This window comes from Methylibium sp., from assembly GCF_013817345.1.
Lineage (GTDB): Bacteria > Pseudomonadota > Gammaproteobacteria > Burkholderiales > Burkholderiaceae_C > Methylibium.
Genome location: NZ_JACDCW010000017.1, coordinates 1 through 50881, shown reverse-complemented (window position 1 = coordinate 50881; position 50881 = coordinate 1). Strand labels below are relative to the sequence as shown.

The following is a 50881-nucleotide window of genomic DNA, read 5'->3' as shown; positions in this document are numbered from 1 at the left end:
GAAAAATCGCGCCGCCTGAGCGAGGTCAACGCCGCGCTCGAAGACCCGACGGTCTGGAACGATCCCAAGAACGCCCAGTCGCTGGGCCGCGAGAAGAAGTCGCTGGAGGCGGTGGTCGAGTCGATCGGCTCGCTCGAGCGCAACCTGTCGGACAACGCCGAGCTCTACGAGATGAGCAAGGACGAGTCCGACTTCGACGGCCTGAAGGCCATCGAGGCTGAAACCGCGGCGCTCGCCGCGCAGGTCGAGCAGCTCGAATTCCGGCGCATGTTCAACAACCCGGCCGACCCCATGCCCTGCTTCCTGGACATCCAGGCCGGCGCCGGCGGCACCGAGGCCTGCGACTGGGCGCAGATGCTCATGCGCCAGTACCTGCGCTACGCCGAGCGCAAGGACTTCAAGGTCGAGGTCATGGAAGAGACCGAAGGCGACGTGGCCGGCATCCGCAGCGCCACGCTCAAGATCGAGGGCGACTACGCCTTCGGCCACCTGCGCACCGAGACCGGCGTGCACCGCCTCGTGCGCAAGAGCCCATTCGACAGCTCGGGCGGGCGCCACACCTCCTTCGCCAGCGTGTTCGTGTACCCCGAGGTCGATGACACGCTGGAGATCGAGATCAACCCCGCCGACGTGCGCACCGACACCTACCGCGCCTCCGGCGCCGGTGGCCAGCACATCAACAAGACCGATTCGGCGGTGCGCCTCACGCACATCCCGACCAACATCGTCGTGCAGTGCCAGAACGACCGCTCGCAGCACCGCAATCGCGACGAAGCCTGGCAGATGCTGCGCTCGCGCCTGTACGAGCACGAGATGCGCATCCGCATGGCCGCGCAGCAGAAGCTCGAGGACAGCAAGACCGACGTGGGTTGGGGGCACCAGATCCGCTCGTACGTGCTGGACCAGAGCCGCATCAAGGACCTGCGCACGAACGTGGAGATCAGCAACACGCAGAAGGTGCTCGATGGCGATCTCGACGCTTTCATCGAAGCGAGCCTGAAGCAGGGCGTGTGATCGCAGAGAGCATGAAAACATCGACCGCTGCTGCGTCGCGGTGTCCCGAACAAGAATAGAAGGAAGAATCTCCCATGCGCGAAGGCACCGCCCCCATCGTCCGCCGCGAGGACTACCTCGCGCCGGCCTACTGGATCAGGAACGTCGATCTGACGTTCGACCTCGATCCTGCCAAGACCCTCGTCATCAACCGCATGGAGGTCGAGCGCAACGCCGACGTGCCAGCGCAGCCGCTGCGCCTGGACGGCGAAGACATCAACCTGAGCCGCGTGCTGGCCAACGGCGAGAGCGTGTCGTTTCGGGTCGAAGGTCAATGCCTCGTCATCGACAACCCGCCCGAAGGTCGCTTCACCCTGGAGCTGCGCAGCACCTGCGCGCCGGCGAAGAACACGCAGCTCTCGGGCCTCTACACCTCGGCCGGCGGCTTCTTCACGCAGTGCGAGGCGCAGGGCTTCCGCCGCATCACCTACTTTCTCGATCGCCCGGACGTGATGGCTGTTTACAAGGTCACGCTCAAGGCCGATGTTAAGAAGTACCCGGTGCTGCTCTCGAACGGCAATCTGCTCGAGCAAGGCCCACTCGAAGGCGGCCGGCACTACGCCGTGTGGAGCGATCCCTTCCCGAAGCCGAGCTACCTGTTCGCGCTGGTCGCCGCCGACCTGGTGGCGCGCGAGCAGCGCATCCGGTCGCGCTCCGGCAAGGACCACCTGCTGCAGGTCTACGTGCGCGCCGGTGATCTCGACAAGACCGAGCATGCGATGAACTCGCTGATCGCCTCGGTGGCGTGGGACGAGGCGCGCTTCGGCCTGCCGCTGGACCTGGAGCGCTTCATGATCGTCGCCGTGAGCGACTTCAACATGGGCGCGATGGAGAACAAGGGCCTCAACATCTTCAACACGAAGTTCGTGCTGGCCAATGCCGCCACGGCCACCGATACCGACTTCGCCTACATCGAGAGCGTGGTCGGCCACGAGTACTTCCACAACTGGACCGGCAACCGCGTGACCTGCCGCGACTGGTTCCAGCTCTCGCTCAAGGAAGGCCTCACGGTTTTCCGCGACCAGGAGTTCTCGATGGACATGGCGGGCGGCGCCTCGGCCCGCGCCGTCAAGCGCATCGAGGACGTACGCACGCTGCGCCAGGTGCAGTTCCCCGAGGACGCGGGCCCGATGGCGCACCCGGTGCGCCCTGACGCCTATCAGGCCATCGACAACTTCTACACGGCCACCGTGTACGAAAAAGGCGCCGAGGTGGTGCGCATGATGCACACGCTGGTCGGCCGCGAAGGTTTTGCGCACGGCATGACGCTCTACTTCGAGCGGCACGACGGCCAGGCGGTCACGTGCGACGACTTCGCGCAGGCCATTGCCGATGCCAACCCGGCGAGCATGCTGGCCGAGCGGCTCGACGCCTTCAAGCGCTGGTACGCGCAGGCCGGCACGCCGCGTCTCACTGCGCGCAGCCGATACGACGCGCCGAGCCGCAGCTATACGCTCGAACTCCTGCAGCACCTCGCCACCACGCCAGGGCAGACCGAGAAGCAGCCGTATGTGATCCCCGTGGCGATGGGCTTGGTGACGCAGGACGGCCGTGCGCTGCCGCTACAGCTGGAAGGCGAGGCTGCACCGGTGCTCGACCCGACGACCGGCCAGCCGGCCGGGGAGCGAGTGCTCGTACTCGACAAGCCGCACGAGTACTACACCTTCATTAATGTCGATGCCGAACCGGTGCCCTCGCTGCTGCGCGGCTTCTCGGCGCCGGTGGTGCTGGAAGCGGGCTTGAGCGATGCGCAGCTGCTCATCCTCCTCGCTCACGACGGCGACCCGTTCAATCGTTGGGAGGCCGGCCAGAAGCTGGCCGCGAGCCGGCTGCTGGCTGCCGCCCGCGACGGGACCGAACTGACGCTCGATGCCGCATTCATCGACGCCATGCGCGCCGTGTTGCGCCATCCCGACCTGGACCCCGCCTTCAAGGAACTGGTGCTCACGCTGCCGAGCGAAACGCAGCTCAGCGAACAACTCGGGCAGGAGATCGATCCGCAAAGAATGCACGCCCTGCGCGAAGCCATGCGCCGCCAGCTCGCGCGTGCGCTGTACGACGACTGGGTCGCAGCCTACGAGTCGCATCAGCCGGCCGGCGGCTATGTGCCAGACGCCGCGAGCAGTGGCCAGCGCGCACTCGCCAACCTCGCGCTGGCAATGTTGGTGCTCGATGCGCAGACGAGCGGTGATGCGGTCTGGCCCGGCCGCGCCTACCAGCGCTTCAAGGACGCGTCGAACATGACCGATCGCTTCGGCGCCCTTGCCGCCCTGGTGCACGCTCATGCGGCGCTGGCCGAACCCGCGCTGGAGCGCTTTCACGGAATGTTCAAGGGCGAGGCGCTGGTCATCGACAAGTGGTTCGCGCTTCAGGCCAGCGCCAGCGAGCCGGTGGGCGAGCACGCGGGCAAGGTGTTCAACCGCGCGAAGGCGCTGCTGCACCACCCCGACTTCTCGCTGAAGAACCCCAACCGCGCGCGCAGCGTGCTCGCGGTGCTGTGCCTCTCCAACCCCGCCGCGTTTCACCGCCGCGATGCGGCCGGCTACGTGTTCTGGGCAGACCGCGTGATCGAGGTCGATGCCTTCAACCCGCAACTCGCCTCGCGCCTGGCGCGGGCGCTCGACCGTTGGCGCGCGCTCGCCGAGCCCTACCGCAGCGCGGCGCGCCAAGCCATCGCGCGCGTAGCCGCCCGACCCGAGCTCAGCGACGACACGCGCGAAATCGTCACCCGAGCACTGCAGGATTGACCCCAAAGGAGCCTAGCCTCATGCCCAGCAAGAAAAAGAACGCCTTCTACGCCCAATCGGGCGGCGTCACCGCCGTCATCAACGCCTCGGCCTGCGGCGTCATCGAAACCGCCCGCGCCCACAAGGACAAGATCGGCAAGGTCTACGCCGGGCGCAACGGCATCATCGGTGCGCTGACCGAAGACCTGATCGACACGAGCAAGGAATCCGCCAGCGCCATCGCCGCGCTGCGCTACACGCCCTCAGGCGCCTTCGGCTCCTGCCGCTTCAAGCTCAAGTCGCTGGAGGCCAACCGGCGCGAATACGAGCGGCTGATCGAGGTCTTCAAGGCCCACGACATCGGCTACTTCTTCTACAACGGCGGCGGCGACTCGGCCGACACCTGCTTCAAGGTCAGCCAGTTGTCCGAAGCCATGGGCTATCCGCTGCAGGCCATCCACGTGCCCAAGACGGTGGACAACGATTTGCCCATCACCGACTGCTGCCCCGGCTTCGGCTCCGTGGCGAAGTACGTGGCGGTCTCGACCCTGGAAGCCTCTTTCGACGTGCGGTCGATGTGCCTGACCTCCACCAAGGTCTTCGTGGTCGAGGTCATGGGCCGGCATGCCGGCTGGATCGCGGCGGCCGGCGGTCTGGTCGAAGACCACGGCATCCCGGTCGTCATCCTGTTCCCCGAAATCGAATTCGACGAGAAGAAGTTCATCGCGCGCGTCGCCAAGCTGGTCAAGGAGCACGGCTACTGCTCGGTAGTCGTGTCCGAGGGATGCCACTATCCCGACGGCCGCTTCCTGGCCGAGCAAGGCACGAAAGACGCCTTCGGTCACGCCCAGCTCGGCGGCGCCGCGCCAGTGGTTGCCAACATGGTCAAGGAAGCCCTCGGCCACAAGTTCCATTGGGCGGTGGCCGATTACCTGCAGCGCGCGGCCCGCCACATCGCCTCGAAGACCGACGTGAAGCAGGCCTACGAGCTCGGCAAGAAGGCGGTCGAGCTGGCTTTGAAGGGCCACAACGCGGTGATGCCGACGGTGGAGCGCCTCTCCGACGTGCCCTACAAATACCGGATCGGCGTCGCGGAGTTGTCCAAAGTGGCCAACGTCGAGAAGTTCATGCCGCGCGACTTCATCACGAAGGACGGCTACGGCATCACCGACAAGTGCAAGCGCTACCTGCGCCCGCTGATCCAGGGCGAGGACTATCCGAAATACGGGCGCGACGGCTTGCCGATCTATGTGACGCTGAAGAACGTGGCGGTGGCGAAGAAGCTCGCCGCCTTTGCCTTGAAGGGCTGAGCACCGGCTTTGCGCCGGTGCCTTCCGATAGAATGCGCGCTTCGATCCGAATGCCTCCCGCGGGGCTGCTTGCGATCGGAACGCCGGTGTAGCTCAGTTGGTAGAGCAGCGCATTCGTAATGCGAAGGTCGGGAGTTCGACTCTTCTCACCGGCACCAGTCAAGACAAGGCCTGCGAGCGATCGCAGGCCTTTTTTCTTGTCTTCGGCAGGCGGCCGCCAAGCCGCATCCTTCCATGAGTCGGCTCACGGCGACAGCAACGCCGCGCTTGCGCGCCTTTTCGAGCGATCGGTCCGCTGCCGCCGGCCTTAGTCTCGAAGCGTCTCGGGCGCGATCAGCGCGCGTGCCGGTGCATGTCCCTGGTCGAGGGCTTGCGCCGGACGAGATGTCGGGCACGCCATGCAATACCAACCGAACGATCGCATCCTTCTCGCGCAGCTCCACCTGTACATTGACAACCACCTCAACGACACCTACCTCGCCCCGCCGCTGACGATCGTCACCGCGGCGCTGCTGACGGTGTGGGTGCCGACGTGGCAGGCGGTGCTGTGGGCGGTGATCGAGCTGGCCGTGATCGCCAACTACATCGGCTGCTACCGGCGCTTTCGTGCGGCGAATCCGGAGCCGAGCGACGAGCCGATCTGGGCGCGGCGCATCGCCCGGGCACACGGCGCGCACATGCTGAGCTGGTCGTCGATCGTGGTGTGGGCCTGGCAGCCCGGCGATTTCAACGGCCTCATCTTCACGATGATCATCATCCACCTCGGCCTCATCTCGTTGACCGCCTCCATGAGCATGCCGCATCGCCGCTTGCTCTACTCGGACATGTCGATCCCGGTGCTGGCCCTCATCGGCCCCCCGCTGGTCACTGCCAGTGCGGTGAGCTTCGGGCTGGCCGCGCTGGGTGTCTTCTACAGCCTGCTCATGCTGTCGGTCGCGCGCAGGATGCACGACACGACCGGCGCTGCGCTGGAGCTGCGCCACCAGAACGAGGCGCTCATCGCCAGCCTCGAACGGCAGGCCAAGCTCGACACGCTCACCGGCGTGGCCAACCGCAGGCACTTCCTGGAAACCGGCAATGCCGAAATCCGCCGCGCCTCGCGCTTCGATCATCCGATGGCCCTGCTCATGCTGGACATCGACCATTTCAAGCTCATCAACGACACCTGCGGTCATCTGGTCGGGGACCGCGTGATCAAGGCAGTGGCCGACGCGGCCGCGTCGGAACTGCGCCACTGCGACTGCCTGGGCCGTCTGGGCGGCGAGGAGTTCGCCGTCGTTCTGCCGGAAACCGAACTCGCAGCCGCCATCGCCGCGGCCGAGCGCCTGCGCGAAACCATCGCGGCACTGCAGCTCAGCCATGGCGGCCAGCCGCTGCCCGTCACGGTTAGCATCGGCGTGACCGCGCTCGAAGCGGCAGGCGAGCCACTGTCGAGCCTGCTGCACCGGGCCGACACGGCGATGTACCGCGCCAAGAATGCCGGGCGCAACCGTGTGGAAGTGGGGCGCGGTCCGCTGGCGCGCATGGCGGGCCCTGCAGGCACTGCGGGCGAGGCAGGCACGGAGCCGAGGATCGGCGCAGGTTAGTGCGTCTGAGCAGGTCTGGCGGGCCTGAACGGTAGAAGCGGTACAGGCAGTGTGCGGGGAGCCGCAGCCGCGTTCACCCCGAGCGTCTTCAGGCCTGCGATCCCGGCACCGGCACCAGGCGGCGCGCCATCGGTTCTTCGATGCGGCTCACCATCACCTTGTCCACGCGCTTGCCGTCGAGATCGACCACCTCGAAGCGCCAGCCTTCCCAATCCACCACGTCGGCGGTCTGCGGCAGGCGCCCGAGCAACAGCATGGTCATGCCGGCGAGCGTGTTGTAGCGGCCGCGGTCCTCGTCCGGCAGCGTTTTCAGCTCCAGCCGGTCCTTGAGTTCGTGCGCCGGGATCAAGCCGTCGAGCAGCCAGGAGCCATCGGTGCGCTTCACCGCCCAGGCGTTCTCCGAGGTCGGCGTCGTGAACTCGCCGGTGATGGCCTCGAGCACGTCGCGCAAGGTGATAACGCCCTGCACCTCGCCGTATTCGTCGACCACGAACACCATCTGCGTGTTCGAGCCGCGAAAGTGCTCCAGCAGTTCCATGCCGGTGAGCGTTTCCGGCACGAAGACCGGGGGCTGCAGCGTCTCCGACAACGACATCGGCTGGCCGCGCATGGTCTGCACCAGCAGGTGCTGCGACGCCACCACGCCGACCACGTCGTCCAGGCCGCCGCGGCACACCGGATAGCGCGAGTGCTCCTGCTCGCCGATGATGGTGAGCGCCGCCTCGATGGGCGCGCTGGCGTCGAGCCAGGCGATGTCGCCGCGCGGGATCATCATCGAGTTGATCTGGCGTTCGTCGAGGCGGAACACGTTGCGCACCATCTGGTGCTCCTGGAACTCGATCACCCCGGCGTCGACGCCCTCTTCGAGCTGGGCCGCGATCTCCTCCTCGGTCACGCTGGCCCCGCGCCCGCGCGCGCTGATGCCCAGCAGCCGCAGCACGCCATGGGTGGAGCTCGACAACAGCATCACGAAAGGCTTGGTCGCCATCGAGACCAGGTTCATCGGCCGCGCCACCAGGCGCGCGATGGGCTCCGGGTACATCTGACCCACCCGCTTGGGCACCAGCTCTCCGAAGATGATGGTGAAGTAGGTGATCAGGATGATGACCAGCGCCGTCGACGCGATCAGCGACGCCCGCTCGGGCATGTCGAAGGTGGCCATCAGCCACAGGGCGAGCGGCGCAGCGAAGGCGTTCTCGCCGACGATGCCGTTGAGCAGGCCGATCGAAGTGATGCCGATCTGCACGGTGGAGAGCCAGCGCGTCGGGTCGTCGTGCAGGGCCATCGCCGCCTTGGCCCCCTTGTCTCCGGTCTCCACCATCACCTGCAGCCGCGCCTTGCGCGCCGCCGTCAAACCCATCTCGGCCATGGCGAACGCGCCATTGAGCAGGATCAGGAAAACGAGCAAGGCTAAATCCATCAAAGTCTTGGCCGCGAGAAGCCAAGCTGAGTCGACATCGCGCCAGCGTAGCAGAGGGCATGTCGACGCCCACGGTCGCCATGCAGAATCGCGCGATGCACTACCTCATCGGCGACATCCAGGGTTGCTGCTCGGCGCTCGAGCGGCTGCTCGAGAAGATCGGCTTTTCGGCCTCGCGCGACCGGCTCCACGTGCTCGGCGACCTGGTCAACCGCGGCCCCGATTCGCTCGGCGTGCTGCGCCGCCTGGCGGTGCTCGGCGACGCGGCGAATTGCCTGCTCGGCAACCACGACCTGCACCTCCTCGCGGTCGCTTACGGCGTGCGTCCGCTGCACCGCACCGACACCTTGACGGCGCTGCTGGAAAGCCCGGAACGCGACGCCTGGCTCGACTGGCTGCGCACGCGCCGCCTGGCGCTGCACGAGCAGGGTTGGCTGATGGTGCATGCCGGCGTGCCGCCGCAGTGGGACCTGGCGCAGACGCTGACGCTGGCCGGCGAAGTGGAGGCCGAACTTTCCGGCCCGGCAATCGTCGAGTACCTGCAGACGATGTACGGCAACGAGCCCTCGCGCTGGGACGACAAGCTGCGCGGTGCCGACCGCCTGCGCTTCGCGATCAACGCGCTGACCCGCATGCGCTATTGCGACGCCGAAGGCCGGCTCGACTTCAAGCTCAAGGAAGCCGCCGATCACCCGCCGCCCGGTTTGCACCCGTGGTTCGACGCGCCCGGACGCCGCACGCAAGGCGTGCCGATCGCGTTCGGGCACTGGTCCGCGCTCGGCCTCGTCAACCGGCCCGATCTGCTCGCCACCGACACTGGCTGCGTGTGGGGCGGCCAGCTCACCGCCGTGCGCATCGACGGCGGGCGGCGCGAGGTAGTACAGGTGAGTTGCGCGCCGGCATAGGCTCGGGCCCGCGGTCCCGGCACCTAGAATCGGTGCCGCAAAGGAAGCGTGGCCGAGCGGTTTAAGGCACTGGTCTTGAAAACCAGCGACGGGCAACCGTCCGTGAGTTCGAATCTCACCGCTTCCGCCAGTCGGCCTGGATCGCAACGTCCTGTTCGCCGAGAGGCACCATGACCGCGAGCTGTCGCTCCGTCTCGGCAAGTTCGTCGGCGAGACGATCGATGCGGCCGCTGTGCCACGGGCGAGCGCTGTAGGTGATCGCAAGATCCTGCTGCAATCGTCGATAACGGCCAATCAACTGCGCGAAGCTCATGTCTGCATTCCTTGTGCGGTCGAGTATGGCGATCGCGTTTGCGTGCCGTTGTCAGCCAACACACCGACCCGCTCAAAACCCCTCACATGGCTGGGCGCAGGCCGCCCGCGCCGTGGCAGGCTCCAGCCTTCCACAACTACGCCTGCCTCGGCAGGAACAACACCCATGGCAAAGCAAGAGGCGGTCGCATCTCCGTTGGAAACTATGGAGTGTTTGCGCACCAGCGATCCGAAGGTCGTGGGCTTGCGGTTCAAGGACAGGAAAGGCGGAGCCTTCGCTGCAGTCGTGAACTCGTCGGGGATGGCATTCCTCATCGGCAAGCTTTTCGATCAGGCATTGCAACCCGCGTTTGCTGCAGCGTCCGAAAACGCGGACCCGCGAGTTCCGACATGCTCGACAGCCGCCAGCCACCTCGAATGGCGGCCCGGCCGATCGGCAACCGAAGTTGCCACCACCATGAAGGTCGGCTGTCTTGAACTGGTGGTTCACATTCCGCTGGCAGAAGTCCTTCGGGCAACGACGGAGCTTCGAGAGCGGGTCGAAAGGAAGACGGGGCCGACGAGCGCGCAGTAATTGATAGATGCCATTAGAGCAGGGCACAACGCGGTCTCCGCCGTGCTGTAGCCCATTTCGAGTCGGCGCGGATCAGTACTCATAGCGCCTCTTGCCCATCAGCAACAGCTGCGCGCGCGGCGCCCGCACTCTCATGGCGTAGTTGAGCGCTGTAGGCAACGTGCACAGTCGCTCAGCGTCCCTCATAAGCGGCCAGGCCACGCTGCACAGAGGCCTCCATTGCGCTCTATCAAAAGGGAGGACCGCGCAACAGCGCGGCGGTTCAAGACGAACGAGGGCCCGGTCGGTCGAGATCCAACTCCCCAAGCTGAGGAGCATTGCTTGGAGGCAAGTTCACGTGGGTGAAAGCACCTCCAGCGGCGAATACCAAGTAGGGAAGTGACTCGCGGCGCCCCTTACTCTCGGGCCACTCAACAGCCTCGGCAATCCGCCCAGGCTGCATGATGAGCCCAAAGCAATCTTTCCCGATCGTGCCCTTTTCCTCGGGTGCCTTGCCGACGCGACGCACGAAACGGCCAGCCAACTCGAGCTTGGCATGACTTGCAATAGGCCTTCGCAACAGCCGCTTCAGGCGCTTGTACGAAGACAGGTGCGGCTCAGCTGCGTGGAGGTTGCCATAGCAGCGCAGAACGTGGTCGTCGCCGGTATTCGGCTGCTTGACCCAGCTCATGCACCCAAACTCATCTCCAAGCTGAAAGGTCTGCGAGCCGTTCCGCGAAATGCAGTTGGAGATGATGAACAAGAACGGCTCCTCCCGCCGAGAAACGGCGCTCATGTACCGACCCTGCATGACAAACCCGATTTGCTTGGCGGGAAAGCGCACTGCCGCAAACGCATCCGTGCAAGCATTCGTGAAGACCTGAGCGCCTTCCATGAGAGGAACCGAAGGCCCCATAAACTGGGGCAGTATGCGCGCCAGCCAATCTTCGGTGCGCTCCTTACCGATCTCGGCAAGCCCCCAGTACAAAGGCTCGATCGATCAAGCTGCGGTTGCACGCGCTTCGTTACGAAGGCGCAAGACTGTCGCAAAGGCTCCGTACCTCGCAGCGTCAACAGCCTCCACAACCCGAGCGCTGCCATAACCCGCCAGCGCCTTCTTCCCCGCGCTGCGAACCTGGAACGAATCACCTCCTTCGCCGCTCCTTGTCCCCGCGGGCGTGTCAGCGCTGCGGCTTGGCATGACGCGGGAAACGGCGCTAAGCCATGCAAGTCCGGTTCTTCCCCGCCCGTTTGGCTTCGTACAACGCCTCGTCCGCACGCTCCAGCGCCTGCTCGAGACGCTCGCCACCGCGATAGCGCGTGACGCCGGCCGAGAAGGTGACGAACACTTGGCCTTGCGCGTCGCTCATGAAAAGCTCGGCGCTGAGTGCGCGCTGCAGGCGCGTGAGGACTTGCTGCGCTTCGTCCACCGGCGTGGCCGGCAGCAGCACCACGAACTCCTCGCCGCCGTAGCGCGCCAGCGTGTCACGCGGGCGCAGCGCCTGGGTCACGCGCTGCGTCAGGAACTGCAGCGCCACGTCGCCGTTGGCATGGCCGAGGCGGTCGTTGAGCTTCTTGAAGTTGTCGATGTCGATCAGCGCCACGGCCAAGGCCGGCGCGGGCTCGGTGCCGGCCTGTTGTTCGTCGCGCTCGCCGAGCGCGCGCTCGGTCTCGAAGGCCTGCAGCAGCCCGCGCCGGTTGGCCACCTGCGTGAGCGGGTCGGTCGAGACCTCGTTCGACAGGCGCCGAATCTCGTCTTCCAGTTCGATCACCCGCGTCTGCATGGTGCTGGCCAGCTCGTGCTCGGCGGTGAGGCGAGCCTGGGCCTGGCTCACGGCCTCGTGCACGCTGCGGCTTTCGGCCACCAGTTCGCGCACCGCGCCGGCCAGGCTTTCCAGCGAATCGGCGCGGTCGATCTCCTCGGCATAGCGGCCCACGCTTTCGGTGAAGCGACCGGTCTGGCTGCCCAGCGCCGCGATCTCCTGCAGCATCTGGCGGATCGAGGCCTTGAGCGCGTCGCGCGCTGCGCCGCGTTCGAGGCGCAGTTGCTGCTGTCGTTCGCGCGTAGTGGCCAACAGTTCGCTCACCGAGCGAACGCCGCGGGCCGTGAGCCCGTCGTCGAGCTGGACCCGCATGGCCGCGCACTGGCCCTGCACCCAGGAGTCGTCTTCGGCCAGATCGGTCAGGCCCGCCGTCAACTCCACGCACAGGTTGCCGAGTTGGTCCATCAGGTGGTGGCGGTGCTGCAGCACGCGCTGCGCCTCGGTGCAGGCCAGTGCGATTTCGCCGGTCAGCGGGCCGGGGCCTTCATGCGCCAGCCGCTTTTGGAGCGTGGCCAGTTGCTCGGCCACCTCGCGGCCCCGCGCCTCGCCGGCCGGCAGTGCCGCCTGCACCGTCGCGCTCAAGTCGGCGGCGACTTGCGGCCAGGCACCGGCGCTGCTTTCCGGGGCCAGGGGGGCGGTTGCCTGCCCTGCGGTGCCAGAGGGGAGCTGCGGGGTGGGCAGCGAAACGGAATCAGTTCCGGGTGCTGGAGCCGCAGGCGATATCACGTCGCTCGGGCGAGCGGCGGCGACGACAGGCTGGTCCGGCGCTGAGGCCAAGGGCGACGCCAGCGCGGATGCCGGCGCTGCCCCCGCCGAAGCGACGACCGCTTCGGCGCCGCCCGGCACAGGCCCCAGGACGGTCGGGGCGGTCAGGGCGGTCAAAGCAGACGGCGCGGTCGGCGCGGTCGGCCCATCGTTGCCATCGAGCGCAGCAAAGTCGCTCGCCGGAGCCTCGTGCGGCGTGTCGGTGTCCCAACTGGCGACCAGCTGGCTCAGTCTTTTCTGGAGGCGCTTGGCATCGCTGCGGCTGCCGCCCAGCACCCGCGCCAGACTGTCCTTCTTGCGGGCCGTGGTCCACTGCTTCGCCCCGCGCTCCAGGCCGCGCACGGTTCTCTCGATGAGCACTGCCCACGCTTCACCGTCGGCGCTGTCGGCCGGCCCCGCCGACGCAGGGCTGAGGGGCCCGGATGCGGAGACGGGGGCGCCCCCGTCACCACGCTCTGTCTGGTAGGCCCGTGCGAAGTTCTCGGGTGTCGGTTCCAGCCGCTCCAGGGCCAGACGGCGCAATGCCGCCTTGGCCAGATGCGCCGGCGCCGCTTGCGCGGCGGGTGGCTGGCTACTCCGCGGCACGCCCGGTGCTTCGGCGCCGCGCGGTGACGCTTCCTTGTTGACCACCTTGCGCTTCGCCTCAGCGTGCCGGCGGCAAGCCGGGCAGCGAGCGCGGCCCGCGCAGTGCCACCGGCTCGGCCTCTTCGACCTGGCCGATCCACGGCGCCTTGCGCGGCAGCACGGTCTGCTTGAGCCACTGCTCCAGTTCGTCGGGAGGCAGCGCCTTGCTGAACAGGAAGCCCTGCATGGTGCTGCAGCCCAGGCGGTGCAGCACCTCCATCTGGCGCAGGTTCTCCACACCCTCGGCGATGACGCGAATGCCGAGCGACCGGGCCAGCGCGATGATGGCGGTGACCACGGCCGAGCTCTGCAAGGTGACGCCGAGGTCGCGCACGAAGCTGCGGTCGATCTTGAGTTCGGAGATCGGCAGCGTGGTCAGGTAGGCCAACGAGGAATAGCCGGTGCCGAAATCGTCGATCGAAATCTCGACGCCGATCTCGTTGAGCCGGTGCAGCGCGGGAATCACGTTCTGCAGGTCTTTCATGAGGCCCGTTTCGGTGATCTCGAATTCGATGCAGCGGTGTGACACGCTGTGCATCGCCGCGGCCTGCTGAATGTGCGCGACGAGGTCGGTGCGCTCGAACAGGCGGCTGGGCAGGTTGACGGCGACCTTGGTCTCGAAGCCGTGCTGCTGCCACAGCGCCGCCTGGCGCGTCGCTTCGCGGATGGCCCATTCGCTCATCGGCACGATGAGGCCGGTTTCCTCGGCCATCGGGATGAAGTCGCCCGGCGGCACCAGCTTATCGCCGCGCTTCCAGCGCATCAGCGCCTCGGCGCCGATCATGCGCGCCGAGCGCACGTCGATCTTGGGCTGGTAGTGCAGCACCAGTTCGCCGCGCTCGATGGCCTTGTGCAAGGCGCTCTCCAGTTCCAGGCGCTCGCGGCCTTCGCCAGCCAAATGGGGGCGGTACAACGAAGACGCATTGCGGCCGGCCGCCTTCGCCGCGTACATCGCCACGTCGGCGTTGCGCAGCACGTCGGCCACCGAGGCGCCGTCGCGCGGAAAGAGCGCCACGCCGACGCTGGCGGTGACGAAGCATTCCTGGCCGCCGACGAAGATGGGCTCGCGCATCACTTCCAGGATGCGCAGCGCCACGCGCTCGGCGTCCTGGTCGCAGGTCACCTCGGGCAGGAGCGCGACGAACTCGTCGCCGCCCAGCCGGCCCACGGCTTCGAGCGAGCGGTGCGCACGCATGCCCAGGGCATCGATCGTGGAATCGACCACCTGGTCGGAATGGCGCACGCAGGAGCGCAGCCGGCGGGCCACTTCCATCAGCAGCTCGTCGCCGGCGCCGTGGCCGAGCGTGTCGTTGATGACCTTGAAGCGGTCCAGGTCGATCAGCAACAGGCCGACCTGGTGGTTCAGCCGTTTGGCCTGCTCCATCGCGCGCTCGGCGCGGCCGATGAGCTGGCGACGGTTGGGCAGGCCGGTGAGCGCGTCGAAGTTGGCGAGGTGGCGGATCTTGTCTTCGGCGACGCGGCGGTCGGTCACGTCCTGCACGATGCCGGTGTAGCCGATCAAGGCGCCTTGCTCGTTGAACTCGGGCTCGGCCTCGATGTGCACCGTGCGCTGGCGGTTGCCGGGCAGGTGAACCGGGATGTCGGTGGCCAGCACGGTGCTGCGCTTGAGGGTTTCGCGCAGCAGCGACATCACGCTGCGCCGTTCGTCCTGGCCGACCATGCGCACGACTGCGCGCAGCGACAGCCGGTGGCCCGGCGGCAAGCCGAAAACGCGCAGGCCTTCGACGGCAAACATCAGCTGCCCACCGCGCTCGCGCCGCCAGTCGAAGCTGCCCATGCGCGCCAGATCCTGCGCGCGAGCCAGTTTGCTCTTGCTGCGCTCGAGTTCCAGGCGTGTGCGCGAAGAGCGCAGCAGGTAGCGCAGCCGGCCAGCGAGCAGGCTCCACTGCGTGGACTTGACGAAGAAGTCGGTGGCGCCGGCCTCGTAGGCGCGCGTGATCGAGGCGTCGTCGTCCAGGCCGGTGAGCATGAGCACCGGCATCGATTCGAAGCCGGGCAGCACGCGCAGTTCGCGGCAGGTCGCAAAACCGTCCAGCCCCGGCATCAGGGCGTCGAGCACGATCACGTCCGGCGACCAGTCGGCCAGCATGCGGATGGCGCGCTCGCCGCTGGTGGTTTCGGTGATCGCGAAGCCGCGCTCGCGCAGCGCGATCGAGGTGAGCAGCAGATTGACCTCGTCGTCATCGACCAGCAGGACGCGCGGGCGCTCGAGCGGGTCGTCGGCGGCGGGGTCTGCGCGCGGGGTCATGGTGTCGGGTTTCGGATCGTTCGCGAAGCGTTCGTCTGTTCGCCGGGCCGGCGTCTTCAGGCGGCGGATGCCAGCAGTGCACGCAGACTATCGCGCACCACGGCCGTTTCGGCATGCATGGCCGCCACCCGCTCGCCCAGCGCCTGCACGTCGTCGTTGCGGATCATGCCTTCGATCTCGGCACAAAGCGCCGACAACTTGAGCGCCCCGATGCTCGCCGAAGACGACTTGAGCGTGTGCACGACGTGCCGTACACCGGGCCAGTGGCGCGAGGCCAGCGCCTCGTCGAGCTGCGGCATCAGCCGGCCGGTCGAGGCGTCGAAGGCCTGCACGACCCGCTCGAACAGATGGTTGGCGCCGCTCGGATCGAGTTCGCGCAGGCGCTGCAAGGCCTGCGGGTCCAGCCCTTGGGTGTCGGGCAGTGGCATCGGGGAGGCAGAGATCGTCATGGCGGGCTCGAGGACGGAAACAGGAACGGGAACGGCAGGCAGGATCGCCGCTGCCGGAAGGCGCTGCGCAAGCAGCGCATGCAACTGGCTCTGCCGGAAGGGTTTGGAGAGGTAGTCGTCGAAGCCGATGCCGAGGAAGCGGTCGCGATCGCCGCCGAGGGCGTTGGCGGTGACGGCCACCACCGGCGTGCACGGCGGCGTGAGGAAGACGAAACGCTCGCCGGCGCCGCGGCGAAACCAGCCCAGCGCCTCCACGCCGTCCATGCCCGGCATCTGGATGTCCATCATGACCAGGTCGAACACCTGCTCGCACAAGGCGCGCAGGCCGTCCATGGCGGTGGCGGTCACATGGACACGGCAGCCCAGGCGGCGCAGCATCTGGCTGACGACTTCCTGGTTGACCAGGTTGTCCTCGACCACCAGCACGTTCGCATCGATCCGCAGGCTCGCAACCGCGCCCGGCCCAGGCGCGGGGCCGGACACGCCGAGCAGCGCCTGGCGCAGCTCAGCCTGGCGCACCGGCTTGGCGACGAAGCGCCGAAAGCCCGCCGCCTGCGCCTGGCGTGCGTCGTCGGGCGCGCTCACCGAAGACAGCAGGATCAGCTTCATGGCGGCGAACTCGGGCTGCGCCGCCACTGCCCGCGCAAGCGCCAGCCCGTCCATGCGCGGCATCTGCATGTCGACCAGGGCCACGTCGAAGCTGCGGCCGGCGGCATGTTCGGCATGCAGCAGTTCGAGCGCATGCTGCCCGTCGCTGGCCAGCACCGCTTGAAGGCCCCAGGCGCCGAGCAGGCCGTGCAGCACGGTGCGGTTGGTTTCGTTGTCTTCGACCACCAGCACGCGCAGCGCCGGCATCCCGCTCGCCAGGGTGTCGTGGCCGGTTTCGTCCAGAGCGGCCACCAGCGGCAGCCGGCACGAGAACGTGGAGCCGAGGCCGGGCCGGCTTTGCACGGCGATGCTGCCACCCATCAGTTCGACCAACTGCCGCGAAATGGCCAGGCCCAGACCGGTGCCGCCATAGCGCCGCGCCATGCCGCTGCTGCCCTGGGTGAAGGCGGAGAACAGGCGCGGCTGCACGTCCTCGGGAATGCCGATGCCGGTGTCGCGCACGCTGAATTCGACCCACACCTGGCGGGCGCCCTCGCCTTCTGCGGCGGCACCCTGCGGCGGCGCACAGCGCCTGAGGTCGACCACGACCTCGCCCCGCTCGGTGAACTTGATTGCGTTGGCAACCAGGTTGGTGAGCACCTGACGCAGTCGCAGCGCATCGCCGTGCAGTACGGCCGGCAGCCCCGGCTCCTCGCGGAAGCTCACCTCCAGCCCGCGCTCCTGGGCGCGCGGCGCCAGCAGCTCCAGCAGGTCTTCGACCAGCGTGCGCGGCGCGAAATCGGTGGGTGCGAGTTCGAGCTTGCCGGCGTCGATCTTCGCGAAATCGAGAATGTCGTTGATGATTTCCAGCAGGCTCTCGCCGGAGCGATAGACGGCCTGCGCGAAGCGGGTCTGGCGTTCCTCGAGCGGGGTGCCGAGCAGCAGCTCGGTCATGCCGAGAATGCCGTTCATCGGCGTGCGGATCTCGTGGCTCATGTTGGCCATGAACTGGCTCTTGGCCTGGCTCGCGGTTTCGGCCTGCAGCGCCAAGGCCTGCGCCGCGGAAGTGGCCTGCTGCAGTTCCAGCGCGCCGGCCTCGAGGTCGCTGCGGTGCTGTCGCAGGCGTGCGAGCATGTCGTTGAAGCTCATGGCCAGGCGGCCTAGATCGTCGGCCGAGCCGACGTCCACACGGTGGTCGAAATCGTTTTCCGCCACGCGCAACGCGGCGCGGCGCAGGTCGTCGATCTGGCGGTTGATGCGGCGCGTGAGGTAGTGCGCCACCGTCAGGCCCAGGGCCAGCATCGCACCTGCCGTGGTCAGCGTGAGCGTCAGCAGCAGTTCGGCCACCCAGCGCCCCGCCTCGCCCAGCGTGGCCGAGAACTGGTCTTCGAGCGGGATGAGAACGCGGTGCAGGTCTTCGATCTGGGCGACCAGCTCGCCACGCCGTTCGTACGTGGTGCGGGCCGAGCGCATTTCGGCATGCAGCGCGGTGCCGAGGCGGCGCAGCTCGTCGATGTGGGCGTCGCCCTGAGTCCACAGTGCGATCGCGCGTTGCAGGTGGCCGAGGTTGCCGAAGCGCCGGAAGATCCAGATCACCTCGTCGATGTCGTCGGGGTGCACGCGCCCCTGCAAGAAACCTTCGCGCGCCCGCGCGTAGTCGGGCTCGCGCTTTTGGAGCTCGATGCGCGCCTGGCGGTCGCCGAGATTGACGCTGAGCGCAGCCTCGTAGCGCCGGTAATCGCCTTCGTCGCCGTTGTGGGAATAACGCACCAGATAGAACACCGCATCGCGATGCGCCTTGGCCCAATGACCCTCGCCCTGGACATAGGCACGCACGCTCGACAGCACGTCGGCACTGAGCTTGCCGATGGCGACCATGCCCGCGATCAACGCCACGAACAGCAGCACCATCAGGGCCAGCTTGCTCGCGACCGGCAGATCGTCCAGCGGGCGCAGGAGGCGCCGCGGCGGAGGCCCGGCGGAGGGCGCCACGGCGTTCACAGGCGAAGGGCCTGTCATCGGGAAGGCAACGGCCGGCGCTCCGAGAGCGGCGGATGAAGGCGGGGCATCGTGCAAGGCGGGGGTCTTCGCGCCAGCGGACGGCGCCGGTCGGGAGGATAGGGGATATCGGCCGGCATCCGCAGCGCCAACGGGCCGGCGGGCCGGAACGGCGGGGCGCTTCGCACAATCGGTCACACCGCGCGGCCCCGATCAGGCGGCACGACAGCCGGACGGACCCCGCAGGGCCCATCCGTGGAGCGCGGATGCGGGCGTCGGCGTCGCGGCAAGCGCAGGGGCGCTCAGCTCGGCGTAGAGGCGCTCAGTCCAGCGCCGGCGCACTCAGTTCCGAGACAAGCTGCGCGGCCAGCGCGTCGAGCCGCTCGCGGTCACGCGGCGCCTCGACGCTGCGCCGGGCCAGCTCGGCCGCCGCCTGCGCATGGGCGAGAAGCACCCGTCGCCGGGCGGGCAGGCGCGTGTGCGCTCCCACCAGGCGCAGCACCACGAACAGGCGCGCCAGCACCGACACGTTGCCCGCGGCGTTCTGGCGCACCGAGTCCAGCGCTTCGTTCGCCAGGGCCTCGTAGCTCGGACCGCAGTCGACCAGCCGCAGCCGGCCGTCGGCGCCGTGCCTGCGCGCCCGAATGGACCGGTCGGCCAGCCGCAGCAGGAGGGCGCCCAGCCTGTCCAGGCACATCTCGGCGGTCGTGCTGTCGTTGATGCCGGGCGACAAGGCCTTGAGCGCCACGTCGGCCAGTTGCCGGATGCCGAAAGCCACGTCCTGGTCGAGCGAGCGCGTGCGCCCGACGCTCAGCGCGGCGCGCAACCGCGCAGCGTCGGCCTCGGTCGGCGGCTTGGCAGAAAGCACGCCCGCAAAGGCGGCGCCCTCGACCACGAAATCGCCGATGCGACGCTCCAGACGCAGCACGGCACCGTGGCCGACGGCGAAAACGAGCAGGGCCTCCACATCGACCTGCTCGATGTAGCCGCTGCGCTCGGCCGACACCGGGTGCCAGCGTTGCCCGGGCGCTGCCGCCGGCATGGGCTCGTCGGTGTCATCGGCAGCAGGGCCGGCGTCGGCGGGAAAGAGCTTGTCGATCACGCGCAGGGTTTCGTCTGCGACGGTGGCGAGGATCTGCGAAGCCTGGATCGACACTGAGATGTGGTGGATGAAGAACACCAGCACCGCGATGCCGACCAGGCCGAGCAGCAGGCCGACCAGCACGGCGAGCGCCGGCACGAAACTGCCTTCGTCCGAGCCCCGGATGGTGCGCAGCACGATCAGGCAGTAGGCGAAGATGCCCACGAAGCTGCCGAGCACGAACTGGTTGGCCGGGTCGCGCATGAAATGACGCAGCACGCGCGAGGTGTACTGGCTGGACGCCAGCGACAACGCCACCAGCGTGATCGAGAACACCACGCCGGCCACCGAAATCATCGATCCGGCGATCGCCTCGAGCAGCCCGCGCGCGCCCTCGGCGCCTGCGCCGAAAAGGCGCGGCCAGTTCGAGAACATGTCGCCGGCAAGCCGCGTGTCGATGTCGATGAGCAGCAATGCCAGCGCGATCGCGCCGGTGAACATGAACGCCGGCAGGAACCAGAAGCTCGAGCGCACGTCGTACCAGAGCTGGCGCAGGCGGGTCATGTGCGCTCCCTCACAGCGCGGCCCGCCGCAAGGTTTCGACCACCGGCCGGGCCAGCACCTCGCGCAGGCCCCACCAGCCTGCGGCCAGCGCCAGCAGCGCGCCTGCGCCGCCGCCGGCCAACGGCACCCACCACGGCGCGCCCCAACTGAACTCGAAGGCGTAGCGGGCCAGCGCCCAGCCCACCGCCATTGCGGCCAGCGAGGCCAGCACGCCGGCCAGAGCGCCGACGCCGAGCAGTTCCGCGCGCTGCACCTGGCCGAGCAGCCGGCTGCCCGCGCCGAGCGCGCGCATCACCGCGAACTCGCGGGCACGCTGCTCGCGCGTGGCGGTGACGGCAGCGAACAGCACCACCAGGCCGGTGGCCAGGGTGAAGCCGAACAGGAACTCGACCGCGCGGATCACCTGGTCGAGCACGCGCTGCACCTGGGCAATGGAGGCCGACACATCGACGTTGGTGATGTTGGGAAAGGCGCGCGCCAGCGCATTGTCGAAACCGGGCTCGCCCGGCACGGCCGGCGGCGCGCGGAAGGCGGCGATGTAAGTCACCGGCAGGTCGCCGGGCAGATCGCGGGTCGGGAACATGACGAAGAAATTGACCCGCATCGAGCCCCAGTCGACCCTGCGCAGGCTGGTGATGCGGCCCTCCTGCAGGCTGCCCGCAATGTCGAAGCGCAGCGTGTCGCCGATGCCCACGCCCAGCGTCTCGGCCAGGCCGTCCTCCACGCTGATGGCACCGGCCTCGTCCGGCTGCCAGCGGCCCGCCGCCACCTCGTTGTGGCCGGGCAATTCAGCGGCGTGGCTCAAGTTGAACTCGCGCTCGACCAGGCGCTGGGCGCGCACGTCGGCGTAGTCGTCGGGCGCGATCGGCCGGCCGTTGATGGCAACCAGCCGGCCGCGGATCATCGGGTACCAGTCGTAATCGGCGACGCCGGCCCCGCGCAGTTGCTGCTGGAAAGCGGCGCCCTGGTCGGGCTGCACGTTGATGACGAAGCGGTTCGGCGCGTCGGGCGGCGTGGCCGCGCGCCAGCTGCCGATCAGGTCGGTACGCAGCAGCACCAGCAGCACAAGGGCCAGCAGGCCGACGCTCAGGCTGCTGGCCTGCAGCACCGCGAAGCCCGGCCGCGCCGCCACCTGGCGCGTGGCCAGCACCAGCCAGCGGGGCGCGCGCGTGCCGAACCAGTCCCCCGGCACCAGCCGCCGCAGCGCCTGCACCGCCAGCCACGACAGCAGCGCGAACACTGCCACCGCCCCCGCGAAGCCGCCGACGGTGATGAGGCCGAGCTTGAGGTCCGAGGCCACCGCCAGCAGCAGCGCCGCGAAGCCGACCGAGCCGGCGATCAGCACGCCGAGCGACGCGGGCTTGAGCTCGCCCAGGTCGCGGCGGATCACGCGCAGCGGCGGCACCTGGGCCAGCTGCAACACCGGCGGCAGGCCGAAGCCGAGCAGCAGCGTCAGCCCCACGCCCAGGCCGAACAGCGCCGGCCAGGCGCCGGGCGCGGGCAGCGCCGCGTCGACCAGGCCGGCCAACAGCGCCACGAACACGAAATGCACGGCCAGACCGAGCAGCACGCCGAGCGCACTGGCGATGAGGCCGACCGCAGCGAACTCGATCGTGTAGGCCCCGGCGATGCGGCGCTGCGACTGGCCGAGCACGCGCAGCATGGCGCAGTCGTCAAGGTGGCGGCTGGCGAAGTCGCGCGCCGCGATGGCCACCGCCACGGCGGCCAGCAGCGCGGCCAGCAGGGCCACGAGATTGAGGAAGCGCGCCGCGCGGTCCAGCGTCTGCTGCATTTCGGGGCGGCCGCTTTCCAGCGATTCCACGCGCACGCCGCGCCAGCGCTGCGCCTCGATCCGCGTTTGCGCCCAGGCCACGAAGTCGCGCACCGCGCTGTCGCCGCTGCTGCCCTGCCCGGCGACGGCGAGGCGGTAGGTCATGCGGCTGGCCGGCTGCACCAGGCCGGTGGCTGGCAGGTCGGCCTCGTTCAGCAGCGCGCGCGGCGCGAAGCTCATGAAGCCGGCGCCGCGATCGGGCTCGACAAGGATCACGGCGGCGATCTTCAGGCCGGCATCGCCCAGCAGCAGCTCGTCGCCGACCTTCAGGCCCAGGGAATCGAGGATGGCGGCGTCGACCCAGACCGTGCCGCGCGCCGGCACCGACGCGGCGTCACGCCCGGGCGCATCCGGCGCGTCGGCGATCTGCATGCGCCCGCGCAGCGGATAGCCCGCGCTCACCGCCTTGACGGCCACCAGCCGCGAGGCGCCGCCGCGCGCCTCGCTGGCGCGGCCCATGCTCGGAAAGCTTACCGTGCTGGCCACCGCCAGCCCCTGCTCGAGCGCCCGCTCGGCCAGCGGCGCGGGCGGCGGCTGGTCGCTGGAGACGATGGCGTCGCCGCCCAGCAGCGAACGCGCGTCGCGCGCCAGGCCGTTGTTCAGGCGATCGGCGAAGAAACCCACGGCCGTGAGCGCGGCCACGGCCAGCATCACGGCCACCACGAGCAGGCGCAACTCGCCGGCGCGGAAATCGCGCACGAGCTGGCGGCGCGCCAGCGCCCACAGGCTCGGGGGCTGCGACACGAACGCAGCAGGCGGGGTCGGTTTCATGCGGGGCGGGCGGTGAGGACAGCGCGCACGGTAGCGCAGTGCGCCCAAGGCAGGGGGAACCGGGGGCATGAAGGCCGGCATGGCGTCGATGCGCGGTCACCGCGTGCCGCGTGCCGCGTGTCGCCGGCTTGTTTCGACGACGTGCAACGCTGCGTGCAAAAGCACTCGGTCCGCGCGGCGTCGGTGGCTGGTGCAATCGGGCATGGACAAAACGACCGCCTCTCCCCTGCCCGCCCTCTTCGTTTCTCACGGCTCGCCGATGTTGGCTCTGGAGCCGGGCACGACCGGACCCTTCCTTCAACGCCTGGGTCGGGGCATCGACCGGCGCTTCGGCCGGCCGCGCGCCATCGTCGCGGTTTCTCCGCACACCGCGGCGCGTGCGCCGGTGGTGCTGGGCAGCGCCGTCCACCACGCGGTGCACGACTTCGGCGGCTTCCCGGAAGCGCTGTACCGGCTGCAGTACAGCCCGCCGGGCGCTCCCGAACTGGCGCCGCGCGTGCGGGGGCTGCTCGCCGGCGGCGGCATCGAGTCGACGGCAAGCGACGACGCCGGCCTGGACCACGGCATCTGGTCGGTGCTGCGCTTCGCCTGGCCCGAGGCCGACATCCCCGTGCTACCGATCGCCTTGGCTCCCGGGCAGCCGCCGGCTGCGCAGTGGGCGCTCGGCGCCGCGCTTGCGCCGCTGCTGCACGAAGGCGTGCTGGTGCTCGGCTCGGGCAGCGCGACGCACAACCTCGGCCTGATCTTCGCCGCTGCGCGGCCCGCCGCCGACGCGGCCGAGATGGCCGAGAGCCGCGCCTTCCGCGAGTGGGTCGCCGACCGCGTGGCCGCGGGGGATCACGATGCACTGCTCGACTACCGCGCTCGCGCACCGCACGCCGCCCTCATGCACCCGAGCGACGAACACTGGCTGCCCTTCTACATCGCGGCTGGCGCCGGCGGCCGAGGTGCGCCCGGCGTGGCCGGCGTGCTGGGCGTGGCCGGCGTGCGCCTGCACGATGCAGTCACCTACGGCTGTCTGGGCACGGACGCTTACGCCTTCGGGGATGGTGCTGCGGCACTCGGGGAGGCGCTTGGCGGCGCCACCTGAACGTCAAGGCCCCTGCCGCGACTGCAGCACGTCGAGCGTCGAGACCGGCGCCGCCTGGTGACCCCAGGCACCGCGCAGGTAGGTGAGCACCGCGGCGATCTCCTCGTCGCTGAGCGTCTGCACGAAGGGCGGCATGCCATGCGGCCGCGGGTTGCCGGCCGTGGCCGGCACATAGCCGCCGAGCAACAGCACGCGGATCAGGTTAGCGGGGGTGTCCAGCGTGACGGCCCGGTTGCCTGCCAGGGCGCGCGGCGCGCCGAGGCCGCCTTTGCCCTGATCTCCGTGGCATTGCGCGCAGTGCTCGGTGTAGATCGCCGCGCCGCGCGCAGACGCCGGCGCGGGCACTAGCGGCTCTCGCGGGCGTTGCGCGGCCCCGGGCGCGGGCTCCTGCGGCAGCGTGCGCAAGAACCCCGCCATGGCCTGCAGATCGGCCTCGCTCAAATACTGCGTGCTGCGAAAGACGACCTCGGCCATCGGCCCCAGGGTCGAGCCTGCCTCGGCGACGCCGGTGCGCAGCAGCCGGACCACCTCGGCGCTGCTCCATTGCGCAAGGCCCGCCTCGTCGGCGGCCGTCAACGCCGGCGCGTACCAGTGCGACGACGGCATCAAGCCGCCGCCGAACTCGAGCGCCGTGTCGGTGGCACCGAAGGCGTTGCGCGCCGAATGGCAGGCACTGCAATGCGCCAAGCCGCGCACCAGATAGGCGCCGCGGTTCCACGCGGCATCTCGCGTCGCCTCGGCACGAAATTCGGCCGGCTCGAAGAAGAGTGCGCGCCACACCGCGAGCGCAGCCTGGGTGTTGTAGGGAAAGCGAAGCGCTTCCGGCCGGTTCGCCTGGCTGACCGGCGGCAGGCTGCGCAAGTAGGCGTAGATCGCATCGCTGTCCTCGCGCGTGACGAGCGTGAAGCTCGGGTACGGAAAAGCCGGGTAGAGCAGCTGGCCGTCCTTGGAGCGGCCGTTGTGCATCGCACGCCAGAACTCGGCGGCCGACCAGCCGCCGATGCCGGTGGCTTCATCGGGCGTGAGGTTAGAGGCATGGACGCTGCCGAAGGGCGTCTCGATGGGCAGCCCGCCCGCGTAAGGCGGCCCGCCGCGCGCCGTGTGGCAGCCCATGCAATTGCCGGCCAGTGCGAGGTAGGCGCCGCGTTGGAGCTGCTCCGGCGTCGCGGTGAAGACGCCGGCTTGCGCCGGCAGCGGCGCCTCGCCGCGCCGGTTCAGGCCGATCACGGCGGCGACAGTCAGCGCGGCAAGCAGCAGCAGGCCGGCGAGGAGACGGCGGAGGGTCATGACCCGTTCTTCATGCGTGACACGGCTTGGCCGTCGTTCTTGTCAGGCGCGGCTCGGCGGTCGTTCTCGCCATGCGCGGCCTGGCTGTCGCTGCCGTACGCGGGCCCTAAGCCTTGCGGCTGCTGCGCACCGACGCTTCCGCACGGCTCAGGCAAGGCTTGCGGCAAGGCCCGGGCTGGCCGGGTGTCGGCCGGCAGGCGCTGCGAGGACAACCACGCCGAGACCGCGCCGATGTCCTCGGCGCTCAGGCGAGCGGCAATGCGCGCCATGCAGTCCGGCTCGGCAGCGCGGCGCTGGCCGGTGCGCCACTGACCCAGTTGTGCGTTGAGGTAGTCGCGCGGCAGGCCGAGCAGCCCCGGAATCGCCGGGCTCACGCCCGTAAGCGCGGCGCCATGGCAGGCCGCACACGCAGGCAGGTCACGGGCCGTGTCGCCGCGCCGCACCAACTGCTCGCCGCGCGCCAGCAGCGCCGGCGGTGCGCCGGTCGTCTGCGGTGGCGGATAAGGCAGCAAAGCGGCGGCGAAATGCTCGGCGATCTCTCGCAGGTAGTCATCGCTCAGGTGCTGCACAAGGCCGCTCATCAGCGCGTTGTTGCGGCGGCCGTCGCGGAAGTTGAGCAATTGCGCGTGCAGATAGCCGGCCGGCTTGCCGGCGATGCGCGGGAAGTAGCCTTGGTTGGTGGCCCGGCCCTGATCGCCGTGGCAGGCAGTGCAGGCCTGCACGCGCACCGCGATGCTGTCGGCCGTGGGCGGCGCGGCATGCAGCGGTGAGAGCAGCAGCAATGAAAGCGCCAGGCTGCTGGCGGCAGCATTGCGTGAGGGGCGCGACCAGGTGTACTGGCGAGAACTTCGGCGATCAGGGTGGCGCCGACGAACCGGTCGCAGGCAATGGGAGAGGAAAGCAGGCAGCTTCATGGGTCCTAAGGACATCGCTCAAGATCGTACCCAGCGTGCCTTGGATTCGGAAAAAGGCGCAAAGCGCCCCGTCAATCAGTCGTCTCGGTCGTCCCCGTCATTCCGGTCATTCCGGTCGTCCCGGTCGTCCCGGTCGTCATCGCCATCGTTGCCGTCATCAACGCGCTGGTAGAGCGGTGCGTCGCTGCCTCTGCCGAACCAAGCCACAGACGCCGGACCGGGAACTGCCACATCACCGGTGTTGGCAACAGGGCCGGTGGCGGCCAGGACGATCGCGGCGAGCAGTTCGTGAATCAGCATCGTCTAAGTCCTCGAAGGTGTGCAAAAACCCTGCCGCGGCCCGCGAAGGGCAGCCGCGGCAGGGCGGTGAGATGGGCCGTCAGGGGCGCGGCCCTCAATCCTCGAAGTCGATCTCGGAGGCCTGGACAGTGACGCCGTCGGACGCAAGACCACCCTTCACCTCGACCACCACGTCATTGCCCAGGTTCGCAACCGTGCCGTCGTCGAAGCGGACGGCGCCGGAATACCTGACCGTCACGCCGCGCAGCTCGAACGTCTGGTTGACCGTGTCGAGCGATTGGATTCGGCCGCTCAACTTGATCTCGCTGCCGTCGTCGTCGTCGTCACCGCCGTTGCCACTTCCGCCGTCGCTGCCGCCGTCGTCGCCTTCGAATTCCACTTCCCGAGCAATCAGCACGCCCGCCTCGAGGCGACCTTCGACTTCGACCCGCACACCGACGGCCAGGTCGGCCGGCGTGCCGTCGTCGAATTCGGCGTCGGAGGCCTCCACCGGAATGCCGTCCACGCTGAAGCGCCGCGGGTTGCCGGCTTCGACACTGCTCACCAGACCCTCGATCTCGGCCTCGTCACGGTCCTCCACCTGGCGCTCGCCGCCACGAAGGCGCTGGGTCACATAAGCACCGTTCACCGGCACGGGCTCCAGTCGCACGCGCACCAGCTGACCGTTGGCCAGCGCAGGCGTTTCAGAGTCAGGCAGGTCCGCGTAAGAGACGAGCGTCTCGCCGATGCGGAAGGTCTGGGCTTGCGTATCGAGCTCGCGCACCGGGCCGCGCAGCCGGTAGTTGTCTCTGCCCGGGTTCTTGAGTTCGATCCGCGTGGCGGTGTAGCGGCCAGAGCCGCTGCCCAGGCCGTAGACCTCGACGATCTGCCCGACTTCCACAGCGGCCAGACGGCCGCTCAGGTCTTCGTCATACACGGTGGTGGCCGTTACATCGACATCCTGGCCCAACACCTTCAAAGTGCCTGCAGTGACATCGACCGCCTCGACCGGGCCGACGATCTCGCTGGAAAAGCGGATCGAGCTCGCATTGGCCGTGGGGCCGGTCGCCGTGGAAGCGAGCTCCGAGCCGGTCACCTCGATCACCATGCCCAGCCGCAGGTCGTTTGCAGTGACGGCGTTGCCGTCATCGTCGAAGACATCGGCGCCGCTGTCGTCGTATCGGATGCCGTTGACGATGACCGAGCCGAAGCCGCTGATCGGGCCGACGGCAAAGGAGCCGGTGCCCCCGGAGCCCACACCGTCGCCGCCGCCTCCACCGCCACCACCACATGCGGCCAGGCCGACGGCGCCGGCGAGTGCGGCAAGTCGCACGCCGCGACCGAGTCGATCGAAGAACCAGGTCATGTTCATGATTTTTCCTTGAAGGTCAGGGACGGGTCAGGGGCGGGGACGGCTGCGCCGCAGCGGCGCAGGACGGACTTCGGGCGGGTCGGCGGCAGTGCTGCCGGGCATCGGCTCCGCATAGGTGAAAAGGCCGATGCGCACCCGCCGATCGGCGGCGCGCCCGGCAACGCGGTCGGCCTCGATCAACTCCTCGAGCAGGGGCACCATGCTGCGCAGCAACTGCTGCCATTGCGCGGTGACGGCCTGGCGCAACTGGTTCAGTGATTCGACCGAGATTTCGTCAGCGAAGATGGCCTGCTCGAGGTGTTCACGGCCGCCGCACAGCACATTGGCGACCGCTGCAGCGCAGTGGTCGCCGACGTTCTCTGCCAGGAAGCCGAGCATGCGGGACTCGTCGCCGCGCGGCACGAAGGCGTTGTCGCACAACTCGACCTCGTCGCTGGCCTCGTCCAGGCGGGCCAGTCCGAGGCGGCACAACTCGTCCAGCAGGCTGCGCGGATGCACGTCCTGGGTCAGCGAATGCGCCAGCGACTCGAAGCTCGGCGCCGGGCCGAGCCGCGGCAGCGGTCGAAGCCAGCCGCCGGCGTCGCGCAGCGAAGGGTCGGTGCGCCAGCGGGTGAACAGTTCGGTGGCGGGCGCCGGCCGGCGCAGGGCGGCCGGCGCCGCATCCGCATCGCCCGCGCGGGTGAGGCGGGTCACCTCGCGCCGATTGAGGCCGAGGGTGGTGCTGATGCGGCTGACGCTGCGCTGCGCCGGCAAGCCAGGGTGGGCCTCACGCGCGGCCTCGACCATCGACGCCTTGAGCACTTCTTCGAGGGTGACGTAAGGCAGTCCCTTGGCGACCGCCAGTCGGCTCAGCGGGCGAAGCAGCGCGCCCAGCGCGTCGAGCAGCGGCTGCTCGACGAACGAGGGCAACTCGGGGGCGGGGGCGAAGCGGGTGTCCATGGCGAGTTCTCGCCACATTTATAACTGTGCAATGTGCACATTTCAAGCGTTTCAGCAGAAAGTTACAGGCCTGACAGAACCCTGTCAGCCCTGCAGCAGTGCTCCGTTCAGATCGGGAAAGCGGACACACACCGAAAGGCGCCAGCCGCTTCGAGTCATCAGAGCACGAGCACGGCGCGAAAGTCGTTGACGTTTGTGTACGTGGGCCCCGTCGACACGAGGTCGCCGAGCGGCGCGAAGAAGCCGTAGGCGTCGTTCGCGTCCAGGCGTTCCTGCGCCTTCAAGCCGAGCGCCACGCCGCGCGCCAGCGTGTCGGGCGTGACGATAGCGCCTGCGTTGTCTTCGACCCCGTCGATGCCGTCGGTGTCGGCCGCCAGCACATGCACGCCCGGCTCGCCCTGCAGCGCGATGGCGGCGCCGAGCAAGAATTCGGTGGCGCGCCCGCCGCGCCCGCCCTTGGCCTTCACCGTGACGGTGGTCTCGCCGCCAGAAAGGATGACGCAAGGCCGCGTGAACGGCTGACCACGGCGCAACACTTGTCGCGCCAGCGCGGCATGCACCTGGCCGACGACGCGCGATTCGCCCTCGATCTCGTCGCTGAGCACGTAGGCCGGCACGCCTGCGGCGCGCGCCGCCTCCGCCGCCGCCTCGAGCGACTGCTGCGGCGTGGCGATCAGGTGCACGGCGTGGCCGGCGAAGCGCGCGTCGCCCGGCTTGGGCGTCTCCAGCGTGCCTGCCTCGAGCGCGGCGCGCACGGCGGCCGGCAGTTCGATGCCGTAGCGGCGCAGGATCGCCAGTGCGTCGGCGCAGCTCGTCGCATCGGGCACGGTCGGGCCGCTGGCGATGACGGCCGGATCGTCCCCCGGCACGTCGGAGATCGTGAGCGTGACCACCTTGGCCGGCGCGCACAGCGCGGCCAGGCGCCCGCCCTTGATGGCCGAGAGGTGCTTGCGCACGCAGTTCATCTCGCCGATGGCCGCGCCGCTCTTGAGCAGGGCGCGGTTGATGGCCTGCTTGTCGTCGAGCGTGATGCCTGCGGCCGGCAGCGACAGCAGCGCGGAGCCGCCGCCGGAAATGAGACACAGAACCAGGTCGTCGGCGCTGAGGCCCTGCGCCATCGCGAAGATTCGCTGCGCAGCGGCCAGGCCCGCCGCGTCCGGCACCGGGTGCGCGGCTTCGACCACCTCGATGCGCCCGGTCTTGGCCTTGTAGTCAGGCGGCACGTGCTCGTAGCGTGTGACCACCAAACCCGAAAGTGGCGCGTCGGCCGGCCAGAGCGCATCGACGGCGGCAGCCATCGCGCCGCCCGCCTTGCCCGCACCCAGCACCAGTGTGCGGCCCTTGGGCGGCGGCGGCAGGAATGCGCCCGTGCTGAGCGCCGGCAGCGCGCGGCGCACGGCGGTGTCGAACAGGCCGCGCAGAAAACCGCGCGGGTCTTGCTTGGGATCGGGCAGCGGCGGATTCATCGATGGATTATCGACACGGCTGCCCGGGCGAGATCGGAGCGCCGCAGCACATGAAACGCTTGCGGCAAGCACCCGCGCTTCAGGGGAAGCACATCCATGGTTGTTCGAAAACGGTACAAGTTGCCTCTCGTTTCGCTTGATCGGCCGACGTCTGCTGCCGATAACGTGAGGCTTGGCGCACCGGTCCACGCGTTTTGCAAAGGCCGGTGCATTCCGTTCAACCGACCTGGAGATCGCCCGCGTGAATGCGAGCACCGAACTTGCGCCCCTCGAGCGCCCCCCACTGCCTGCCGACGCACCCGCCGTCGCCCCGGCTGCCGTGCCTGCCAGAGCAGCGGCTGCGCCGACAGCGCCCCGGATCAACGAATTCCTGGCCTTCAAGCTGGGCGGCGAGGAGTACGGCATCGACATCCTGCGCGTGCAGGAGATCCGTTCCTACGAGCCTCCTACCCGCATCGCCAACGCGCCTGGCCACATCCTGGGCGTCGTCAACCTGCGCGGCCTGATCGTGCCGATCGTCGATCTGCGGCTGAAGTTCCAGCTCGAGCCGGTCGCCTACGACGGCTTCACCGTGACCATCGTGCTGGGCATCGGCTCGCGGGTGGTCGGCATCGTCGTCGATGCGGTGTCCGATGTCATCACCCTCGCACCCGATCAACTGCGCCCGGTGCCCGAGCTGCACTCGAGCATCGATAGCGAACACCTCCTGGCGATCGGTGCGGTCGACGACCGCATGCTGATCCTGATGGACATCGAAAAACTCATGACCAGCCCGGCGATGGGCCTGATCGATTCCCGTCCCTGACAACGTCGTTTTCAAGCCCTCCGAGCACCTCCCTCCTGTACCGAAGATCATGAACCTCAGTGACGTGAAGATTTCCACCCGCCTCGCCGCAGGCTTTGCCGCGATGGCAGTGTTGATCGCCCTGCTGGGCGGCCTTTCCATCTACAAGACGAACACCATCCACGGAGAGTTCGCCACGGTGATGGAAAGCAGCTATCCGAAGATCGAGATGGCCCAGGACATCCGCACGGTCAACAGCGAAGTCTCGCTGGCGATCCGCGACCTGTTCATCCTGACCGACCCGGCCGCCGTGGCGGCCCGCTTCGAGACGATCAACACCGTCTCGAAACGGACCACCGGCAACCTCGACAAGCTCAAGGAAAGCATCCAAAGCGACGTCGGCAAGGCGGCGCTCGCCAAGCTGATGCAGGCGCGTGCCGACTACCGCCAGCCCCGCGACCGCGTGCTGGAGTCGCTGCGTGCCGGCAATCTCGACGGCGCCCGGTCGACCCTGAACGATCTGCTGCCCAGGCAGGCCGCCTACATGACCGCCGTCGACGAACTGATCGCCGTGCAAGAACGCGTCATGGCCACCTCGGCGCAGCAGGTCGATGAAGCCGTGGCGAGCAGCAAGTTGATCATCGGCTCCATGATCGCCGCTGCGATTGCGCTGGCCTGCGTGCTGGCGGTGTGGATCATCCGCTCCATCACCCTCCCGCTGAGCGAGGCCGTGCGCATCACGCGCGCCGTCGCCGAAGGCGATCTCACCATGGAGTTCAAGGCCGACGGCAAGAGCGAGACCGGTCTGCTGCTCGGCGCACTGCACGACATGAAGACGCGCCTGGCCGGCATCGTCGGCGGGGTGCGTGCGAATGCCGAAGGCGTAGCCACGGCCTCGTCCCAGATCGCCCAAGGCAACAACGACCTGTCGGGTCGCACCGAAGAACAGGCGTCCGCGCTGGAAGAGACCGCCGCCTCGATGGAGGAGCTGGGCTCTACCGTCAGGCAGAACGCCGACAACGCGATGCAGGGCAACCAGCTCGCACTCAACGCCTCGACCGTCGCCGCGCGCGGGGGCGAGGTGGTGAGCCAGGTGGTCGACACCATGAAAGGCATCAACGACAGCTCGAAGAAGATCGCCGACATCATCAGCGTGATCGACGGCATCGCCTTCCAGACCAACATCCTCGCGCTCAATGCCGCGGTGGAAGCGGCGCGGGCCGGCGAGCAGGGCCGCGGCTTCGCGGTGGTGGCCTCCGAAGTGCGCAGCCTGGCGCAGCGCAGTGCCGAGGCGGCCAAGGAGATCAAGGGGCTCATCACCGCCAGCGTCGAACGGGTCGAGCAAGGCTCGGTGTTGGTCGATCAGGCCGGCACGACGATGAGCGAGGTGGTCAGCGCCATCAAGCGCGTGACCGACATCATGGGCGAGATCAGCTCGGCCTCCACCGAGCAGAGCGCCGGTGTCGCGCAGATCGGCGAAGCGGTCACGCAGATGGACCAGGCGACGCAGCAAAACGCCGCGCTCGTCGAGGAAAGCGCGGCCGCCGCGGAAAGCCTGAAGGGTCAGGCGCAGCAGCTCGTCAGCGCCGTGGCGGTGTTCAAGCTGGCGCAGGGCCAGCATGCCGCGCCGGTCGTCGCGCAACAGGCCAGGGCGCCGGTCAGGCCGGCCACCCCGCTCAGCTCGAACGCTGTGGAGCGCCGCGGCCCGAACCGCGCGAAGAACGTCTCGCGCCTGCAGCCCCGGGCTGCGGCCGCCAAGCCGGCCGACGCCGGCGCGTCGGTGGTCGCCTCGGCGAAGACCGGCACCGACGACTGGCAGTCGTTCTGAGCTGTCTGCCCGGCGCGCGAAGCCGTCTCAGGCTTCGGCGCGCGCGTCTCGCCGCATCAACTGCGTGAGCACCTGGGCCGGACTGGCGCGGCCTTCGAGCACCGCCACCACGGCTTCGGTGATCGGCATTTCCACGCCGAGCGAGCGCGCCCGCGCCAGCACCATGGCCGCGCTGTGCACGCCTTCGGCGACGTGGCCGAGCGAGGCGAGCACTTCGGGCAGTCGTCGGCCCCGCGCGAGTTGCAGACCGACCTGTCGGTTGCGCGACAGGTCGCCGGTGGCAGTGAGGACCAGATCGCCGAGACCAGACAAGCCCATGAAGGTGTCTGCACGCGCGCCCAGCGCCAGGCCCAGGCGCGTCATCTCGGCCAGGCCCCGCGTGATGAGCGCGGCGCGGGCGTTGAGGCCGAGCGCCATGCCGTCGCCGATGCCGGTGGCGATGGCCAACACGTTCTTCACGGCACCGCCGACCTCCACGCCGATCGGGTCGGCCGAGGTGTAGATGCGCAGCGACTCGCTGTGAAAGACCTCGAGCGCCTGCTGGCGCAGCGCGGCATCGGCACTCGCCGCGACCAGGGCGGTGGGCTGGCCGCCCGCCACTTCGAGCGCGAAGCTTGGTCCCGACAGCACGCCGACGCGCGCCTCGGGCGCCACGTCGCGCGCGACCTCGTGGCCCAGCGCACCGCTGCCGGCCTCGAAGCCCTTGCACAACCACCACAGGCCCCGTCCTTGTTCGGCACAGCGCGAGACCATCTCGCGCAGACCCGACATCGGCGTGGCGACGACGATCAGACCGTCGCCTGCGGCATGCGAGAGCGCGGACTCGAAGGCGCCTTCGATGCGCAGTACGGCGGGCAGATCGACGCCCGGCAAATAGCGCTCGTTGCGGCGGCTGCGGTCGATGAGCGCAGCCTGCGCCGCGTCGCGCGCCCACAGCAGGGTGTCATGCCGCGGCGCGATGCTCGCCGCCAGCGCCGTGCCCCAGGCGCCGGCGCCGAGGACGCAGACTTTCATCGCCGCGCTCGCGACCCGCTCAGGCGGTGGCGATGACCGGCGCGCCGCTGCCGTTGGTCGGCTTGCCTTCGTCGGCCTGCTGAGCGCGCGCCTGCTGCTGCGCCTCGTACATGGCCTGGAAGTTGACCTCCGCCAGGTGCACCGGCGGGAAACCCGCGCGCGTGATGATGTCGGCCACAGTGGCGCGCAGGTACGGGTACACGATGCCCGGGCAGGCGATGCCGATCACCGGCTGCAACTGCTCTTCGGGCAGGTTGCGGATCTCGAAGATGCCGGCCTGCTTGACCTCGACGAGGAACACGGTGCGGTCACCCAGCTTGGTGGTGACGGTGGCGGTGATGGCGACTTCGTAGATGCCGTCGGTCACGCCCTCGGCCGCGACACCGAGGTTGATCTCGACCTGGGGCGACCCCTGCTCGAGCAGGATCTTGGGCGAATTGGGCTGCTCCAGCGACATGTCCTTGAGGTACACGCGCTGGATCTGGAACACGGGGGTAGCGGCTTGCTCGGCCATGGTGGGCATCCGTCGGTCAGGGGCTGGGCCCGGCGCTGCGGTCTCGCGTGCGGCGCGGCGGGCTCAAGGCGCGCAAGAGCCGGCGCAGCGGCGCTTGCAGTGAGCTGCGGATTATGTCGCAGCGGCTCTCAGCGGCGCTCCGGCCGGGCGATGCACCGCAGGCGCGCCGAGCGTCAGGCAGCGGCGCCCTGGAGCAGCGGCGCAAGGCCGCCGCGCTGGTCGAGCGCGATGAGTTCGTCGCAGCCGCCCACGAGCGTGTCGCCGATGTAGATCTGCGGCACGGTGCGCCGGCCGGTCCGCTCCATCATCGACTGGCGCTGAACCGGATCGAGGTCGATGCGGATCTCCTCGATGTGCTCGACGCCGCGCTGCTGAAGCAGCATCTTCGCGCGCTGGCAGTAGGGGCAGACCAGGGTCGTGTACATCTTGACAGGAGACATGGGCTCGGTGGCGTAGGAGTGCGGCTCGCCAGTGTCATCCAGGGGCCACGACCCTGTGGCAAGGCGGGTCGGGTGCCTCGCCTGCGCCGCTAGACGCGGCAGCCGTTGCAATAGCCAGGGCACCCGGGAGCCGAAACCCGCTGGCGCGGCGCCCCACCCGCAGCTCCGTCCTCGGCGTTCGCCTGCGCCTCAGGCCGCCGACTTCTCCACCGGCAGCTGCGCCTCGCGCCATGCCGCCAGGCCGCCGATCAAGGCGTTGGTCTGCTCGTAGCCGAGCTTGCGCAAGGTGGCCACCGCGCGGTTCGCGCGCGCGCCGGTCGGGCACATCACCACCAGCGGAACGGCCTTGTTGGTGGGCAGCGCCTTGTTGCCTTCGAGGCTGCTGAAGGGGATGTTGCGGGCCTGCTTGGCGTGGCCGGCAGCGTATTCGGCCGGCTCGCTCACGTCGATGAGCACCGCCTTTTCGCGGTTGATGAGACGCACCGCTTCCGCGGCGTTCACGCGATGCGCACCGCCGGAGCGAGACGCCATGGGCCACAACAGCAGGCCGCCCGACACCGCGGCGGTGAGGATGAGATACCAATACTCGAGAAGGAACTTCACTTTGCGTGCGCGGGAGCGCCAAGGGCGAAAACCTGCGATTCTAGAATCTGCGACCTTCGACGCCTTTGCTTGCGACCCATGACCCAACTCGTTTTGATCCGCCACGGCGAATCGACCTGGAACCTAGAGAACCGCTTCACCGGCTGGGCCGACGTGGAGCTGACCGCCACCGGCGTGGCCCAGGCGCAGGCGGCCGGCCGACTGCTCAAGGAGGCCGGATACGAGTTCGACGTCGCTTACACGTCGGTGCTGCGCCGCGCGATCTGGACGCTGTGGCATTGCCTGGACGGCATGGAGCGCACCTGGCTGCCGGTCGTCAAGGACTGGCGGCTCAACGAGCGCCACTACGGCGGCCTGCAGGGTTTGAACAAGGCCGAGACCGCCAAGGAATACGGCGACGAGCAAGTGCTGCTCTGGCGCCGCAGCTACGACGTGCCGCCGCCGGCGCTCGAAGCGAGCGACCCGCGCGGCGCCCGCGGCGATGTACGTTATGCGGCGCTGCCGCCCGGCAAGGTGCCGCTCACCGAATGTTTGAAGGACACGGTGGCGCGCGTGGTCCCGCTGTGGAACAGCACGCTCGCGCCGGCCATCGCCAATGGCCAGCGGCTGGTGATCGTGGCGCACGGCAACAGCATCCGCGCGCTGGTCAAGCACCTGAACAACATCTCGGATGCCGACATCGTCGGCGTCAACATTCCCAACGGCATTCCGCTGGTCTACGAGCTCGACGCTTTCCTGAAACCGGTGAAGAAGTTCTATCTCGGCGACGCCGAAGCCGCGGCCAATGCGGCGCAGGCTTCGGCCGACCAGGCGGAGGCTTGAAGAAGCCCTGCGACTTCGCGACCTCGAAGTCGCAGCAGTAGCCGCTCAGCGGTAGCAGTTGCAGCAGTTGCAGCAGCCGGCGAAGCAGGGCAGCGGCGGTTCCGGTCTCTCCTTGATCGGCCGCAGCGACGAAGCCGCGCCCTGCCCTTCAGTGCAAGGCTGTCACGATCAACCCGCGCAGTTGCGCAGCGAGCGCGCGTCTGTCTTGCTCAGCGCTTGCCACCGGTTCGAGGAAGTGCACCCGCACGCGCAGTTTTTCGGCACAGGCCACCCACCACAGGCTGCGAACAAGCGTCGTGTCGCCCACATAGGCGACTGCCCTGCTGACGGCATCGGTCGCGTCGGAATAGCGAAGTGCCACCGGTTGAACCTTCGTTCCGGTAGCGATGGCCGCCTGCAGCAAGTTGGCGTGAAAGGGAAGCGGCACGTGCCCTTCGCCGGTAGTGCCTTCGGGGAACACCGCCACCGTGTCGCCGGCGGCCAGCGCCTCGCCCATGCGGTGCACCACGCGCATCGCGTCGCGGCGGCGCTCGCGCGCGAGGTACAGCGTGTCGGCTGCATCGACCAGCCGGTTGAGCAGCGGCCAATGCCGCACGTCGGCCTTGGAAACGAAGCGGGCCTGCGGCACGAGCGCGTGCATCGCCACGATGTCCAGCCACGACACATGGTTGCTGACGAGCAGCGTGCCGCCCTCGCGCGCGGCGCCCAGCACGTCGAGTTCGACGCCCGCCACGCGCAGCATCTTCGCCGCCCACCACTGCACCCTGGCCCGGCGCTCGGGCTGGGGCAAGGGAAAGCGCAGCAGCACGATTGCCAAGCCGTGCAGCACGTGCAGCAGCACGCGCAACAGGCGCCGGGCGGCGCGCAAGCGGCGTATCACGGTAGACAGTCGGGCGAGCAGCGCGTCACGTTGAGCAAGCATGCGAGCGGCACGCTACGGCGGGCCCGGACGCCAGCCGAGCGTCACGGCAAACCCTCGCGCGGCCCTCGCCAGTCACCGGCCTATACGCAGGAATCACAAGCCCAGGGCCGGTCCTGCAACGTCGACGCTGATCCGAGCCCATCGCTCATCGCACCTCGTGCGCCACCTGCCCCGCCACCAGCGTGAGCTTCACCGCCCCCGGCAGTTCGTAGCCGCTCACCGAAAAGGCGAACGGCGTGTGCTTGCCCTGGCTGCGCAGCGCCGAAGGCGTGACCGGCCAGCGCGCCGCGGGATCGAACACGCAGACATCGGCCACGCCGCCCTCGACCAGCCGACCGGCGCTGGCCGCCAGCGAGCCGAGCGCATCGCCGAGCACGCGCACCGGCTCGCAGCTCACCGTGGCCAGTGCGCGCCGCAGGCCGGCGCCGGAGTCCTCGCCCCACTTGAGCGCCAGACCGAGCAGCAGCTCCAGCCCGGTGGCGCCGGGCTCGGCCTCGGCGAAGGGCAGCGTCTTGTCGTCCTCATCGACCGGTGTGTGGTCCGAGACCAGCGCGTCGATCGTGCCGTCGGCCAGCGCGGCGCCCAGCGCATCGCGGTCGCGTGACTGGCGCAGCGGCGGGACCAGCCGCATGGCGGGGTTGAAGTAGCCGATGTCCAGGTCGGTCAGGTGCAGCGAGTTGATGCTCACGTCGGCGCTGACGGGCAGGCCTTCCGACTTGGCCGCACGCAGCAACCCGACGCCGGCCGCACTCGACAAGCGGCACAGGTGCACGCGCGCTCCGCTGGCGCGCACCAGCTCGAAGATGGTGTGCAAGGCAATGGTCTCGGCGCTCACCGGCACGCCGGACAAGCCCAGGCGAGTCGCCACCGCCCCGCTGGCCGCAACGCCGCCGCCCAACCAGGGATCGTTGGGCCGCAACCAGACGCTGTAGCCGAAAGTTGCGGCGTACTGCAGTGCGCGCGCCAGCACCTGCGTGTTGCGCACCGGCGCATCGGCCTGCGAGAAACCGACGCAGCCGGCCTCGGTGAGCTGGGCCATCTCGGTGAGCACCTCGCCGCCGAGGCCGCGCGTCAGCGCACCGAGCGGAAACAGCCGGCAGCGGCTCAGCTTGCGTGCGCGGAACTTGAGCATCTCCACGAGGCCCGGCTCGTCGAGCGTGGGGTCGGTGTCGGGCAGGCACACCACGCTGGTCACGCCACCGGCCGCCGCCGCCGCCAGCTCGCTTTCCAGCATGCCCTCGTGCTCGTGGCCGGGCTCGCGCAGGCGCGCTGCCAGATCGACGAGACCCGGCGCGACGACGAGGCCATTTGCATCGAAGCTGCGGTCGGGCGCGAAGTCGCGCGGCGCGGCGCCGAGCGCCACGATGCGCCCGCCGGCGATGGCAAGGTCGCCGACGCGGTCGAGCCCCGAGGCCGGGTCGAGCAGACGGCCGTTGGTGATCAGGATCTTCATGCGTCGTTGCCCGAGATGATGGACATGACGGCCATGCGCACCGCAATGCCGTAGGTCACCTGCGGCAGGATCACGCTCTGCTTGCCGTCGGCCACCACCGAGTCGATCTCGACCCCGCGGTTGATGGGGCCCGGGTGCATGACGATCGCGTCCGGCTTGGCGAGCGCCAGCTTTTCCTCGGTGAGCCCGAAGCTCTTGAAGAACTCGCCGGCGCTGGGCAGCATGGCGCCGCTCATGCGCTCGTTCTGCAGCCTGAGCATGATGATCACATCGGCGCCCTTGATGCCTTCGGCCATGTCGTGGCACACGCGCACGCCCATGTCCTTGAGGTCGCCCGGCACGAGGGTGCGCGGCCCGACCGCCCGCACCTCGGCGGCGCCCAGGGTGGTCAGCGCATGGATGTCGGAGCGCGCAACGCGCGAATGCACGATGTCGCCCACGATCGCCACCACCAGGTTGCTGAAATCCTGCTTGTAGTGGCGGATCGTGTACATGTCGAGCAGGCCCTGCGTCGGGTGCGCATGGCGCCCGTCGCCGGCGTTCACGACATGCACATGCGGCGCCACGTGTTGCGCGATCAGGTAGGGCGCGCCGCTCTCGGCATGGCGCACCACGAACATGTCCGCATGCATGGCCGATAGATTGGCGATGGTGTCGAGCAGGCTCTCGCCCTTTGCCGTGGAGCTCCGCGCGATGTCGAGGTTGATGACGTCGGCCGACAGCCGCTTGGCCGCGATCTCGAAGGTGGTGCGGGTGCGGGTGCTGTTCTCGAAGAACAGATTGAACACGCTCTTGCCGCGCAGCAGCGGCACCTTCTTGACCTCGCGGTCGTTGACACTGAGAAAGGTGCCCGCCGTGTCCAGAATCTGCGTGAGCACCGCCTTGGGCAGGCCCTCGATCGACAGCAGATGGATCAGCTCGCCGTGGGCGTTGAGTTGAGGGTTGCGCTTGCTGAGCATCAGGCACTCTCCACGTCGAGCGTGAACCGGCCCTCGTCGTCACGCACCAGCGAGAGCTTCTGCCCGGCCGGTAGCACCACCCGCGCCGCGGACACGGCCGGCTCGATGGGCAGTTCGCGCCCTCCGCGATCGACCAGCACGGCCAGGGTGACACTGGCCGGGCGACCGAAATCGAACAGTTCGTTGATCACGGCGCGCGTGGTGCGGCCGGTGTAGAGCACGTCGTCGATCAGCAGGATGTGGCGGCCGTCGATGGCGAAAGGCAATGCGGTCGCATCGGTCGTTGCTGCCAAGCCGCGCGAGCCGAAGTCGTCACGGTGCAGGGCGCTGGAAATCACCCCGTGCTGACCGGGCAAGCCAAGATCGCGCTGGAGCCGCTCGGCAAGCCAGGCGCCGCCGGACCAGATGCCCACGAGCGCCGCGCTTTCACCCTCGTCGCGGCGCACCAGTGGCCGCAGGCGCATCAGCAGATCGGCGTACAGCGCTTCGGCATCGAGTTGCAGGATCGTCATCGGTCAGGGCCTCGGATGCTGGGAAGACGGTTCGCATCGCTCGCGCAGGTACTGCTCGAGCAGGATCGCCGCCGCGGCGGCATCGGCGTCGCGCGCACCCGCGGTCAGTGCCTCGGTCGTCGAATAACGTTCGTCCACCTCGTGCACCGGCAGCCCGAAACGGCCCTGCAGTTGGCGAGCGAAGCGCCGCGCGCGGTGGGTATTGTCGTGCGCGGCGCCGTCGGGATGAAAGGGCACGCCGACCACGAGCGCACCGGGCTGCCACTCTTCGATGAGCTTGGCGATCGGCGCGAAGCGCGCATCGCCTTCGGCGACCACGGTGCGCAATCCCTGCGCCGCGCCGGTCACCGTGTTGCCGACCGCCACGCCAGTGCGCTTGAGGCCGAAATCGAAAGCGAGCAGGGTCTGCGGTGCGGCCTCGGCGGCAGGCGCCTCAGGCATGGCCCGCTTCACTGCTCAACATGCGTGGATCGATGCCGAGCAGAGCGAGCGCCTTGGTGTAGCGCTGCTCGATCGGGGTGTCGAAGATCACCTCAGGCCGGGCGTCGACCGTGATCCAGCCGTTGCGGGCGATCTCGTCTTCGAGCTGGCCCGCGCTCCAGCCGGCATAGCCCAGCGTGACCAGCACGCGCTTGGGCCCGTTGCCGCTGGCCAGGGCTTCGAGCACGTCCTTGCTGGTGGTCATGGCCATGCCGCCGGGAATGCGCAGCGAGGAGTTGTACACGGCGCCGTCGGCGTCGATGTCGGCCGCGTCGTCTTCGCCGCGCTCGTGCAGCACGAAGCCGCGCTCAGTCTGTACCGGGCCGCCGATGTAGACCGGCTGCTCGGCCAGTTCGGTGCGGTCGAGCACCAGCTCGACCTTCTCGAACAGCTTGCCCAGCTTGATGTCGCTGGGCTTGTTGATCACCAAGCCCAGCGCGCCCTTTTCGGTGTGCTCGCACAGGTAGACCACCGAGCCGGCGAAGTTGCCGTCGGCCATGCCGGGCATGGCGATCAGGAACTGATTCGTCAGGTTGGACGCGCTGGTGGAAGCCATGCGGCGATTGTAGTGAGCGGGCACACTGCGGCGCATGCAGAAATCCCCGCAGATCAAGTCCCTCGCGGGCGCGCTCGTCTGGTTGCGCCGGGATCTGCGCGCGCACGACCACGCCGCGCTGTACCACGCGCTGCGTGCGGCCCGGCAGGTCTGGTGCGCCTTCGTGTTCGACCGCGAAATCCTCGATCCGCTGCCGCGCAGCGACCGGCGAGTCGAATTCATCCGCGAAAGCCTCGTCGATCTGGACGCGCAACTGCGGGCCCTGGGCCTTGCCAGCGGTGCCCGGGGCGTCGGCCTGATCGTGCGCCACGGCCGTGCCGTCGAGGAAATCGCGCGCCTGGCGACGACCCTGCATGTGCAGGCGGTCTATGCCAACGCCGACTACGAGCCGCAAGCCAGAGCCCGGGACGCGCAGGTGCGCGGCGCGCTGGCCGACGCCGGCATCGCCTTTCATGCCGGCAAGGACCAGGTGGTGTTCGACACCGACGAGCTGCTCACCGCTGCCGGCAAACCCTATGGCGTGTTCACGCCGTACAAGAACGCCTGGATCAAGAAGCTCGAGCCTTTCTACCTGCAGGCCTATCCCGTGGAGCGCCATGCGTCGGCGCTCGCGCCGCTGCCCGCGGGCGAGCGCGGGGGCGTGCCGCTGCTGGCGGAGATCGGCTTCGAAACCACCAACCTGTCGACGCTCGAACTTCCCCCCGGCAGCGCCGGCGCGCAGGCTCTCCTCGAGGATTTCGTCGACGACGAGCGCATCGACCGCTACGCCGAGGCGCGCAACTACCCCGCCGTCAAGGGACCGAGCTATCTGAGTGTGCACCTGCGCTTCGGGACAGTGTCCGTGCGCGAACTCGCGGCGCTGGCCTGGGACCGCATGCGCGCGCCATCGAAGGCAGGACGCGGCGCCGAGGTGTGGCTCTCGGAGCTGATCTGGCGCGATTTCTATCAGCAGGTGCTGCACCACCACCCCCGCGTCGTGGATGCCAGCTACAAGCCCGAATACGACAAGATCAAGTGGGAGCACGGCAAGCGCGCCGACGCCCTCTTCTCGGCCTGGTGCGAAGGCCGCACCGGCTACCCGCTGGTCGACGCGGCGATGGCGCAGATCAACCAGACCGGCTACATGCACAACCGCCTGCGCATGGTGACGGCCAGCTTCCTGACCAAGGATCTGGGCATCGACTGGCGCCGGGGCGAACGCTATTTCGCCGAGAAGCTCAACGACTACGACCTGGCCGCCAACAACGGCGGCTGGCAGTGGGCGGCCTCTACCGGCTGCGACGCCCAGCCCTACTTTCGCATCTTCAACCCGGTCACGCAGAGCGAGAAGTTCGATCCGCAGGGCAAGTTCATCCGCCGCTATCTGCCGCAACTGGCCGCCGTGCCCGATCACCTCCTGCACGCGCCGTGGCGCGCCAAGCCGGTGGAACTGGTCGCGGCCGGCATCGAACTGGGCCGGGACTATCCGCAGCCCATCGTGGAGCACGACGTGGCGCGGGCCAAGACCTTGGAGCGATACGCAATCGTGAAGGCGGCAAAGTAGACGCGGAAAGGAAACGACTCACGCCGGTCAGGGCGAGTGCGCGTTTAGAAGATTCAGAACAGCTCGATCTCGCCGCTCTTCTCCGCGCCGGAAAGCGCGCCCGACTCGACCAGCGTCTCGTGACAGCACACCCGGTTGCGGCCGGTCTGCTTGGCGTGATAGATCGCGCGGTCGGCGCGCGCGAACGCGCCGCTGGCGATGTCGAGCGGGCGCAGCTGCGTGAAGCCGACACTGGCGGTGACGGGGCCGACCTGCGGAAAGGTGAACGCTTCCATGCGGGCGCGGAAGCGCTCGAAGGCCAGCGCGGCATGAGCGCGTTCGTCCGCGCGCAGCACCACCACGAACTCCTCGCCGCCGAAGCGGTAGAGCCGGTCGCCGTGGCGGAACGCACTGCGCAGGAGGCGCGCCACCAGCAGCAGCACCTCGTCGCCGATCAGGTGGCCGAAGTCGTCGTTGACGCGCTTGAAGTGATCGATGTCGATGACGCCCAGCCACTGCGTGCAGGCCGAGCCCGCCGGGGCGCACGCCGTGGCGCCCAGTCCCTTGGCGAACTGCGCCTCGAAGGTCTTGCGGTTGAGCAGCCCGGTCAGCATGTCGTGCTCGCTGTAGTCGAGCAGGTCCATGTGGTTGCGGTAGACCTGCAACAAGCCGGTGATCAGCTCGCAGTGCTCGTCGCTCAAGGGCCGTTCGCTCAGCACCTCGATCACACCGAAGCGCTTCTGGCCGATCACGATCGGAAACACGCTGAGCAGGGCGGGCTCGCCGGCGTCGTCGCAGCGCCGGGTGTCGACGCCCCGCACTCGCTCCCCGGTCAACAGCGCACGGTGGTGCTGCGGCCAGTCGCTCGCTGCCGGCAGAGCTTCGAGCGGTACCCACGGCGGGTCGCCGCGCAGCGCCGCCTGACCGCGCCGCTGGCCTGCCTGCCGCAACAGCCGCAGGTCCGAGGGGTCGCCGACGCAGCGATACAGGCTCACCGCCAGCGGGTCGAGCCAGTCGGCCAGCATCGACACCAGCTTGGTGTTGACGAGGTCGCGGTCGCGAAAGCCGGTGAGGCTCACGACGGAGCCGATGAGGTCGGGCATGGCGGATAGGCGGTGAATGCTGTCTCGGTCATCGGCGGCGCCGCCGCACTCTGAAGGGATCGGACCGTGACACGGGGCTCGCCCCCGGCGATTAATCACCGATCGGCCCGGCCCGAGCGGCTCGCCGGGCTTGTCCCCTGCGGAAGAATGCCCGAATCGCACCACCGCCCTGAACGGGTCCTACAGTGGCCACTCCATCAACTTGCGAGGACTGAACCATGGGTTTGATGAGTTTCATCAAGGACGCGGGCGAAAAGCTGTTCGGCAAAAGCGAGGCCAAGGCGGCGCCGGAAGCGGCCGCACAAGCTCCGAGCCCTGCCAACGTGGCGCAGCTCAACGAGACGGCCGGCGCGGCGATCGCCACCTACGTGAGCAGCATGGGCCTGAAGGTCGACGACCTGAAAGTGTCCTTCGACGGCGCCAGCGGCACCGTCACGGTGTCCGGCCAGGCGCCGGATCAGGAAACCAAGGAAAAAGTCTTGCTGTGCTGCGGCAACGTGGCCAGCGTGTCTTCGGTCAACGACATGCTCACCGTGGCCGAGCCGACGCCGGAGGCGAAGTACTACACGGTCGTCAAGGGCGACACCTTGTCGAAGGTGTCGAAGGAGTTCTATGGAAGCCCGAACAAGTACCCGGTGATCTTCGAGGCCAACAAGCCGATGCTGTCTCACCCCGACAAGATCTACCCGGGGCAGGTGCTGCGCATCCCGCCGCAAGCCTGACGAGGCGGCGCGGCGTGGAAAGATTTTTCGCGCCGCTTGTAAGGCTGCTCACCGCTGAGCGACTGCTGGGGGCAGGTCAACCCGACCCGCTGTGCGTGCACCGGCTCTGCCGGTCGCAGCAGCCTGACCCCCTTCAATCACGTTCACCGGAGCCTCCATCATGACCAAGACCTCTTCCAGCTCGCTGGCCTGTGCCGCCGCCTTGTTCGCCCTGTCCACCGCGGCCTTCGCCGCTCAGGCACCGGCGGGCAGTTCAGGCCTCGCGGTAGCCGCCAGCGACAAGGTGCACTGCTACGGCGTGCACGAGTGCAAGGGCAACAGCGACTGCAAGACCGCCGAGAACGCCTGCAAGGGCCAGAACGGCTGCAAGGGCCACGGCTTCAAGGGCATGGCCGCCAAGGCCTGCTTCGAGGCGGGCGGCACCATCGGCGACCTCGCCGCCAAGTAAGCGCCGCCACTGACGGACGAGCCCCGCGCCGCATTGCGGTATCGGGGCTCAGCGCATTCGCCATGACAGCCGCCCTACCCACCGCTTCGACCTCGCCTTCGCCCGGCTTCGGCCTGGGCTTGCGCACCGCGCACTACGCTGCCTTCCTCGATGCGCAGCAGCCGGTGGACTGGCTCGAGATCATTGCCGAGAACTACCTCGTGCCCGGCGGCAAGCCCTTGCGCATGCTCGACGACATCCGCGCGCGTTACCCGATGGTGATGCACGGCGTTTCCATGTCGATCGGCTTGGTGGCCGGGCCCGACCCGGAGCACCTGAAGGCACTGGCCGCGCTCGCGCGCCGCGTCCGGCCGCTGTGGATCTCGGATCATTTGTGCTGGACGGGCGTGCATGGCCGCCAGATCCACGATCTGCTGCCGCTCCCCTACAGCGAAGAGGCATTGAAGGTGGTGGTGCGCAACCTGCGGCAAGTGCAGGACACGCTCGGCCAGCGGCTGCTGATCGAGAACGTGTCGAGCTACCTGGAGTTCCGCGCCTCGAGCATGAGCGAATGGGAGTTCGTGAACCGCGTGTGTGAAGAGGCCGACTGCCTGTTGCTGCTCGACCTCAACAACATCCACGTGAGCAGCGTCAATCACGGCTTCGACGCGCTCGACTACCTGGCCGCGATGCCGGCGCATCGCGTGCAGCAGATCCACCTCGCCGGCCACACCGACCACGGCGACCACCTGATCGACACCCACGACCATCCGGTGGCCGAGCCCGTCTGGGCGCTCTACCGCGCAGCCTTGAAGCGCTTCGGCAACGTGGCCACGATGATCGAGCGCGACGACCGCATCCCGCCGCTGCCGGAGCTGGTGGCCGAACTGGACACCGCACGCGCGATCGCGGCGAAGGTTTCGCCGCTTGCCGATCGGGAGGCTGCGTGACGTCGGCCACGGTGGCGGCAACCCCAGCGCGCAGCCTCGAAGCGCTGCAGGCGGCGTTCCAGGACTTCGTGCTCGACCAGCCCAGCGACTTCGCCGAGGCCGTGGCCGAGGGCGGCCGCATCGGCGTCGAGCGGCGCCTGGCGATCTACCACAACGCCTACCGCGCCCGCCTGATCGAGGCACTGCGCGACGGCTACGGCCACACCCTCGCTTATCTGGGCGACGAGGCCTTCGACATCGCCGCGCGCGCCTATGTGGCGTCGCACCCGTCCACCCATTCCAACCTGCGCTGGTTCGGCGCGGCCTTCGCCGACTGGCTGTTCGAAGCCTGCCCGAACGATCCCGACATCGGCGAGTTGGCCTCGCTCGACGCAGCCCTGCGCCGCGCCTTCGATGCCGCCGACGCGCCGGTGCTCGGCCTGGACGAGCTGGCAGCGCTGCCTGCCGAGGACTGGGCGCGGGTCGGTTTCGAATTTCAGCCGGGCTGCCGGCGCCTGCGACTCCCGCACAACACGCTGGCCATCTGGCAGGCGATCGACCAGGACGGCACGCCGCCGCCAGCGACGCGCCTGGACCAGCCCACCGAACTGCTGGTGTGGCGGCGCGGACTGCAACCGCACTTTCGCAGCCTGGGCCCGCTCGAAGCCGGCGCAATCGACCGGCTGCTAACGGGCGACGGGTTTGCCGCCACCTGCGCGGCACTCGTTGCCGAGTTCCCGGACGCGTCCGTCGTGACCGAAGCCGGTACGCTGCTGCGCCGCTGGATCGAAGAGGAAGTGTTGAGCGGCTTGGTGGCCCGCGCTTGAACGGCAGGCCGCGAGCCTTTCTTCTTCATGCCGCGCCGCCAGCAAGCGCTGGCGACCCGGCAAGGCACCGCGCAGTTCAGCGCATCGAACCGAACCCGCCCAGCGCGCGCACCGCCCCAGCGCCGATGGCCGCCCCGAAACGCTTCACGAGCCGCTCGGCCACGTTCTGCTTGGGCGTGTAGTCGATCACCTCTTCGGCCTTGACCACCTCGCGTGCGATCAGGTCGAGGCTGCCGATGTGGTCGGCCAGGCCCAGCTTGACCGCCTGCTCGCCGTTCCAGAACAGGCCCGAGAAGGTTTCTGCCGTCTCCTTCAGCCGCTCGCCGCGGCCCCGCTTCACGACGGCGATGAACTGCTGGTGTACCTGGTTGATCAACGCCTGCACATGCTCGCGCTGCAGAAAAGGCAGCGGCGAGAACGGGTCGAGCAAGGCCTTGTTGCCGCCGGCGGTGATGAGGCGCCGTTCGACGCCGAGCTTGTCCATGGCCTCTGTGAAACCAAAGCTGTCGATCAGCACGCCGATCGAGCCGACCACCGACGCCTTGTTGACGTAGATCTCGTCGGCGCCAACGGCGACGTAATAGGCCGCCGACGCGCACAGTTCCTCGCACACCGCATAGACCTTCTTCTTGTGCAGGGCCTTCAGGCGCAGCAACTCGTCGTTGATCAGGCCGGCCTGCACCGGGCTGCCGCCAGGCGAGTTGATGCGCAGCACCACCGCCTGCGCCCCAGCGTCCTCGAAGGCGTTGCGCAGCGCGGCATTGAGACCCTCGGCGCTGGCCTCTGCTTCGCGGTCGATTTCGCCGCGGATCTCGATCAACGCGGTGTGCGGCCCGCTCGGCGCACTGGCCAGGCGCTGTTGCGCGAACAGGAACCAGACGAAGGCGCCGATCAGCAGCAGCCACATCAGCCGAAAGAAGATGCGCCAGCGGCGCTCGCTGCGCCGGTCCTTCAGATAGCGGCGGGCGAACTCCTCGACCACGCGGCTGTCGACGCCGGCGCTCATGGCCGGCACCGTGGCCGGCGCCGGCGGCAAAGGAGCAGAAGGCGGCCCCAGCGTGGGCTCGGCCGGGCGGGGATCGTCGATGGGGCTCATGGCAATCTCTCGAAGGCCGGCGCAACGCGTCGCCGGAACGGGTTCAGGGGCCGAACGCGGGCCGGATGTCGCGAGAAGGATACCAACACACTTCGCCGTCACGCTCCAGCACCGGCACCGGTGTGAGCCGACCGCGGCCACAGGGTCCGCCGACACAGCGGCCAGTGGCCGGCGCGTAGCTGGCGCCGTGGATCGAGCAAAGGATCACCTCATGATCGGCGTCGAGAAACTGGCCCGGCTGCCAGTCCATCTCCACCGGGACGTGGGCACATCGGTTCAGATAAGCGACCACACGCCCGTCGAAGCGCAGCGCGAAGGCGCGCGTCGGGCGGCCGTACTCGAGCACGTCGAACAGGACGGCGCGGCCGCGTTCGGCGAGATCGCCCGAAGCACACAGCGGCACCGGTTCGGCAGAGCCAGACACGTGCTCAAAGGGCGCCACGCCCACCTTCCGGCTCGCACGTGCCTGGCTTCGCAACGGCTGCCGAGCTCGGCGAAGCCTCAGGCATGGGCGACGAGCCAGTCGTGCAGTTCGCGAGTGGAGTGCGCGACGCAGCAGGTGGAGAAGGCCTCGAAGGCCTCGGGCTCGTGTGCGCCGAAACTCACCGCCAGGCTGGCCGTGCCGGCGTTGGCTGCAAGTTGCAGATCGTGAGTGGTGTCACCCACCATCAGCGTGCGCCCCGGCGCAACCGCCAACTCGTCCATGAGTTCGAGCAGCATGCGCGGGTGCGGCTTGCCGGCAGTCTCGTCGGCCGTGCGCGTGGCCTTGAACAGGCCGCGCAGTTGCACCGTGTGCAGCACCTCGTCGAGGCCCCGGCGCGACTTGCCAGTGGCCACGCCGAGCACATGCCCGCGCTCCTTGAGCGCATTGAGCATAGCCAGCGTGCCGTCGAACAGCGTGAGTTCGTGCTGACGCGCGAAGTAGTGATGCCGATAACGCAGCCCGAGTTCGGGGTAACGCTCGCGGGCCAGATTGGGCACGGCGTGCTCCAGCGCCTCGGCCAGGCCCATGCCGATCACGTAGGCGGCCTGCGTGTCGTTCGGCACCTCGGTGCCGAGATCGGCGGCCGCCGACTGGATGCACTTGACGATCAGCGCGGTGGAGTCGAACAGTGTGCCGTCCCAGTCGAAGACGATCAGGTCGAAGCGGCGTGGGCGAATCGGAGTCATGCGAGCGATTTCAACAGGGCCGCGCATTCTGCAGGCAACGCGGCTTCGAGCTCGACGGTCTCTCCGCTCGCGGGGTGCTCGAAGCGCAGCCGGCGAGCGTGCAGGAACATGCGGCCGAAGCGCGGCATCGCTGCGTGGCCAAGTGCCGCCATCAGGCCGCCTGCCGCATCGCCCCGAGCCAGCGCCTTGTTCAGCGCGAAATCGCCGTACTTGTCGTCGCCCACGATGGCGTGGCCGGCGTCGGCCAGGTGGACGCGGATCTGGTGGGTGCGGCCGGTCTTGATGGTCACGTCCAACAAGGTGCAGGCCGCGAACGCGCGCGCCACCTGCACGAGGGTGATCGAGCGCCGGCCTGCCGCCTCGCCTTCGGTCACGCTGCGCACGCGGCGCTCGCCGGCGGCGTCGAGGTACTTGTGCAGTGCCACGTCGATGACCTTGTGGCCGGCCGGCCATCGGCCGATGACCAGCGCCGCATAGGTCTTGCCGGTTTCCCGCGCCCGGAACTGGTCCTGCAGGCGGGTCAGCGCACTGCGCTTCTTGGCGATGAGCAGCAGCCCCGAAGTTTCCTTGTCGAGCCGGTGCACCAGTTCGAGAAAAGGCGCCTCGGGCCGGGCGCGGCGCAGTTGCTCGATCACGCCGAAGCTCACGCCGCTGCCTCCATGCACCGCCACGCCGGCGGGCTTGTCGATGGCGATCAGGTGATCGTCCTCGAAGACGATCGCAAACTCGCGCGGCGGTGCGGCGGCAGCCTTGTTTTCAAGGCGCTCAGCCACGCGCACCGGCGGCAGCCGAAGCTCGTCGCCGAGGGCAAGCCGGGTGTCGGCGCCCGCCCGGCCGCGATTGACCCTCACTTCGCCGCTGCGAATGATCCGGTAGACATGCGTTTTCGGCACGCCCTTGAGCGTCTTGATCAGGTAGTTGTCGAGGCGCTGTCCAACGCCGTCCTCACCGACCGTCACATGCTGCACGGCGGGCGCGGCGGGGGCTGGAGCGGCGGCGCCGACAGGCACCCGAGGCGGCCTGCTTGCGGTGCGTGTCGCCGGCTTGCCGCCCGCCGCAGCACGCGCTTTCACGCCTCGGTTCGCCGGCGCGCCTTTGCCTCCTATAATGCCTTGCACCACTTGTGCGCCGTAAGTGATTGATTTGTTTGAGTTTACCCGTCACCTACCGTGCTCAATGGGCCCTGCTGCCGAGTCGGCGGCAGGCATTCGGTGATGCAACGCTGCGGCGCGCGGTCGGGTCGGCTCCCAAGGTGAGCGGCAGACAGTGCAAGTCGGCGGCAGAGCCAGCGTAGAACGAGCACCACACAAGGTTTCCTTCGGCTGCAGAGCGAAGTGCGTCACGCGAGTGACGAATCCCAGCGCTGCAGCCCGCGCTCCCGTGACCTCCCGGATGACTTCGGCCCGCCCCTTTTCCGCCGTGCATGCACCGCTCGCAGCCTCGATGCTGCGCGCCGGCCCGCGCGCGCAGGGACCGCGCCACGCCGGAGCCTGTGCTCCGGTGCAAGACCCTCCGAGCCCACGCGAGCGCACGCGCCAACGCTTTGGTCGCTGACCCCTGCGGGGGAAGACGACCGAGTCCAGGGCGATTCCTTCCGCTCCTCCACGCTGTTTCGTGCATCGAATCGGTCGCGCCCGAGCCATCGGGGGCGACTTGAAACGTGCGCGGGCGGGCCGAGAGCCCCCCGCGAAGGAGTGCACATGAAACGCATGTTGATCAATGCCACGCAGCCGGAAGAGCGGCGCCTGGCCATCGTCGAGGGCCAGAAGCTGCTCGACTTCGAAACCGAGATCGAAGGGCGCGAGCAGCGCAAGGGCAACATCTACAAGGCGGTCGTCACCCGCGTCGAGCCTTCTCTGGAAGCCTGTTTCGTCGATTACGGAGAAGAGCGCCACGGCTTCCTGCCCTTCAAGGAAATCGCCAAGGAGTTCTTCAAGCAGGGCGTCGGCGTTCGCGACGCCAAGATCCAGGACGTGATCTCCAACGGCACCGAGTTGCTGGTGCAGGTGGAGAAGGAAGAGCGCGGCAACAAGGGCGCCGCCCTCACCACCTTTGTCAGCCTCGCCGGCCGCTACCTGGTGCTGATGCCCAACAACCCGCGCGGCGGCGGCGTGAGCCGGCGCATCGAGGGCGAGGACCGCGAGGAACTCAAGGAAAACCTCGACCAGCTCGAATATCCCAAGGGCATGAGCCTGATCGCCCGCACCGCCGGCATCGGCCGCA

The 50881-nt window shown here is 68.8% G+C and carries 45 protein-coding genes and 2 tRNA genes; 18 read left to right on the top strand and 29 right to left on the bottom strand.

All coding sequences use genetic code 11. From position 1 onward, the window contains the following. The 5 genes from prfB to H0W40_RS05155 all read left to right on the top strand — a co-directional run. Positions 1–1014, top strand: a 1014-nt coding sequence (gene prfB, locus H0W40_RS05175; RefSeq protein WP_292443901.1) for a peptide chain release factor 2, incomplete at its 5' end; no start/stop codon positions are given. Between the two features lie 74 nt (positions 1015–1088). Continuing rightward, positions 1089–3800, top strand: a complete 2712-nt coding sequence (pepN, locus tag H0W40_RS05170; RefSeq protein WP_292443898.1) for an aminopeptidase N — start codon at positions 1089–1091, stop codon at positions 3798–3800. Between the two features lie 20 nt (positions 3801–3820). Continuing rightward, positions 3821–5089, top strand: coding sequence for a 6-phosphofructokinase (locus H0W40_RS05165; RefSeq protein ID WP_292443896.1), 1269 nt, complete (start codon positions 3821–3823; stop codon positions 5087–5089). Between the two features lie 82 nt (positions 5090–5171). Beyond that, positions 5172–5247, top strand: a tRNA-Thr gene (locus H0W40_RS05160). Positions 5248–5487: 240 nt separating this feature from the next. Beyond that, positions 5488–6675: a GGDEF domain-containing protein gene (locus H0W40_RS05155; protein ID WP_292443894.1), complete on the top strand. Its 1188-nt coding sequence runs from the start codon at positions 5488–5490 to the stop codon at positions 6673–6675. Positions 6676–6763: 88 nt separating this feature from the next. Here H0W40_RS05155 and H0W40_RS05150 read toward each other — a convergent pair whose 3' ends face one another. After that, a complete protein-coding gene (locus tag H0W40_RS05150; RefSeq protein ID WP_292443893.1) occupies positions 6764–8095 on the bottom strand; it encodes a hemolysin family protein in 1332 nt (443 codons plus the stop codon). Positions 8096–8190: 95 nt separating this feature from the next. Here H0W40_RS05150 and H0W40_RS05145 point away from each other — a divergent pair, with 95 nt between their 5' ends. Then, complete coding sequence (locus H0W40_RS05145; RefSeq protein ID WP_292443905.1) at positions 8191–9000, top strand: symmetrical bis(5'-nucleosyl)-tetraphosphatase; 810 nt, start codon at positions 8191–8193, stop codon at positions 8998–9000. 42 nt (positions 9001–9042) lie between these two features. After that, positions 9043–9130 (top strand) — tRNA-Ser (locus H0W40_RS05140). On the opposite strand, the gene H0W40_RS05135 is transcribed toward H0W40_RS05140, so the two are convergent. Continuing rightward, positions 9116–9313: a hypothetical protein gene (locus H0W40_RS05135; protein ID WP_292443891.1), complete on the bottom strand. Its 198-nt coding sequence runs from the start codon at positions 9311–9313 to the stop codon at positions 9116–9118. The genes H0W40_RS05140 and H0W40_RS05135 overlap by 15 nt on opposite strands. 165 nt (positions 9314–9478) lie before the next feature. Between H0W40_RS05135 and H0W40_RS05130 the strand changes: the two genes are divergently transcribed. Continuing rightward, positions 9479–9886: a hypothetical protein gene (locus H0W40_RS05130; RefSeq protein ID WP_292443890.1), complete on the top strand. Its 408-nt coding sequence runs from the start codon at positions 9479–9481 to the stop codon at positions 9884–9886. Positions 9887–10148: 262 nt separating this feature from the next. Here the strand turns inward: H0W40_RS05130 and H0W40_RS05125 are convergent, their stop codons facing one another. The 6 genes from H0W40_RS05125 to H0W40_RS05100 all read right to left on the bottom strand — a co-directional run bounded on the left by H0W40_RS05125 (position 10149) and on the right by H0W40_RS05100 (position 22628). Beyond that, the gene (locus H0W40_RS05125; RefSeq protein WP_292443888.1) at positions 10149–10760 is read right to left on the bottom strand and encodes a hypothetical protein; all 612 of its coding nucleotides are present in this window, start codon (positions 10758–10760) and stop codon (positions 10149–10151) included. Positions 10761–11082: 322 nt separating this feature from the next. Further along, positions 11083–13083 (bottom strand): diguanylate cyclase, encoded by a 2001-nt coding sequence (locus H0W40_RS05120; protein WP_292443887.1) that lies wholly within the window; start codon positions 13081–13083, stop codon positions 11083–11085. Between the two features lie 13 nt (positions 13084–13096). Continuing rightward, on the bottom strand, positions 13097–15346 hold the full coding sequence (locus tag H0W40_RS05115) for an EAL domain-containing protein (protein ID WP_292443885.1): 2250 nt from the start codon (positions 15344–15346) through the stop codon (positions 13097–13099). 56 nt (positions 15347–15402) lie between these two features. Next, the gene (locus H0W40_RS05110) at positions 15403–18402 is read right to left on the bottom strand and encodes a response regulator (protein WP_292443883.1); all 3000 of its coding nucleotides are present in this window, start codon (positions 18400–18402) and stop codon (positions 15403–15405) included. Between the two features lie 301 nt (positions 18403–18703). Beyond that, on the bottom strand, positions 18704–20026 hold the full coding sequence (locus tag H0W40_RS05105) for a DUF2254 domain-containing protein (RefSeq protein ID WP_292443882.1): 1323 nt from the start codon (positions 20024–20026) through the stop codon (positions 18704–18706). A 10-nt stretch (positions 20027–20036) separates the two neighbouring features. Next, positions 20037–22628 carry an FtsX-like permease family protein gene (locus H0W40_RS05100; RefSeq protein WP_292443881.1) on the bottom strand — a complete coding sequence of 864 codons (2592 nt, stop codon included), beginning with the start codon at positions 22626–22628 and terminating at the stop codon, positions 20037–20039. Positions 22629–22830: 202 nt separating this feature from the next. On the opposite strand from H0W40_RS05100, the gene H0W40_RS05095 reads away from it, so the two are divergent. Next, positions 22831–23718 carry a class III extradiol ring-cleavage dioxygenase gene (locus H0W40_RS05095; protein ID WP_292443879.1) on the top strand — a complete coding sequence of 296 codons (888 nt, stop codon included), beginning with the start codon at positions 22831–22833 and terminating at the stop codon, positions 23716–23718. A gap of 3 nt (positions 23719–23721) precedes the next feature. Here H0W40_RS05095 and H0W40_RS05090 read toward each other — a convergent pair whose 3' ends face one another. From H0W40_RS05090 to H0W40_RS05065, 6 genes are all read right to left on the bottom strand, one after another. Further along, positions 23722–25005, bottom strand: a complete 1284-nt coding sequence (locus H0W40_RS05090; RefSeq protein ID WP_292443878.1) for a cytochrome c — start codon at positions 25003–25005, stop codon at positions 23722–23724. Further along, a complete protein-coding gene (locus tag H0W40_RS05085; protein ID WP_292443877.1) occupies positions 25002–25787 on the bottom strand; it encodes a c-type cytochrome in 786 nt (261 codons plus the stop codon). Before H0W40_RS05085 ends, H0W40_RS05090 begins: the two co-directional genes overlap by 4 nt. Positions 25788–25994: 207 nt before the next feature. Then, the gene (locus tag H0W40_RS05080) at positions 25995–26219 is read right to left on the bottom strand and encodes a hypothetical protein (RefSeq protein WP_292443876.1); all 225 of its coding nucleotides are present in this window, start codon (positions 26217–26219) and stop codon (positions 25995–25997) included. Positions 26220–26313: 94 nt separating this feature from the next. Further along, a complete protein-coding gene (locus tag H0W40_RS05075; protein WP_292443874.1) occupies positions 26314–27570 on the bottom strand; it encodes a DUF5666 domain-containing protein in 1257 nt (418 codons plus the stop codon). A gap of 27 nt (positions 27571–27597) precedes the next feature. Then, complete coding sequence (locus tag H0W40_RS05070; protein WP_292443872.1) at positions 27598–28509, bottom strand: DUF6502 family protein; 912 nt, start codon at positions 28507–28509, stop codon at positions 27598–27600. Positions 28510–28667: 158 nt separating this feature from the next. Next, entirely contained in the window at positions 28668–29975 is a 1308-nt protein-coding gene (locus tag H0W40_RS05065) for a glycerate kinase (RefSeq protein ID WP_292443870.1), read from the bottom strand. A 319-nt stretch (positions 29976–30294) separates the two neighbouring features. Here H0W40_RS05065 and H0W40_RS05060 point away from each other — a divergent pair, with 319 nt between their 5' ends. Next, positions 30295–30780: a chemotaxis protein CheW gene (locus H0W40_RS05060; protein WP_292443869.1), complete on the top strand. Its 486-nt coding sequence runs from the start codon at positions 30295–30297 to the stop codon at positions 30778–30780. A 49-nt stretch (positions 30781–30829) separates the two neighbouring features. Continuing rightward, positions 30830–32587 (top strand): methyl-accepting chemotaxis protein, encoded by a 1758-nt coding sequence (locus H0W40_RS05055; RefSeq protein WP_292443867.1) that lies wholly within the window; start codon positions 30830–30832, stop codon positions 32585–32587. 27 nt (positions 32588–32614) lie between these two features. Here the strand turns inward: H0W40_RS05055 and H0W40_RS05050 are convergent, their stop codons facing one another. From H0W40_RS05050 to H0W40_RS05035, 4 genes are all read right to left on the bottom strand, one after another. Further along, entirely contained in the window at positions 32615–33601 is a 987-nt protein-coding gene (locus tag H0W40_RS05050; RefSeq protein ID WP_292443865.1) for an NAD(P)H-dependent glycerol-3-phosphate dehydrogenase, read from the bottom strand. A 19-nt stretch (positions 33602–33620) separates the two neighbouring features. Continuing rightward, positions 33621–34115 carry a protein-export chaperone SecB gene (secB, locus tag H0W40_RS05045; protein WP_292443863.1) on the bottom strand — a complete coding sequence of 165 codons (495 nt, stop codon included), beginning with the start codon at positions 34113–34115 and terminating at the stop codon, positions 33621–33623. A 173-nt stretch (positions 34116–34288) separates the two neighbouring features. Further along, a complete protein-coding gene (gene grxC / locus H0W40_RS05040; RefSeq protein WP_292443862.1) occupies positions 34289–34555 on the bottom strand; it encodes a glutaredoxin 3 in 267 nt (88 codons plus the stop codon). Positions 34556–34744: 189 nt separating this feature from the next. Further along, positions 34745–35158 carry a rhodanese-like domain-containing protein gene (locus H0W40_RS05035; RefSeq protein WP_292443861.1) on the bottom strand — a complete coding sequence of 138 codons (414 nt, stop codon included), beginning with the start codon at positions 35156–35158 and terminating at the stop codon, positions 34745–34747. A 78-nt stretch (positions 35159–35236) separates the two neighbouring features. Between H0W40_RS05035 and gpmA the strand changes: the two genes are divergently transcribed. Further along, complete coding sequence (gpmA, locus tag H0W40_RS05030) at positions 35237–35980, top strand: 2,3-diphosphoglycerate-dependent phosphoglycerate mutase (protein WP_292443858.1); 744 nt, start codon at positions 35237–35239, stop codon at positions 35978–35980. A gap of 148 nt (positions 35981–36128) precedes the next feature. On the opposite strand, the gene H0W40_RS05025 is transcribed toward gpmA, so the two are convergent. The 6 genes from H0W40_RS05025 to H0W40_RS05000 all read right to left on the bottom strand — a co-directional run bounded on the left by H0W40_RS05025 (position 36129) and on the right by H0W40_RS05000 (position 40862). Beyond that, positions 36129–36902: a 1-acyl-sn-glycerol-3-phosphate acyltransferase gene (locus H0W40_RS05025; RefSeq protein ID WP_292443857.1), complete on the bottom strand. Its 774-nt coding sequence runs from the start codon at positions 36900–36902 to the stop codon at positions 36129–36131. 145 nt (positions 36903–37047) lie between these two features. Beyond that, on the bottom strand, positions 37048–38355 hold the full coding sequence (locus tag H0W40_RS05020) for a dihydroorotase (protein WP_292443855.1): 1308 nt from the start codon (positions 38353–38355) through the stop codon (positions 37048–37050). Continuing rightward, positions 38352–39314, bottom strand: a complete 963-nt coding sequence (locus H0W40_RS05015; protein WP_292443853.1) for an aspartate carbamoyltransferase catalytic subunit — start codon at positions 39312–39314, stop codon at positions 38352–38354. The genes H0W40_RS05020 and H0W40_RS05015 overlap by 4 nt, the downstream gene beginning before the upstream one ends. Beyond that, positions 39314–39826 (bottom strand): bifunctional pyr operon transcriptional regulator/uracil phosphoribosyltransferase PyrR, encoded by a 513-nt coding sequence (pyrR, locus tag H0W40_RS05010; RefSeq protein WP_292443851.1) that lies wholly within the window; start codon positions 39824–39826, stop codon positions 39314–39316. Before pyrR ends, H0W40_RS05015 begins: the two co-directional genes overlap by 1 nt. 3 nt (positions 39827–39829) lie before the next feature. Next, positions 39830–40267: a Holliday junction resolvase RuvX gene (ruvX, locus tag H0W40_RS05005; protein WP_292443850.1), complete on the bottom strand. Its 438-nt coding sequence runs from the start codon at positions 40265–40267 to the stop codon at positions 39830–39832. Continuing rightward, positions 40260–40862, bottom strand: a complete 603-nt coding sequence (locus H0W40_RS05000) for a YqgE/AlgH family protein (protein ID WP_292443848.1) — start codon at positions 40860–40862, stop codon at positions 40260–40262. The genes ruvX and H0W40_RS05000 overlap by 8 nt, the downstream gene beginning before the upstream one ends. A gap of 34 nt (positions 40863–40896) precedes the next feature. Here H0W40_RS05000 and H0W40_RS04995 point away from each other — a divergent pair, with 34 nt between their 5' ends. Beyond that, on the top strand, positions 40897–42405 hold the full coding sequence (locus tag H0W40_RS04995) for a deoxyribodipyrimidine photo-lyase (protein WP_292443847.1): 1509 nt from the start codon (positions 40897–40899) through the stop codon (positions 42403–42405). Between the two features lie 53 nt (positions 42406–42458). On the opposite strand, the gene H0W40_RS04990 is transcribed toward H0W40_RS04995, so the two are convergent. Further along, positions 42459–43487, bottom strand: coding sequence for a GGDEF domain-containing protein (locus H0W40_RS04990; RefSeq protein WP_292443845.1), 1029 nt, complete (start codon positions 43485–43487; stop codon positions 42459–42461). A gap of 218 nt (positions 43488–43705) precedes the next feature. Between H0W40_RS04990 and lysM the strand changes: the two genes are divergently transcribed. From lysM to H0W40_RS04970, 4 genes are all read left to right on the top strand, one after another. Beyond that, complete coding sequence (gene lysM / locus H0W40_RS04985; RefSeq protein WP_292443844.1) at positions 43706–44209, top strand: peptidoglycan-binding protein LysM; 504 nt, start codon at positions 43706–43708, stop codon at positions 44207–44209. A gap of 160 nt (positions 44210–44369) precedes the next feature. Then, positions 44370–44657, top strand: a complete 288-nt coding sequence (locus H0W40_RS04980) for a hypothetical protein (protein WP_292443843.1) — start codon at positions 44370–44372, stop codon at positions 44655–44657. A gap of 62 nt (positions 44658–44719) precedes the next feature. Next, positions 44720–45586, top strand: coding sequence for a DUF692 domain-containing protein (locus H0W40_RS04975; RefSeq protein ID WP_292443841.1), 867 nt, complete (start codon positions 44720–44722; stop codon positions 45584–45586). Then, positions 45583–46392: a DUF2063 domain-containing protein gene (locus H0W40_RS04970; protein ID WP_292443839.1), complete on the top strand. Its 810-nt coding sequence runs from the start codon at positions 45583–45585 to the stop codon at positions 46390–46392. Before H0W40_RS04975 ends, H0W40_RS04970 begins: the two co-directional genes overlap by 4 nt. A 76-nt stretch (positions 46393–46468) precedes the next feature. Here the strand turns inward: H0W40_RS04970 and H0W40_RS04965 are convergent, their stop codons facing one another. The 4 genes from H0W40_RS04965 to H0W40_RS04950 all read right to left on the bottom strand — a co-directional run bounded on the left by H0W40_RS04965 (position 46469) and on the right by H0W40_RS04950 (position 49626). Continuing rightward, a complete protein-coding gene (locus H0W40_RS04965) occupies positions 46469–47398 on the bottom strand; it encodes a S49 family peptidase (protein WP_292443903.1) in 930 nt (309 codons plus the stop codon). Between the two features lie 133 nt (positions 47399–47531). Beyond that, positions 47532–47912 carry a Rieske 2Fe-2S domain-containing protein gene (locus H0W40_RS04960; protein WP_292443837.1) on the bottom strand — a complete coding sequence of 127 codons (381 nt, stop codon included), beginning with the start codon at positions 47910–47912 and terminating at the stop codon, positions 47532–47534. Positions 47913–47989: 77 nt separating this feature from the next. Further along, the gene (locus tag H0W40_RS04955; protein WP_292443835.1) at positions 47990–48658 is read right to left on the bottom strand and encodes an HAD family hydrolase; all 669 of its coding nucleotides are present in this window, start codon (positions 48656–48658) and stop codon (positions 47990–47992) included. Further along, entirely contained in the window at positions 48655–49626 is a 972-nt protein-coding gene (locus H0W40_RS04950; RefSeq protein ID WP_292443834.1) for an RluA family pseudouridine synthase, read from the bottom strand. Before H0W40_RS04950 ends, H0W40_RS04955 begins: the two co-directional genes overlap by 4 nt. Positions 49627–50358: 732 nt before the next feature. Here H0W40_RS04950 and H0W40_RS04945 point away from each other — a divergent pair. Further along, positions 50359–50881: ribonuclease E/G (locus H0W40_RS04945; RefSeq protein WP_292443833.1), on the top strand; the 523-nt coding region annotated here is incomplete at its 3' end.

What these genes read in the sequence shown, in the direction of transcription:
- H0W40_RS04980 (WP_292443843.1), top strand. Translation starts at nt 44,370, where the DNA reads ATGACCAAGACCTCTTCCAGCTCGCTGGCCTGTGCCGCCGCCTTGTTC.
- H0W40_RS05145 (WP_292443905.1), top strand. Translation starts at nt 8,191, where the DNA reads ATGCACTACCTCATCGGCGACATCCAGGGTTGCTGCTCGGCGCTCGAG.
- H0W40_RS05125 (WP_292443888.1), bottom strand. Translation starts at nt 10,760, where the DNA reads ATGGAAGGCGCTCAGGTCTTCACGAATGCTTGCACGGATGCGTTTGCG.
- H0W40_RS04990 (WP_292443845.1), bottom strand. Translation starts at nt 43,487, where the DNA reads ATGCCCGACCTCATCGGCTCCGTCGTGAGCCTCACCGGCTTTCGCGAC.
- H0W40_RS05015 (WP_292443853.1), bottom strand. Translation starts at nt 39,314, where the DNA reads ATGCTCAGCAAGCGCAACCCTCAACTCAACGCCCACGGCGAGCTGATC.
- H0W40_RS05090 (WP_292443878.1), bottom strand. Translation starts at nt 25,005, where the DNA reads ATGACCCTCCGCCGTCTCCTCGCCGGCCTGCTGCTGCTTGCCGCGCTG.
- lysM (WP_292443844.1), top strand. Translation starts at nt 43,706, where the DNA reads ATGGGTTTGATGAGTTTCATCAAGGACGCGGGCGAAAAGCTGTTCGGC.
- H0W40_RS05105 (WP_292443882.1), bottom strand. Translation starts at nt 20,026, where the DNA reads ATGACCCGCCTGCGCCAGCTCTGGTACGACGTGCGCTCGAGCTTCTGG.
- gpmA (WP_292443858.1), top strand. Translation starts at nt 35,237, where the DNA reads ATGACCCAACTCGTTTTGATCCGCCACGGCGAATCGACCTGGAACCTA.
- H0W40_RS05000 (WP_292443848.1), bottom strand. Translation starts at nt 40,862, where the DNA reads ATGGCTTCCACCAGCGCGTCCAACCTGACGAATCAGTTCCTGATCGCC.
- H0W40_RS04965 (WP_292443903.1), bottom strand. Translation starts at nt 47,398, where the DNA reads ATGAGCGCCGGCGTCGACAGCCGCGTGGTCGAGGAGTTCGCCCGCCGC.
- H0W40_RS05110 (WP_292443883.1), bottom strand. Translation starts at nt 18,402, where the DNA reads ATGACAGGCCCTTCGCCTGTGAACGCCGTGGCGCCCTCCGCCGGGCCT.
- H0W40_RS05130 (WP_292443890.1), top strand. Translation starts at nt 9,479, where the DNA reads ATGGCAAAGCAAGAGGCGGTCGCATCTCCGTTGGAAACTATGGAGTGT.
- H0W40_RS05095 (WP_292443879.1), top strand. Translation starts at nt 22,831, where the DNA reads ATGGACAAAACGACCGCCTCTCCCCTGCCCGCCCTCTTCGTTTCTCAC.
- H0W40_RS05100 (WP_292443881.1), bottom strand. Translation starts at nt 22,628, where the DNA reads ATGAAACCGACCCCGCCTGCTGCGTTCGTGTCGCAGCCCCCGAGCCTG.
- H0W40_RS04955 (WP_292443835.1), bottom strand. Translation starts at nt 48,658, where the DNA reads ATGACTCCGATTCGCCCACGCCGCTTCGACCTGATCGTCTTCGACTGG.
- H0W40_RS04995 (WP_292443847.1), top strand. Translation starts at nt 40,897, where the DNA reads ATGCAGAAATCCCCGCAGATCAAGTCCCTCGCGGGCGCGCTCGTCTGG.
- H0W40_RS05070 (WP_292443872.1), bottom strand. Translation starts at nt 28,509, where the DNA reads ATGGACACCCGCTTCGCCCCCGCCCCCGAGTTGCCCTCGTTCGTCGAG.
- H0W40_RS05075 (WP_292443874.1), bottom strand. Translation starts at nt 27,570, where the DNA reads ATGAACATGACCTGGTTCTTCGATCGACTCGGTCGCGGCGTGCGACTT.
- H0W40_RS05065 (WP_292443870.1), bottom strand. Translation starts at nt 29,975, where the DNA reads ATGAATCCGCCGCTGCCCGATCCCAAGCAAGACCCGCGCGGTTTTCTG.
- pepN (WP_292443898.1), top strand. Translation starts at nt 1,089, where the DNA reads ATGCGCGAAGGCACCGCCCCCATCGTCCGCCGCGAGGACTACCTCGCG.
- H0W40_RS05055 (WP_292443867.1), top strand. Translation starts at nt 30,830, where the DNA reads ATGAACCTCAGTGACGTGAAGATTTCCACCCGCCTCGCCGCAGGCTTT.
- H0W40_RS05135 (WP_292443891.1), bottom strand. Translation starts at nt 9,313, where the DNA reads ATGAGCTTCGCGCAGTTGATTGGCCGTTATCGACGATTGCAGCAGGAT.
- grxC (WP_292443862.1), bottom strand. Translation starts at nt 34,555, where the DNA reads ATGTCTCCTGTCAAGATGTACACGACCCTGGTCTGCCCCTACTGCCAG.
- H0W40_RS05155 (WP_292443894.1), top strand. Translation starts at nt 5,488, where the DNA reads ATGCAATACCAACCGAACGATCGCATCCTTCTCGCGCAGCTCCACCTG.
- H0W40_RS05115 (WP_292443885.1), bottom strand. Translation starts at nt 15,346, where the DNA reads ATGACCCCGCGCGCAGACCCCGCCGCCGACGACCCGCTCGAGCGCCCG.
- ruvX (WP_292443850.1), bottom strand. Translation starts at nt 40,267, where the DNA reads ATGCCTGAGGCGCCTGCCGCCGAGGCCGCACCGCAGACCCTGCTCGCT.
- H0W40_RS05150 (WP_292443893.1), bottom strand. Translation starts at nt 8,095, where the DNA reads ATGGATTTAGCCTTGCTCGTTTTCCTGATCCTGCTCAATGGCGCGTTC.
- H0W40_RS05020 (WP_292443855.1), bottom strand. Translation starts at nt 38,355, where the DNA reads ATGAAGATCCTGATCACCAACGGCCGTCTGCTCGACCCGGCCTCGGGG.
- pyrR (WP_292443851.1), bottom strand. Translation starts at nt 39,826, where the DNA reads ATGACGATCCTGCAACTCGATGCCGAAGCGCTGTACGCCGATCTGCTG.
- H0W40_RS05080 (WP_292443876.1), bottom strand. Translation starts at nt 26,219, where the DNA reads ATGCTGATTCACGAACTGCTCGCCGCGATCGTCCTGGCCGCCACCGGC.
- H0W40_RS05025 (WP_292443857.1), bottom strand. Translation starts at nt 36,902, where the DNA reads ATGCTTGCTCAACGTGACGCGCTGCTCGCCCGACTGTCTACCGTGATA.
- H0W40_RS05165 (WP_292443896.1), top strand. Translation starts at nt 3,821, where the DNA reads ATGCCCAGCAAGAAAAAGAACGCCTTCTACGCCCAATCGGGCGGCGTC.
- H0W40_RS05050 (WP_292443865.1), bottom strand. Translation starts at nt 33,601, where the DNA reads ATGAAAGTCTGCGTCCTCGGCGCCGGCGCCTGGGGCACGGCGCTGGCG.
- H0W40_RS04975 (WP_292443841.1), top strand. Translation starts at nt 44,720, where the DNA reads ATGACAGCCGCCCTACCCACCGCTTCGACCTCGCCTTCGCCCGGCTTC.
- secB (WP_292443863.1), bottom strand. Translation starts at nt 34,115, where the DNA reads ATGGCCGAGCAAGCCGCTACCCCCGTGTTCCAGATCCAGCGCGTGTAC.